Source organism: Falsiroseomonas algicola (assembly GCF_011040385.1).
GTDB classification, from domain to species: Bacteria; Pseudomonadota; Alphaproteobacteria; order Acetobacterales; family Acetobacteraceae; genus Falsiroseomonas; species Falsiroseomonas algicola.
In genome coordinates this window covers 1-55833 of the sequence record NZ_JAAIKB010000021.1, presented here as the reverse complement: position 1 = coordinate 55833, position 55833 = coordinate 1, and the positions used below count along the sequence as shown (strand labels likewise).

The following is a 55833-nucleotide window of genomic DNA, read 5'->3' as shown; positions in this document are numbered from 1 at the left end:
GGCCGAATTCGAGGAAGCCGGCCGCGCCTATGTGGACTGGGTCGTCGCCACCAACCCCGCGACGGAGGGCCAGCCCGTGCTGGCCCCCGGCGACAAGGAAGCCACGACCAAGGCCGACCGCCTGGCCAATGGCGTGCCGCTCCAGCGCGACACCTGGGACAGCATCCTCGACACCGCGCGGCGCCTCGGCATCAACGACCCGGCCTGATCAGGCGAAGACGATATCCGCGGCGGTGATCGACGCCGCCGCGACACCCTCCAGCACGATGCTCTGCCCGTCGCCCCAGGCCAGCACCGCATCGCCATCCCCGTTCTCGGCAATGCTGACCGCGCCGAAGCCGCCGGCGCCGATCAGCACCAGCCTGTCCACGCCATCCTGGAAATCCAGGATGGTGTCGGCACCCGATCCCGCGCGGAAATAGAAGCGGTCCGCATCCGCGCCGCCCGACATCGTATCCGCGCCCGCATCGCCATAGATCCGGTCCCGCCCGGCGCCGCCCGCGATCGCGTCCGGCCCGTTACCGCCGAACAGCGCATCGTCGCCATCCCCGCCATTCAGGATGTCGCTGCCATCCTCCCCGAACATCCGGTCATTGCCATCGCCCCCAGCCATGGCATCGCCTTCCGTCCCGCCATACATCCGGTCATCGCCGCCATCGCCATAGAGCGCGTCATTCCCCGCCTGGCCGCGCAGCACATCGTTCCCGGACCCGCCCGTCAGCGCATCCGTGCCCTCGCCCCCGCGCAACAGGTCGTCGCCGTCACCGCCGGCCAGCGCATCCGCCCCCGCGCCGCCATCCAGCGTGTCCCGCCCGCCCGCGCCATACAGCGCATCGGCATCGGCCCGGCCATACAGCGCATCGTCGCCGCCCCGCCCATCCAGGATGTCATACCCGCCGAGTCCGTAGATCCGGTCCGCCTCCCCGGTCCCGACCAGCCGGTTCACGCCATTCGTGCCCACGATGCGCGCCATGGATCATCCCTCCGTTTCCACAACCCAAGAGAGAAATCCACGACCGAGGGTTGCGATGCGTCGGCCCGCGCAACGGTCCCGTCACGCCTGCGCGATCGCTGTCCCCGCGCCTCACGCCGAGGCATAAACGCCCCATGGACCCGCTCACCCGCCTGCTCATCCGCCTCGCCCAGTGGTTCCGCCACCCTCCATCCCCGACCCGCATCAAGATCATCCTCGCCACCATCGCGATCTGCCTGGCCCTCGTCGCCATCGAGAAGTTCGTCGGCTGGCCCGACTGGATGACCGCCGAACGCGTCCCCATCCGCCGCTGAGCCTTGCGCGCCCGTCCGTGGCGCGCGACCCTCCCCGCAACGAATGGGAGGACCCGCACCATGCTCCGCCGCACCCTGCTCGGCCTGACGGTCGCCGCCGCGCTCGCCACCCCCGCGCTCGCCTATCCCGACCGCACCATCACCCTCGCGGTCGGCTTCGCCCCCGGCGGCTCCACCGACGTCACCTCCCGCCTCCTGGCCGACCGCCTCGGCCCCGCCCTCGGCCCGAATGGCCGCGTCGTGGTGGAGAACCGCCCCGGCGCCGCCGGCCTCATCGCCAGTGACTGGCTCCGCCGCCAGACGCCGGACGGGCACCTGCTGATGCTGGTGGAGGCCTCCTCCCATGCCCTCGCCCCCAATGCCGTGCAGGGCGGCACGCGCTACGACCCGATCGGCGACTTCACCCATATCGCCGTCGTCGGCACCGGCCCGATGATCGTCGTCGCCCCGCCATCCTTCCCCGCCCGCACCCCCCAGGACGCCATCGCGCGCCTCCGCGAAGGCGGCGAGAACCTGCCCTTCGCCTCCTCCGGCGTCGCCTCCATGCCCCATCTCTCGGCCGAGATGGTCGCCGCCGTCCTCAACATGCCCGGCCGCTTCCCCCATGTGCCCTACCGCTCCGGCGGCCTGATGGTGGAGAGCATCGCCCGGGGCGAGACGCAGTGGGGCGTCGCCGTCCTCGCCTCCGCCGCCGGCCAGGTGCGGGACGGCCGCGTGCGCGGCATCGCCGTCACGGGCCTCGAGCGCTTCCCCTCCTTCCCCGACATCCCGACGCTCGCCGAATCCGCGCTGCCGGGCTTCGACCTGGAGAACTGGTTCGCCGTCATCGGCCCCAAGGGCATGCCGCCCGCCGTGGTCGAGACCCTCAACCGCGCCATCCGCACCGCCATCGCGGAACCGCAACTGCGCGAACGCCTCCTCGTCGCCGGGGTGAATCCCTGGACCCGCCCCAACGCGCCGACCGATGCCGAGGCCTTCTTCCGCGCCGAACTCGCGAAATTCGGCCAGGTGGTGGCCCGCACCGGCGTGAAGCTGGAACCGTGAGCAACACTACAGCCGACGTCATCGTCATCGGCGGCGGCTCCGCCGGCTGCGTCGTCGCCGCCCGCCTCTCGGAAGATTCCTCATGTCGCGTCCTCCTCCTTGAGGCCGGGCCGCCGGACAAGGACCCCTGGATCCGCCTGCCGCTGGGCTACGGCAAGCTCTACGGCACCGGCCGCTACGACCCGCGTTTCATGACGGAGCCCGAGCCCCAGCTCGGCAACCGCCAGATCCACTGGCCCCGCGGCCGCGTCCTCGGCGGCTCCGGCTCCGTCAACGGCCTGGTCTTCCTGCGCGGCAGCCCGCATGACTACGACCGCTGGGCCCAGGCCGGCGCGCGCGGCTGGTCCTACGAGGAGGTCGCGCCCTTCTTCCGCCGCATGGAAACCTGGCTCGGCCCGCCCAGCGAGGCCCGCGGCACCACCGGCCCCATCCAGGTGGGCGAGCCCCGCCGCCTGGCCGAGGCCCCCCGCGCCTTCATCGAGAGCTGCATCGAGGCCGGGCTTCCGCGCCTCGGCGACGTCAACGCCGGCGGCAGCATCGAAGGCGCGGCGCCCATCCAGCTCAACGTCGATGGCCGCTGGCGATCCTCCTCCGCCCGCACCTACCTCCGCCCCGCCATGGCGCGCCCCAACCTGGAAGTCCGCACCGGCATCCAGGCCCACCGCCTGGTCTTCGAACAGGGCAGGGCCGTCGCCGTGGAGACCGCGCAAGGCCGCTTCAACGCCACCCGATCCATCGTGGTTTCGGCGGGCGCGATCGAGACGCCGAAACTGCTGATGCTGTCGGGCATCGGCGACGGCGCCGCCCTGCAGGCCATGGGCATCCCCGTGGTCGCCCACAGCCCCGATGTCGGCCGCAACCTGCAGGACCATTTGATCGCGAAGTTCATCTTCCGCACGAAGCCCTGCGGCACGCTGAACGAGATCCTGCAAAGCAACATCAGGAAGGCCGCGATGGGCCTGGACTGGCTGCTGCGCCAGGCCGGCCCCCTGACCATCGGCGCCGGGGAGGCCACGGCCTTCGCCCGCATCACCCCCGGCGCGGAGGAAGCGGAGGCGCAACTCCTCTTCGTCAACTTCTCCACCTTCGACTATTCGAAGGGCCTGCACAGCCACCCCGGCGTGATGCTGAACTACGGCCCCTGCCGCCCCGACAGCCGCGGCACCCTGCGGCTCCGCAGCCCCGACCCCGCCGACCACCCGATCATCCACGCCAACTACCTGGACCACCCCAATGACTGGCGGATCATGCTCGGCGCCGCCGCCCTGTGCCGTCGGATCGCGTCAGTTGGCCCCCTGCGCGGCTTGATCGAGGAGGAACTGCGCCCCGGCGCCGGGGCGGCCTCCGACGAGGCGTACGCCCAGAGCATCCGCGACACCGCCAGCACCGTCTTCCACCCCTGCGGCACCGCCCGCATCGGCAGCGACGACCGCGCCGTGCTGGACCCGGAACTGCGCGTGCGGGGTGTGGACGGGCTGCGCGTGGCCGATGCGAGCGCCTTCCCGCTGATTCCCTCGCCGAACATCCAGCCGGCGGCGCTGATGGTGGGGGAGCGGTGTGCGGGGTTTATGCGGGGATAACGAGTTATTGGAGATCAAAGCCTTTCCAATGGTTTGCTTCAAATTCGGCTTGGAGCGCGATAAGTGCGATTCCGCGCAATCCCAATGAGTATTTTAGGGTGGGCGACCCTTTTCGCGCCGCCCACCACTCAACGATGTGCGTTTGCATTGGGTTTTGGCATTGATATGACTATTCCGCTTTTCCTTTCTGGTCGCTCTCTGCCGTCGGCGTTGGCACTGAATTTTTTGATAGTTTTCGGAGTTTGACTAACAGCTTTGGTGGGCCATTTTTTTTGAGTGCCCCAGTTGTGGTGTTGTCCGCGGCTGAAGCCTGCTCGAGCTTGTCGGTCTGCGGTTGACTGTCAACTTCATTGTAGAGTCTCTCGGACTGTCGGCTGAGACCCTTTTCGAGGGCTTTAAAAAGGCTGATCCAGCGGTCCATCCAATCTTGATTCGGCTCTCGATCCGCCCTGGCAAACATCGCCGATGCAAAAGATTTTTTGCTATTCTTGTGGATAGAAAAGGGCTGTAAGGCGCCGGCGCTATCCACCGAGAAATCCTCAAACCATTGCCGGTGCGTTGCATGCGTCGTTAAAATCCACTCGTCGGGGAACAGTCCCTCTATCGCGAATCGATCTCGGACGACAATAAAATGATCGTTTGCTTCAAATGGAATCTTCTTCTCGCCAAAGAATCCTTGCAGATCTCTACGGCATTTGTCGCCAGCGGCATCCCCATCAAGCATAGCGACGCAAGCGCGCTCTGCGCGAATCATTTGGTACGTAGCCCTGAGAAACCCTTCAATCCCTCGCACACCGCCAAAATCTAGTATTGCTAACCGCTTAGAGCAAAGCAGCGGGAAATTTGAAGCGGCGTCGGTATTTTGGGAAATGCGCTTTAACATATAGTCGAGATAATCTCGGTCCGTTTCCCCTTCTACAAAAATGTTGAAGCGGTCGAGGTTGTAAAAATCACTGAATCTTACTCCAAGAGATTGTCTGATCGCACTCGTTGCTTCAATGTACGTCTTAAAATATTTCGGTACCGTCCAGCCGCTTGCAAGCTCGGTGCCAATTATTCGTTTTGGATCGTCCGGAACAAAGCTAAGCGAATGCGTTGTGGTTACAATTTGGGAATTTGTTGAAATATTTTGAATCAAATTTCGGCATTGTGTTGCGAGTTGAGGGTGCAGATATGCTTCTGGCTCTTCGAGTAGCCACAGCACATTTTTTCCACTCTTTTTTTCTTCTTCGGTGATCCAGCTGAAGGCTGCAAGGAGGGCAGTAGATTGGATACCCATGCCCTTCGAAGCGATGCCTGTCAAATTGGGATCCTTGATGGAAAAATCCACCTCACGGAAAAATCGATCCGGGTGTTCCGGTACTGAAAAATCGCAAGAAAGCCCACTTAGTCCGGAGTCCTGCAGCGCCTTGTCTAAGGCGGCCGCTGCGTTTCTCATAGCATTCTTCATTTCGTGGAGGTGCGGCTGGATCGATATGAAAAGCTGCCTTTTCAAGAACGGCGTAACAAGTTCCTGGTATAACTGGGTCGTGCTTTTTTCTGACGGAATATAATGAACGGAAAACGAATCAAGAATACTTTCAACAAGTTTTTTTTCGAGGCGAGAATATTGGACCTTCGTATTGGGAGCGTTTGGTCGTCTAAGATTTGGGTATACACGATAGCTTGGCTTGGAATTCAAGGAGAACGTCAAGTATACTGTTAGCTCTGAATTGTCAGATTTATCGCTGGGGACAACTCCCAGGAGCCGTCTAACGTTGCTCAAATTGGCAATAATTTCTTGATCGGCAACGTCATCGCTGAGTGAGAATGTCATCGATATATTTGTTTGCGCGGGTGCTTGGTCAAAGCTGAGATCATGATGGCGTGAGTAGCCCAATTCATTCTCATGGCCGGTAAAAAATAATCTAATACCTCTAAGCAAATTCGTCTTCCCGGTATTATTTGCGCCGACTATTGTTACGCCGTTCGCGATGGGGATCTCGATTTCATCCTTGATTGTGCGAAATGTTTTTATTTTGGCGGCTTTAATTTGCATGAATTCGCTGCTTTTTGCTGCTTGTGGGTTGTACGCTGAGGATACCTCGCTCGGTTATTTGATGCAACGACATTCATTTCGCTATGAACAGTTTGCGTATGATGGTTGTACTGTAGCGTCGCCTTAGCCTTCTGCGCGTTGCGCACTGTCAACCTTCGGCGTTGGCCATGTCTGACACCATATCGCTCGCTTCTGCCATGGGTCCGCTGCCCGAACGGCCGAGCCTGTGCGGGTTTCCTAGGCGCCCAACCGCCTCTATGCCAGCCTGTGTGATTCCTTCCTGGTTCCACCGCCCACGATGACCGATGTGGGCCAAGATTGCTCTCTTGATTGGTATTCCGGACTGCATTCGCGCCGCGCTGCCTTGCGCTTTACCTATCTTTTGTTTCTATTCCCGAAATCAAAACGCAGCCATGATAACCCATGGTAACTGCCCTATTCCACTAGACTCGGCGTTCCGTCTCGCGTTATAGGAACATATGCCTCGCGCCACCCAGCCCGAGGCCGCTCCTTGAACCCGCGAATCAGGCTGCCCTTTTGTCCAAAAGCACCCCGCTGATTCGGTGCTAAACGCCCTAAATCGGCTAAACGCCCCTTACGTTTCGGCTCCTAACCCCCTGGCACCAAACGATTCCCACCCGATTCTAAAATTTCTAAACCCGTAGTATCCCATCTTCTCAACCCCTTAGAGACGGTCCAGGGCCGGTTCGGCCCTGGCGGGAGGGGTATGGGGAGGGCAGCGCCCTCCCCATGCACTACGCCCCCACAAACTCCCCCTTCCGCATCAGCGGTTCCACGCCTCCCGTCTTCGTCACCCCGTCGATGTCGATCTCGCCGCTCCCGATCATCCAGTCGATATGGATCAGCGACGCGTTGGCCCCCCGCTCGGCCAGCACCTCCATCGGCACCCCTGCGCTGTCCCGCAGGCAGGTCGTATAGGCCTGGCCGAGGGCGATATGGCTCGCGGCGTTCTCGTCGAACAGCGTGTTGCGGAACAGCAGGCCGGATGCGCTGATGGGCGAGGAATGCGGCACCAGCGCCACTTCGCCGAGGCGCGGGGCGCCTTCATCCGTCTCCAGCACCTTGTGCAGCACGTTCTCGCCTTTCGCCGCGTGGGCTTCGACGATGCGGCCGCCTTCGAAGCGCACCTGGATCTCGTCGATCAGCGTGCCCTGGTAGGCGAGTGGCTTGGTCGATCGCACGGTGCCTTCCACGCGCAGCTTGTGCGGCGTGGTGAAGACTTCCTCGGTCGGGATGTTGGGGTTGCAGACGATCCCGTTCTTGGCGGGCTCCGCGCCCCCGGCCCAGAGGTGCCCGTCCGCCAGCCCGATCACCAGGTCCGTGCCAGGCCCGCGGTAGCGCAGCTCGGCGTAGTCTTTCCCGTTCAGGAAGGCCGTGCGGGCGTGCAGCGTCGCGTTGTGCGCCGCCCAGCCCGCCACCGGGTCGTCCTGGTCCACCCGGCAGGCCATGAAGATGGCGTCCCAGAGCTTCGCCACCGCCTCATGTTCCGGCAGGCCCGGGAAGACCTCCCGCGCCCAGCCGGGGGTGGAGGCCGGGACCAGGTTCCAGTTGATGGCGAAGCTGGTGATGAGTTCCAGCGCCGGGCGATAGGCGATGCTCCGTGCCCGGTTGGCGCGGGCCACCTTGGCCGGGTCCTGCCCCGCCAGCAGGGTCGGGTCCTCGCCCACCACCGCCAGCCGCGCCGCGCCGCCGCGGAAGGCCGCCGCCATGCCCTCGAACAGCCAGCCGGGCGCCGTGTCGAAGGCGTCGTCGGCTGCGTGGCGGTAGCGGGCCAGCGCCACCTCGTCATCGCCGATCAGCGGCGTCACCAGCGTGGCGCCGGCCTGGTAGGCATGGGCCGCGATGCGGCGGACCAGGGGCAGCGCCTCCACCGGCGCCGTCATCACCACTTCCTGGCCCGGCCGCAGATTGAGGCCGACCCGCACGGCCAGCGCCGCCAGCTTGTCGAGCCGCGTCTCAAACAGGGTCGGGTGGGCTGCGTCGTCAGGCATGGTCGTTCCGTTCTCTAGCTGCGGATGGTGGCCGGCGCGGCGGCCGGCGTGCGGGTCAGGCGGCGGATCACGGCGACCACCTCGGGCTGGTCCCAGGCGGCCTCGCCCGTCAGGCGCCCCACCTCCAGCCCCCGCCGGTCGAGGATCAGGGTGGTGGGCAGCACCCGCACCTCCAGCGCGCGCCCCGTGGCGCCGCGGGGGTCGAGCCAGATGCCGAGGTGCCGGAGCCCCGTGCGCTGGTAGAAGGGCTCCACCTGCGCCCGCCCGCCGCGATCGTTGGACAGGGCCAGCACCTCGATCCCGTCCCGGGCGACCATGGCGTGGAGGCGGTCCAGCGCCGGCATCTCCGCCACGCAGGGCGGGCACCAGGTGGCCCAGAAATTCACCACGAGGCCCTTGCCCCGGAAGGCGTCGAAGCCCGTCACGCGGCCCTCGGCATCGGTGAAGGTCAGGCCTTCGGGCAGGGGGCGGCCTTCCGGCGTCTCCCGCAGCCGGGACAGGCCATGGTCCCCGCCCGCGACCGGTGTTAGGGAAGGCGCCGCGCCCGCTTGGCGCGCCAGCCCTGCCGCGAGTAGGGTCGGCACCCCGGCCAGGATGGCCCGGCGATCCCTCGAAAACCTTCGCACCGAAAGAGACTCCTCCGTGACCGAACCGCGTGCCAGCAATGATCTCTGGGGTGGCCGCTACGCCGAGGGCCCCTCTGCCATCATGCGGGAGATCAATGCCAGCATCGGCTTCGATCGCAAGATGTGGCGGCAGGACATTTCGGGCAGCCTCGCCCACGCGAAGATGCTGGCCCATGTGGGGATCATCAGCGCGGAGGACGAGGCCGCCATCCGCGAAGGCCTGGCCGCCATCGGGAAGGACATCGAGGAAGGGCGCTTCCCCTTCAGCGAATCCCTCGAAGACATACACATGAACATCGAGGCAAGGCTGACGGAGCGGATCGGGGAGGCCGGCAAGCGCCTCCACACCGGCCGCAGCCGGAACGACCAGGTGGCGCTCGATGTCCGCCTCTGGGTGCGCGACGCGATCGATGGGCTGGACGCCCAGATCGCCGCCGTGATGCGGGAGATGGTGGCGCGGGCCGCGGAGCATGCCGGCACGGTGATGCCCGGCTTCACCCACCTCCAGCCCGCCCAGCCCACCACCTTCGGCCACCACCTGCTGGCCTATGTGGAGATGCTGTCGCGGGACCGCGGCCGCCTCGCCGATTGCCGCAAGCGGCTGAATGAAAGCCCCCTCGGCGCCGCGGCCCTCTGCGGCACCGGCTTCCCGATCGACCGGCACATGACGGCGAAGGCGCTCGGCTTCGATGGCCCCACGCGCAACAGCCTGGACAGCGTGGCGTCGCGCGACTTCGCCGCCGAGTTCCTCTTCGCCTGCGCCATGTGCGCCACGCATCTCTCCCGCCTGGCGGAGGAGATCGTGATCTGGACCAACCCCTATTTCGGCTTCATCAAGCTGTCGGACGCCTTCACCACCGGCAGCTCCATCATGCCGCAGAAGCGCAACCCGGATGCGGCGGAGCTGGTGCGCGGCAAGACCGGGCGCATCACTGGCTCGCTGGTCGGGCTGCTGACCGTGATGAAGGGCCTGGCGCTGACCTATTTCAAGGACATGCAGGAGGACAAGGAAGGCATCTTCGACGCCGCGGAGAGCCTGACCCTCGGCCTCGCCGCCATCGGCGGCATGGTGCGCGACATGCAGCCCCAGGTGGAACGCCTGGCGGAGGCCGCGGGCGCCGGCTTCTCCACCGCGACGGATCTGGCGGACTGGCTGGTGCGGGAGCTCCGCTTCCCCTTCCGCGACGCCCACCACGTCACGGGCCGCCTGGTCGCGCTGGCGGAACAGAAGGGCGTTGACCTCGCGGGCCTCACGCTCGAGGACATGCAATTCGTCGAGCCCCGCATCCACCAGGGGGTGTTCGACGTTCTGACGGTCCAGGCCTCGGTCGCGTCGCGGACCAGCTACGGCGGCACGGCGCCGGCGAATGTCGCGCGCATGGCGCGGGAATGGCAGGAGAAGCTCGGATGAGGCGGTTGGCGGGGTGCCTGGCAGTCCTGATGCTCGCCGTCACGCTGTCCGCCTGCGGCCGCGCCGGCTCCATCCGCCCGCCCGGGCCGCCGGACCAGGTGACGCATCCCCGCGCCTATCCGAGCCGGTGATTTTCGTCTACCTAAGCTATTGTCCATGTCAACGAACAACACATCGCCCGGTGCCGAGACGGACCTCGCCGCGAGGCGGGGTTACCATCACGGCAACCTGAAGGAGTCCCTGCTGGAGGCCGCGCGGCGCCTGGTGGCGGAGCGCGGCCCGAACGGCTTCACCCTGGCGGAGGCCGCGCGCCTCGCCGGCGTCTCCCCCTCCGCCCCCTATCGCCACTTCAAGGACAAGGAAGCGCTGCTGCAGGAACTGGCGCAGCGCGGCTATGCGGAGTTCGGCGCCCGGATGCGCGCCGCGGGGGCGGAAGGCGGGCTCGCCGCCATGGGCCCCACCTATCTCCGCTTCGCGCGGGAAGAACCCGGCTATTACAGCGTGATGTTCGCCTGGCGCCTGCCCAAGGAAGGGGAGGTGGATACCAGCAACAGCTTCACCGCCCTCGTCGCCGCCATCGCCCGGGCCGTGCCGGAAGGGGCGGGCAGGGACCATGCGCGCCTGCTCGGCCTGCAGGTCTGGGCCATGTCCCATGGCGTGGCCGGGCTGGAGCGCGCGGGCTGGCCGCACCCGTCCTCCGGCGTGCCAACGCCGGAGAAGGTGCTGGGCATGGCGGTCGAGGCCCTGATCCGACCCCGCTGACCATCGATTCTGCTTGACCCAGGCTCCGCCACCTCGCTATGTAAATGTCATCAACATTCACATCGAGGAGCCGATGACCCCCGCCACCGCCTTTCCGGGCTTCCCGCCCGCCACCGCCGATCGCCCCTGGCGCCAGCGCTTCTTCCTGCGTGGCTGGCGGCTGCCCGTGATGATCGCGGGCTTCATCGCCTGGTGGCCGATCGGCCTTTTCCTCCTCGCCCTCTTCGGAGTCCTGCACGCCATGCCCTGTTCTGCCCGTTTCGCCCTCCGCTCCCGCCTGCGGGACCGCATGCCGGCCGCCCTGGCCGGCACCTCCGGCAACTCCGCCTTCGACGAACACCGCGCCAGCGTCCTGCGGCGGCTGGAGGAGGAGCGCCGGGCGCTCGATGCCCAGCAGGCCGAATTCGCGGCCTTCATGGACCAGCTCCGGCGCGCCCGGGACCGCGAGGAGTTCGAGCGTTTCATGCAGGCGCGTGACGCCCGCGTGTAACGGACGCAGGGTGGCGGCTTGGCGGAACGGCCCCGCCACCCCAATACTGAGGGGATGGCCGCTCTCCCCGCACTCGCCCCCGCTTCCCATGGCGCCGGCGAAGATCCGACCTTTGCCGAGCTGCTGGCGCTGCGCCCGCACCTCACCATGGACCCCTCGGCGGGGCTGATGATGGAGGGCGTGCCGCTGGCCGCCATCGCCCGCGCGCATGGCACGCCGAGCTGGGTCTATTCCGCCGGCACGCTGCGCCGCCGCCTCGGCCTGTTGCAGGGCGCGCTGGATGAGGCCCGGGCGGATGCCCAGGTGCATTTCGCGGTGAAGGCCAACCCCAACCTCGCTGTGCTGCGCACCCTGGCCGAAGCCGGGGCCGGCGCCGATGTGGTGAGCGAGGGCGAACTCCGCTTGGCCCGCGCTGCCGGCATCGCCGCCGACCACATCGTCTTCTCCGGCGTCGGCAAGACGCTGGCGGAAATCCGCTACGCCCTGGCCGAGGGCATCCAGCAGATCAACGCCGAATCGGCGGAGGAGGTGGAGATGATCTCCGCCATCGCCACCGCCATGGGAGTCGAGGCGCCGGTCGCGCTGCGCGTGAACCCCGACGTGGACGCCAAGACCCACGCCAAGATCACGACCGGCAAGTCGGAGAACAAGTTCGGCATCGCCATCGGCGACGCCCCCGCCCTCTATGCCCGCATGGCGTCATTGCCCGGCATCCGTCCCGTCGGCGTCGCGGTGCATATCGGCAGCCAGATCACCGCCGGCGTCTCCGCCTATCGCATCGCCTATGGCCACCTGGCCGACCTGGTCCGGTCCTTGCGCGCCCAGGGCCTGACGGTGGAGCGCGTGGATTGCGGCGGCGGCCTCGGCATCCCCTATCGCGACGAACCGCCGCCTTCCCCGGCCGCGCTGGCCGGCGCCATCGCCTCCACCCTCGGCAATCTCGGCGTCGAGCTGATGGTGGAGCCGGGTCGCTGGATCTCCGGCCCCGCCGGCGTGCTGCTCGCCTCCGTCATCCTCCAGAAGATGGGGGCGGAGCGCCGCTTCGTGGTGGTGGACGCCGCGATGAACGACTTGATCCGCCCCGCCATGTATGACGCCTGGCATGGCATCGTCCCCGTCTCCCCCACCGACTACGTGGCGCCGATCGCCCCCTGCGACGTCGTGGGCCCGATCTGCGAGACGGGGGACACCTTCACCAGAAATCGTGGCCTTCCGGGTTTCGATCCGGGTAGCCTCGTCGCGTTCCTGGATGCGGGGGCCTATGGCGCGTCGATGAGCAGCACCTACAACAGCCGGCCCCTCGCGGCCGAGATCCTGGTGGATGGCGACCGCTTCGCGGTGGTGCGGGAGCGGCAGACGCAGGAGGCCCTGCTGGCCGGCCAGTCGCTGCCTTCCTGGATGACGGGCCCCTCGCCGACGAGCCCGGCGTGACGGGGCGGGACCCGCTCGCCGCTCTCCCCCGACGCCGCGCCCTGGCGCGGCTGGCCCTGGCCTGGGAAAGGCTCTGGCCCGCGCTCTGGCCGCCGCTCGGCGTGCTGGGGCTGTTCCTGACCATCTCGCTGCTCGGCCTGCCGCTGCTGCTGCCGAACTGGGCGAGGCCTGTCCTGGCCGTCCTCTTCGGCCTGGCCTTCGCCTTCGCCGCCTGGCGCGGCTTCCGCGCCTGGTCCCTCCCGGTGGAGGAGGAGGCGGATCGCCGCCTCGAACGCGCCTCCGGCCTGCCGCACCGGCCGCTGGCCGCGCTCGCCGACAAGCCCGCGGGCGGGGATGCGCTGGCGCTGGCGGTGTGGGAAGCGCATCGCCGCCGCGCGGCGGCCTCCATCAGCCGGCTGCGGGTCGGCATCCCGCGCCCGGGCCTCGCCGCCCGCGATCCCATCGCGCTGCGCTGCGCACTCGGCGTCGCGCTGCTCGCCTCCCTCTTCGTGGCGGGGCCGGAGGCGCCGGAGCGGCTGCGCCGCGCCGTGGTGCCGGGCTTCGCGGTGGCCGCGGCAACGCCGGCGCTGCGCGTCGAGGCCTGGGTGACGCCGCCCGCCTATACCGGCGCCGCGCCCCTGTTCCTCGACCCCGCCGGCGGTGCCGTGACCGTGCCGCAGGGCAGCCGCCTGCAGGTCGCGCTCTCCGGCGGCAGCGGTGGCGCGCCGGAACTGCAGCTCGGCACCGAAGCCACGCCCTTCCGCGCCCTCGATGGGCGGTCCTGGGGCGTGGAGGCGCAGCTGGACCAGGGCGCCCGCCTGGTGATCCGGCGCGATGGCTTCGAGGTCGCGGGCTGGACCCTGACGGTGCAGGCGGACCAGCCGCCGACCGCCAGCTTCGCGGAACCGCCCGCCCGCGCCGCGCGCGGCCTGGCGCTGCGCCTGTCCTGGCGCACCGATGACGATTGGGGCGTCGCCAGCCTGCATGCCGAGATGCGGCTCAAGCCCCGTCCCCAGGCGCCGGCCCATGTGATCGAGATCGGTCTGCCCGGCGGCCAGCCCCGCAGCGCCCGCGGCATCGCGGGGCCCGACCTCTCCGCCCATCCCTGGGCGGGGCTGGAGGTGGAGATGGTGCTGGTGGCGCGCGACGGCGCCGGCCAGGAAGGGCGGTCGGAGGTCGCGACGCTGACGCTGCCGGAGCGCAGCTTCACCCACCCCGTCGCCCAGGCGCTGATCGCGCTGCGCAAATCGCTCTCGCTCGATCCCACCAGGCGCGTGGAGGCGCGGCAGGAGCTGGATCGCATCGCCGCCGCGCCCGATGCCTTCGAGCACGACACCACCACCTACCTCGCGCTGCGCAGCGCCCGCCACCGCCTGGTGCGGGACCGCCGCCCCGATGCGGTGGGGGAGGCGCAGGAGATTCTGTGGGAGACGGCCCTCGCGCTGGAGGAAGGCCGCGCCGAGCGCACCGCCCGCGCGCTGGAACAGGCCCGCGCCGCCCTGCGTGAGGCGCTGGACCAGGCGGCGCGGGAGCAGCAGGAGAACCGCGAGCAGAACGCCGAGCAGCGCGCCGAGACCGAACGCCGCATCCAGGAACTCCGCGACGCCATCCGCCGCCACCTGGAAGCCCTCGCGGAACGCCTGCAGCGGGAGAATGCGGAGGCCATGCCCTTCGACCCGCAGAACCGCATGATGGACCGGCGCGAACTCGACCGCCGCATGGAGCGGATGCGGGAGGCGAACCGGGAGAACCGCCCGCAGGATGCGCAGCGCGAGTTGGCGGAGCTCGAGGAACAGCTCCGCGCGCTGGAGGAAGGCCGCACGCCCCGCAACGAGGCCGAGCAGCGCCAGCGCCAGCAGCGCGAACGCGGCCAGCAGCAGATGGGCGTGGTGCAGGACATGGTCCGGCGCCAGACGGAGATGATGGATAGCGGCCACCGCCGGGCGGAGGCGGAGACGCAGCGGCGGGAGGCCGAGCGCCGCGCCCAGCAGCTGCAGAACCGCGCCCCCTGGTCCCGCCCCAACCCGCAGCAGGAGGAACAGGCCCAGGCCCAGCGGAACGAGGCCGAGCAGGCCGCCCGCACCGAGGCCGGGCGGGAGGCCCGCACCCAGCGCGCGCTGCGCCGGGCGCTGGGCGAGGTGATGCAGCAATTCGGCGACCTGACCGGGGAGGTGCCGCCGCAGCTCGGCCGCGCCGACCAGGCGATGCGGGAGGCGCAGGAGGCGCTGACCGAGGGCCGCGACGCCCGCACCCCCCAGCAGACCGCCATCCGCGAACTCCAGGAAGGCAGCCGCCAGATGGCGCAGCAGATGCAGCGCCAGTTCGGCCAGGGCCAGGAGGGCGAGGAGGAAGGCGAGGGCGAAGGCGAGATGATGGGGGAGGGCCAGGGCGGGGGTCAGGGCCAGGACCAGGCGCAGGACCAGGGGCCGGGCCGCGATCCGCTTGGCCGCCGCACGCGCGAAGCCCCCGGCGCCCAGGACAATGGCAGCGATACCCGCGTGCCGGATGAGGCCGAGCTGCTCCGCACCCGCCGCATCCAGGAGGAACTGCGGAAGCGCGGCGCCGAACGCGGCCGGCCGCAGGAGGAGCTGGACTATATCGACCGCCTGCTGAAGCGCTTCTGATGGCGGCCAAAGTCATCGCTGTCGCGAAGGACTCCACGCATCGCTTCTCCAAGCATCCCGTCCCCGCCATCACCCTGCTGGCGGGGCTCGGCGTGGAGGGTGATGCGCATGCGGGGGTGACGGTGAAGCACCGGTCCCGCGTGGCGAAGGACCCGACCGTCCCCAACCTCCGCCAGGTCCATCTGATGCAGGCGGAGCTGTTCGACGAACTCGCCGACGCAGGCTTCGCCGTCGCGCCCGCCGCGATGGGGGAGAACGTCACCACGCGCGGCATCGACCTGCTGGCGCTCTCCACCGGCACGCGGCTGCGCCTGGGCGGGGCGGCAATCGTGGAGGTGACGGGGCTGCGCAACCCCTGCCGCCAGATCGATGCCTTCCAGCCCGGGCTGATGCAGGCGGTGCTGGGACGGGACGCGCAGGGCGGCCTGGTCCGCAAGGCCGGCGTGATGGCGGTGGTGCTGCAGGGCGGCCCGGTGGCGGCCGGCGATGTCGTCTCGGTGGAATGGCAACCATCCCGGTTCCACCCTCTCGCACCCGTGTAGGCCGCCAGGCCGTTCCGGCCCTATCCCATCGCAGCCGTGATCGCCTGCCCCCTCCCATTGGGTGAAGGCGCCGCGCAGGATATCGCCTTGGCGGAAAGAGTCCCCGGCCGGATACCCGGGGCTCCACGCGGCATCGTCGCCGCGCTCCGCGGGAGACGTGCATGGGTGGCTGGCGTGACGACCCCGCGATGGAGGACGACGATCCGCCCCGCATCTCGACCGGCAGCAGCGGGCTCGACGACATCCTCGGCGGCGGCTTCGATCCCGATCGCGTCTACCTGGTCGAAGGCCGCCCCGGCGCGGGCAAGACGACGCTCGCGTTGCAGTTCCTGCTGGAAGGCGCGCGGAACGGGGAGACCACGCTCTACATCTCCCTCTCGGAGACGGAGCGCGAGCTGCGGCTGGTCGCCAAGCGCCATGGCTGGTCGCTCCGCGGCGTGGAGATCTTCGAACTCGTGCCGCCCGAAGCCAGCCTCGACCCCGATCGGGAGCTGACGGTCTTCCACCCCGCGGAGGTGGAACTCAGCGAGACGACGCGCCTGATCTTCGACAAGGTGGAGGCCATCAACCCGAAGCGCGTCGTCTTCGACAGCCTGTCGGAACTGCGGATGCTGGCGCAGAACTCGCTGCGCTACCGCCGGCAGATCCTGGCGGTGAAGCATTTCTTCGCCACGCGTGCCTGCACCGTGCTGATGCTGGACGACCTGTCGAGCGGCAAGGACGACCTGCAGCTGCATTCCATCGCGCATGGCGTCATCATGCTGGAGCAGGTGGCAATCGATTACGGCGGGGACCGGCGCCGGCTGCGCGTGATGAAGATGCGTGGCATCCCCTTCCGCGGCGGCTACCACGACTTCACCATCCGTCGCGGCGGGCTTGCCATCCATCCGCGCCTGGTGGCGGCGGAACACCACGCCACCTTCAGCAGCGCGCCGACGCCATCCGGCATCCCGGCGCTGGATGCGATGCTGGGCGGCGGGCTTGAACGCGGCACCAACGCGCTGCTGCTGGGCGCAGCGGGCGTCGGCAAGTCGTCCCTCGCCCTCGCCTACGTCGCGGCGGCGGCGAAGCGCGGCGAACACGCCGTGTTCTACGCCTTCGATGAGGGCCTGGGCACCATCCTGGAACGCGCCGCGTCGCTCGGCACGCCGCTCCAGCCCTACATCGCCTCCGGTCTCGTCCACCTCCAGCAGGTGGACCCGGCGGAACTGGCGCCGGGCGAATTCGCCGCCCTGGTGCGCCACGCGGTGGAGGTGGACCATGCCCGTGTCATCGTCATCGACAGCCTGAACGGCTATCTCAGCGCCATGCCGGATGAGCGCTTCCTCGTCCTGCAGATGCATGAATTGCTGAGCTACCTCGCGCAGCTCGGCGTGCTGACGATCCTCGTGCTGGCGCAGCACGGCCTGATCGGGCCGTCCCACAGCGCGGTCGACCTCAGCTACCTCTCCGATTCCGTGCTGATGCTGCGCTACTTCGAATTCCAGGGGCAGGTGCGGCGCGCGCTGTCGGTGGTGAAGAAGCGCAGCAGCGCGCATGAGACGTCGATCCGGGAGTTCCGGCTTGGCGCGCAGGGGCTGCGCATCGGGCCGCCGCTGCGCGAATTCAGCGGCATCTTCACCGGCGTCCCCACCTATGCCGGCCCCCCCGACCCGTTGCTGCATGATGATGACCCCAGGCTCTGACGGGCACGCCTGGACCGTCCTTGTTCTGGCGCCTACCGGCCGCGATGGCGCAGCCACGGCCGAACTGTTCCGCCGTGCCGGGCTGCAGACTCGGCAATGCGGCGATCTGCCGGCCCTGGTCGCCGGGTTGGAGGAAGGCGCGGACGCCGCCTTCGTGGCGGAGGAGGCGCTGTTCAACGCGAAGACGGACGCGCTGGTCGCCTGGGTGCGCCGCCAGCCGCCCTGGTCCGACCTGCCCTTCGTCGTGCTGACCAGCCATCGCGAACAGCCCGCCGTCGTCGCCGGCCGGGCGCGCATGGTCGCGGCGTTGCGGAACGTGTCCCTGCTCGAACGCCCGGTGCAGGCGATCACGCTGACCAGCACCATCCAGGCCGCGCTGCGCGCCCGCCGCCGCCAGTACGAGCTGCGTGCCCACCTGGCGGAGCAGGCCCGCACGGCGCGGGAGCTGGAAGGGCTGGTCGCGGACCGGACGCGGGCGCTGGAGGAGGCGAATGCCGCGCTCCGCCACCAGATCGCTGAGCGGGAGCGCATCGCGGAATCGCTGCGCCACGCCCAGAAGATCGAGGCGATGGGCCAGCTGACCGGCGGCGTCGCGCATGACTTCAACAACCTGCTGATGGTGATCTCCGGCGGGCTCGACATGCTGGAACGCCAGGGGGACCCCAAGCGCCGCCGCCTGCTGATGGACGGCATGCGCCAGGCCGCCGCCCGCGGCGCGGGGCTGACGCGCCAACTCCTCGCCTTCTCCCGCCGCCAGGCGCTGCAACCCGAACCCGTCGATCTCCGCCGCCACATCGGCGGCATGCGCGAACTGCTCGACCGCAGCCTGCGCGGCGACGTGCATGTCGCGCTGGACTTCCCGCCCAGCCTCTGGCCCGTGGAGCTCGACCCCGGGGAGCTGGAACTCTCCATCCTGAACCTGTCGGTGAATGCGCGGGACGCCATGCCGGGCGGCGGCACCATCACCATCCGGGCGGAGAATGTCGCGGGGCTGGAGGAGCCGGAGTTGCGCGGCGACGCGGTGCGGCTGTCCGTCATCGACAGCGGCACCGGCATGTCGCCCGATGTCGTGGCCCGGGTCTTCGAGCCCTTCTTCACCACCAAGGACATCGGCAAGGGATCGGGGCTCGGCCTGGCGCAGGTCTATGGCTTCGCGCGGCAATCCGGCGGCGCGGTGCGGATCGACACGGCGCTCGGGCAGGGCACCACCATCTCCCTCCTGCTGCCGCGATCCCATCGCCGCCCCGCGGATGACCATGGGGGCGGCATGGCGGAGGCGCCGGCCGAACAACTGGCCGGCCATGTCCTGCTGGTGGAGGATGACGACGAGGTCGCGGCGCTGGTGCAGGAGATGCTGGCGCAGATCGGCTTCACCGTGACGCGGGCGGCCAGCGCGGCCGCGGCGCTCGGCGCGCTGGCGGACCACCGGAAGATCGACCTGGTGTTCAGCGACGTGATGATGCCGGGCGGCATGAACGGCGTGGAACTGGCGCGGGAAGTGCGCCGCCGCCGCCCCCGCCTGCCCGTGCTGCTGACCACCGCCTATGCCGCCGCCGCCAAGCGGGATGCGGAGGCGGAGGGCATCGGCCTGCTCCCCAAGCCCTACCGTATCGAGGCGCTCGCCGCCGCAACGCGCGCCGTGCTGGGGGATGAGGCGGCGCGCCGCGCGGGATAGGGGTCAGCCCTTCCCCGGCCAGACCCCCGGCCGCACCGCCGCCGCCGCCAGCAGGCCATAGGCGGTGACGCCGAGCGCCACGGCGATGAACTGCCCCTCCAGCCCCAGCGAGCGTTCCAGCAGCCAGCCGCCGCCCACCGCGATGGCGATGCGGGCCAGCCCCGCTGCCGCCGGCCAGCGCATGCGCCCCGCGCCCATGGCGGCGAAGTAGAAGGCCATGCCCATGCCGAAGCCCGGCAGCGCCGGCCCGATGATCGCCAGCGCCTGCGTCGCCAGCGCCACCACGGCCGGGTCGCTGGCGAAGGCGCCGGCGACCGCGCCCGGGAAGATCGCCACCAGCAGCCCCGCCGGCCCCGTGACGGCCAGCGCCAGCAGCGCGCCCGTCCAGGCGATGCGCCGCGCCTCCGCCCAGTCGCCGGCGCCGACCGCGCGCCCGACCAGCGCCGTCAGCGCCGACCCCACGCCGAAGGCCAGCGGGATCATCAGGAATTCCAGCCGGGCGGAGACGCCATAGGCCGCCACGGCCTCCGGCCCATAGTCGCGGATGCGCGCCGTCACCAGGATGGTCGTCAGATTGGCGACGGAGGCCAGCAGGCTCGCCACCAGCCCGACCGAGAGGATGCGCCAGAACAGCGCGCCCTGGATCGGCACGCGGAAGGTCGGCTGGAACCCCGCGCCGCCCCGCAGCACCACCACGCCCTGGCCGATCGTCGCGGCCAGCATGGCCAGCGCATAGGCAAGGCCCGCCCCCGCCAGCCCCATCCCCAGCGGCTCCGCCAGCAGCCAGGCGAGCGGCGGATAGGCGAGGGAGGTCACCAGCATCACCCGCGCCGCCACCGCATGCCGCCCGCCGCCCCGCAGGACGGAGGCCAAGGTATTCGCCAGCCAGGCCGGCACCGCGCCAAGCCCGAAGAGCCAGATGCTATAGCCGGCAGCGGCCTCCGCCGCCGTGGCGCCGCCGACCAGCCCGAGCACCGCGCGGGGGAAGCCGGCCAGCGCGATGGCGAAGAGGAGCCCCGCCGCCACCGCGATCAGCACGGCATGCAGCACCAGCGCCGCCGCTTCCTCGGGCCGCCTGGCGCCCAGCGCGCGGGCGACGGCGGAGGCGACGCCGCCGCCCATGGCGCCCGCCGACATCATCTGCATCAGCAGCGCGAAGGGCAGCACCACGGCCCAGCCCGCCAGCGCCGCCGTGCCCTGCCGCGCGGCCAGCCAGGTCTCGAACAACTGCCCGCCCGCCTGCACCGCGGCCAGCAGCGTGGTCGGCGCGGCCAGGGCCAGGATGCGGCGCATGCGCCCGGCGGTCACGGCTGGGCCAGACCGGAAGCGGTTGGTGCGGCAGGCATCGCGATACCTCGGTCAGGGTTCAGGCGTCGGCGGGCAGGGAGGCGGCGAGGCGATTCCGCGCCGCTTCCAGGATGCGCTCGGACAGCGCCGGGTCATCGACGGCGCGCGCCAGCGTCATCGCCCCGATCATCGTCGCGACCACGGCCAGCGCCTCCTCCTCCGCTGTCGCGGAGGCCGGCGCCAGCATCGCGGCGACGTTGCCCGCCATCAGCCGCAGCCCCTCCGTGAAGCGGGCACGCACGCTGGCCGGCTGGCGCGGCACCTCGCTGCCCATGGCGGCGAAGGGGCACCCCGTGCCGGGGGCGTCGCGATGCCGCGGCGAGAGGTAGCTCTCGACGAAGGCCCGCAGCGCGCCGGTGCCGGGACTCGCCTGGCCGAGCTTCGCACCGCCGCTGCCGGCCATGGCCAGGGCAACCGCCTCCGCCGCCAGCGCCTCCTTCGACCCGAACTGGCTGTAGAGGCTGCCATGGGTCATGCCCGCGGCCTCCCCCAGCGCATCGACGCCGACGCCATGGAGGCCGCGTTCGCGGAACAGCCGCGCCGCGGCCTCCAGGATCCGCGCCCGGTTCTCCGCCGCCTGCTCCCGGGACACCCGCATCGCCAGCCCTCCATCGCCCGCTTGACAGCAATAATAGCGATCGCAATCTTAACGTCAATGATGGCAACCGCTATCAAAAACGGCGCGATGGCGCCCCGGAGATCCCGATGAACCAGAAAGCCCAGGGCATGACCGCCCTCGTCACCGGCGCCTCCACCGGCATCGGTGCCCTCTATGCCGACCGCCTGGCGCGGCGCGGCCATGACCTCATCCTCGTCGCCCGCGACCAGGCGCGGCTCGATGCCGTGGCCGCGCGGCTGCGGGCGGAGACGGGCAGGGCGGTGGAGGTGCTGCCGGCCGACCTCGCCGATGACGGCGCCCTGCGCGGGCTGGAGGCGCGGCTGCGCGAGGATGCACGCATCGGCGTGCTCGTGAACAATGCCGGCATGGCCGTCGCCGCGCCGCTGCTGGCCGCCGATCCGGGCCGGCTGGAGGCGATGGTCCGGCTCAACGTCGTGGCCGCGATGCGGCTCGCCGTCGCGGCCGCCCAGGCCTTCGCGCCGCGGGGCGAAGGCACGATCATCAACATCGCCAGCGTGCTCGCCCTGGTGCCGGAGATGTTCAACGGCGCCTATTCCGGCACCAAGGCCTTCGTCCTGAACCTGACCCAGGCCCTGCAGGCGGAACTCGCGGGCAGGGGCGTGCGCGTGCAGGCCGTGCTGCCCGGTGCCACCCGCACCGAGATCTGGGACCGCGCCGGCACCGCCCTCTCGGCCCTGCCCGCCCAAATGCTGATGGAGGCGGCGGAGATGGTGGATGCGGCCCTGGCCGGGCTCGACCTGGGCGAGGCCGTGACGCTGCCCGCCCTGCCGGACCTCGCGCAGTGGGAGGCCTTCCAGGCCGCCCGCGCGGCGATGGGCCCGAACCTGTCGCTGAACCACCCCGCGGCGCGGTATCGCGGCGCGGCGTAGTTCTCAGCGTCCGGCCTGGCGCGCCACCGCGGCGCCCAGCATCTCGCCGAGGCAGGCCTCGCCGAGCGCGGCGCCGGGCGCGGTGCCCTGGCGCGACCAGGCCTCCATGATGGCGTAGCGGCGGAAGACCGGCACGGGCATGCCGCGCACGGCGCCGCCGAGTGCCTCCACATAGCGCCGATAGGTCGGCTCCTGCGCCGATCCCGCGTGATAGGCCAGGTCCACCAGCACCAGGTCGGACTGCTGCGCCGCCAGCCATTCGGCGACGCGGCGGATGGTCAGGCCGAACTTGGCGGGATCGGTCATGGACAGCGCATCGGCCATGCCGGTGCGCCAGACCACCAGCGCGGGCTCCGTCTCCGTCGCCGCCCGGCGCACGCGCTCCGCCGAATCCTTCGCCAGCATGCCGGTGGTCGGGATGATCTGGATGCGCACCTCCCGCCCCGGCAAGCGGTCCTGCAGGGCCTGCGCCAGGCTCTGCGCGAAGGGGCTTTCCTGCCCGCCGGCCCGCGCCCCGCCCATGCCGACCAGCAGGATGTCCACGGCCTGCCCGGCGCCCAATGCGGCGGCCAGTCGCGGCAGCCCGGCGCCGAGATCGGCCTCCGGCACCGGTCCCGGGCAGGCGCCCGCCCGTGCGGTGCCTGGCGTCCAGGCCAGCGCCCCTGCCAGGAACCCTGCCAGCAGCAGGGTCGGGATCATCCGTCGCATCACGCCCCCTCCGTCGCGGCGCCTTCCGCCAGCTTCGGCCGTGCCGGCGCCTTGCGGCCGCGATCCATCCAGGCCAGCGTCGCCGCCAGCGCCACCTGGATCGCGATGCCACCCAGCACCAGCGCCATCTCCAGCGCCACCCCCGCCTCCCACACGAAGCGGGCGACCTGCGCGCCGATCGCCAGCACCGACCCCGCGCAGAAGACCGGCAGCGCGTTCCTCCCCAGCATCACCAGCACGCCCCGCCGGTCCAGCGCCGCCAGCGCTTCCGCCACCGGCAGCCGTGCCAGCACCAGGGCGAGGGCCAGCGCATGCAGCAGCCGCGGCAGGGTCAGCCAGGTCTTGTCCAGCCCGTAGAGGAACCAGGGCAGCGGCAGCACCGGCCAGACCAACTCCTCGTCCAGGCTGATGACCAGGGTCACCAGCAGGTAGCCCACCGCCAGCGCCAGCAGCGTGTTGGACCGCGGGACCACCGGCAGGCCGCGCGCCATCCGCGTGCCGATGACGAGCCCGATGACGAAGAGGAACTGCCAGGCCAGCGGGTTGAAGAACCAGCCATCCTCGTTCGGATAATGCGGCAGGTTGAGGTTCCAGTGGTTCGCCACCGCCCAGACCAGGCCCGAGGCCAGCAGCAGCGCCCGCGGCCGCGCCGCCGCCAGCGGCAGCAGCGCCGGCAGCAGCAGCAGGAACACGATATAGAGGGGCAGGATGTTCAGGTAGCCGGGCTGGTGCCCCAGCAGCACCACGCCGACCAGCGCCGCCGCCGTGTCGTCGAAGACCGGGCCGAGATTGACCCAGCCCAGCAGCCGCGGGTCGCCCTGCGCGCTGGCGGCATGCGCGACGATGGCGCAGGCCAGCAGCACGGTCAGCAGATGCGCGGCATAGAGGTCGAAGGCCCGCCGCCAGGCCTGCGCCGTCACCGCGACGCCGCCCCCCGCATCGAGGCGCTTCAGGAACACCAGCCCCGCGGCGATGCCCGCCATCAGCACGAAGCCCTCCGCGGCATCGGAGAAGCCATAGGCGGCCGTGGTGAAGGCGGTCAGCGGATTGTCGGGGATGTGGTTGACGAAGATCATCACCAGGGCGAGGCCCCGGAACAGATCGATCCGCCATTCGCGCTGCATGGTGCCACCTGCCCTGGGCCCTGAGGCCAGCCGCGTCCCGCGCGGGCAGATGGACGTTCTGTAATCTGTATTCAAGACGCACGGGAACGGGAAAGGGGGGCCTTTCGGCCCCCCTCGGTTCAGCCCGTCTGCTGGATGGCGGAAAGGCGCCAGGCCTCGCCGGGGAAGCGGACGAAGGTCCAGAGCTCCGTCGCCGTCTCGCGGTTGGTGGGGTGACCCTCCACCACCTTGCCGGTCGCGTCGCGCGTGACATCGACCAGGGAGAAGCGCATCGCGACCGTCGCGTAGTGCTGGCCGTTCTCCTCCCAGGCCTCGCTGAGGTCGCCGGCTTCCAGGCGCACGTCGCTGCTGGTGTTGGTCCAGCCACGGGCGCGGAGGTCCGACAGGTCCTGCGCGAAGTAGTTGGTCATCTCCGGCGTGGAGAGCCGGCGCAGCGCCTCCAGATCCTGGCGGGACCAGGCGGCGTTCACGTCCAGCAGCGCCTGGCCGAAGGTCTCGAAATCGGCCGGCGTGACCTGGATGGGGCGGGTGGCGACGGCGGCGGCGCCGCCGGCCATCGCACCCATGCCCATGCCGGTGTTCATCGGACGGCGGCCGTCACCGGCGCCGTTCATGTCCCGCGCATAGCCCTGCGGCCCCGCGGCCACGGCCGGGCGCCGCGCGCCCCGCACCAGGCGCATCACCAGGAACACGAGGCCCGCGATCAGCGCGACCTGCAGCAGCAGGCCGATGAAGCTCGCGAAGCCGGCCATGCCGCCGAACAGGCCGGAGCCCGAGAGCAGGCCGAAGAGGCCGGCGCCCAGCAGGCCGCCCATCAGCCCCGCCATCATCGGGTTGCGGCTGAAGAAGCTGCCCTGCGCGGCGGCCGGCACGCCGGGGCGCGCGGCCGCAGCGGCCGGGTTCGCGGCCTGGCTCGGCGGCTGCTGGGTACGCTGCATCTGCTGCGCGCTGCCGGGCGCGGTCTGGGTGCTCGGCGGCGCGGAATAGGTCTGGCTGCCCCGGCTGCCCGAGGAGGAGCGCCCGCCCGGTCGCGCCTCGGCCAGAGCCGGGCCGAGGGCAAGTGTCACCACGGCAAGGGCGGTCATAAGGCGTGCGGTGCGTCGCATGGGGGGGTCGAATCCTCCGGCTTTGGGTTTCCGATCGGTAATATAGGAAGGGTCCTGCAGAATTGCGAATGCCCCTTTTCTCGGAAGTTGTCGCGCGCCACCCTGTCGCCCTCGTAAGGACAGGGGATCAGCGAATGGCGCGACGGACATGGATGCTGGGGGTGGCCGCGGCCGCCCTGCTGGGCGGTCAGGCCCTGGCGCAGGGAACGCCGTCCTCGCCCGGCCGCGTCTTCCGCATGGCCACCAGCGTGGACGCCGCGACACTCGACCCCCACGCCACCAACGCGCTGTTCACCTTCCTCGTCGTCCACCAGGTCTATGAGGGCCTGACCCATCGCGGCGACGACCTCAAGGTCCAGCCCGGCCTGGCCTCCCGCTGGGAACAGGTCGAACCCACCCGCTGGCGCTTCCACCTGCGGGATGGCGTGAAGTTCGCGGGCGGCGAGGCCTTCGACTCCGACGACGTCGTCTTCAGCATCCAGCGCGCTTTGGCGCCCACCTCCAACTACGGCATCTTCGTCGATACGGTGGCGGAGGCCGTGGCCGTCGATCGCCTGACGGTCGACATCGTCACCCGCGTGCCGGACCCCGTCATCCCCGACAAGCTGACGCGGGTGATGATGATGGATCGCGGCTGGGCGGAGACCCACCGCGCCACCGTGCCGCAGAACTTCGCGCAGCGGGAGGAGACCTTCACCGTCCGCAACGCCAACGGCACCGGTCCCTTCGTGATCCGGTCGCGGGAGGCCGAGCAGCGCACCGTCATGGTCCGCAACCCCGCCTGGTGGGGCACCGCCGCCGGCGTGGCGCCGCGGGGCAACGTGACGGAATACCACCACATCACGCTCACCTCCGACGCCACCCGCATGGCCGCGCTGCTGTCGGGGGAGGTGGACATGGTCCATGTCGTCCCCGTGCAGGACGTGGCGCGCATCCAGCGCGACCCGCGGCTCCGCATCCTGGAGGGACAGGAGAACCGGACCGTCTGGCTCGGCCTGCGGCAGGATGTGGAGGAGCTGGCCGGCAGCGACGTGCGCGGCCGCAACCCCTTCAAGGACCTCCGCGTCCGCCAGGCCATCGCCCATGCGCTGGACCTCGATGCGCTGCGGCGGACGACGCTGCGCGGCCAGGGCGTGCCGACGGGCAGCATGTGGACGCAGTTCGTGAATGGCTGGTCGCAGGACGCCGATCGGCGCCTGCCCTTCGACCTGGCGCGCTCCCGCGCCCTGCTGGCCGAAGCCGGCTACCCCAACGGCTTCACCGTCCCCTTCGAATGCCCCGTCGGCACCTATGACGAGGCCTGCCAGGCGGTGGCGGGCATGCTGGCCCGCGTCGGCATCCGCGCGCAGCTGACGATCCAGCCCAACGCGGTCTTCAGCCAGCGCATCCGGCGGCAGGAGCCGATGATGTATGCCCTGTCCTGGGGCGTGCCGACCTTCGATGCCAGCTACACGCTGCGCGCCATCATGGCCTCCCGCAGCGTGGGTGGCGCGGCCACCTGGAATGGCGGCGGCTACAGCAACCAGGCCTTCGACGCGCTGATCCCGCGCATCGACCAGGAAGGCGACCCGGAGGCCCGCCGCGCCCTGATCCGGGAGGCGCATGCCATCCACAACGCCGATCTCGGCCACATCCCGATGTACCACATGATGATCCCCTGGGCGCATCGTGCGGGCGTCGCGGTGACGCACCGCGCGGACAACCAGGTGCAGGTGCGGGAGATCCGCGTGGATTGATACCAGCGGACCGGTCTCTTGACCGGTCCGAGCGCCCGAATGGGCGCCGCGGCCTATGCGTCACGCCGTAGGCGTGCCTCCGGCACGACGCGTCTGAGGGGGGCCTGAGCGGTCACGCGAAAGGGCCGTTGCTATGAGCGGCTCAGCCCTCGCGCCCGGCTTCCGGGCGCGGGGAAGCCTGGGGTGGAGCCAGCAGGGCCACGGCCTCCCCCCGCCGCGTGATCACCACCGTCTCGCCTTGCGCCACCAGGTCGAGCAGCAGGGCCAGTCGCATCTCGGCCTCATAGGCGGTCACGCGGGTTTCTCGGCTCATGCAGGCCAACCTACTCGGAACAGGCGTTGGAACCGTTTCGGTCCGTTTCGTCTAGCCAGCCCCTCCGTATAGCAGCGTCACGCGATCCGTCAGCCCCATCCCGTCCCATCGCGCGGCGCTGTCGCCGGGCAGCCGGCGCGCCACGCGGGCCTGCTGCGCGGGTGTGAGTTCCGACCAGAAGCGCGACAGCCAGGGCTGCTGGCGCAGCAGCGCCTGGGTGCGGGTGGCCGGGTCCGGGGCGGGGACGGGATCGGGTTCCGGGAACCACGGCGCCGGATCGGCCTCCGGCGCCTGCATCGCCACCGGCTCGGGTTCGGGCACGGGTGGCGGCGGGGCAGGGGCGGGGAGGGGCGCCGGCGGCGGGCGGAAGCGCTCGGGCTCGAAGACCCGGTCCAGCAGGTCGATCCGTCTCAGCCGGTCATCGACGCCCTGCGCCGCCTCGCAGGCCGGCAGCAGGGCCAGCAACACCAGGGTCCATCGCATGGCGCCGAAACGGTGGCGCCATGCGCGGGATGCCGGCGTCGCGCGACGGTGATCAGGCCCCCGCCAGCGTCAGCCCCTCGATCCGCAAGGTCGGTGCATCCGTGCCGCGGCGGAACACCAGGTCGTTCGCCGCCGTCAGGTTCAGGAAGATGTCCTTGAGGTTGCCCGCGATGGTGATCTCGCTCACCGGCTCCGCCAGCGCGCCGTCGCGGATCATGAAGCCCGCCGCGCCGCGGCTGTAGTCGCCCGTCACGCCATTCACGCCCATGCCGATGAGGTCGGTGACGTAGAGGCCTTCACGGATGTCCGCCATCAGCGCCGCCGGCGTCAGCGCGCCCGGCTCCAGCCAGAGGTTGGAGGGCGCCGGCCCCGGCAGCCCGCCCGTCCCCCGGCTGGCATGGCCGGTGGACTCAAGGCCCAACTGCCGCGCGCTGCGCCAATCCATGATCCAGGTGTTCAGCACCCCATCCTCGACGATGGCGCGCGGCGTGCCCGCCATGCCTTCGCCGTCGAAGGGGCGGGACCGCAGGCCGCGCCGCCGCAGCGGGTCGTCCTTCACCGTCAGCCCCTTGGCCAGCACCTGGGTGCCGACGCGCCCCGCCAGGAAGCTCGTCCCCCGCGCCACCGCCGCCCCGTTGATGGCGCCCAGCAGATGGCCAAGGATGGAGGACGACACGCGCGGGTCGAACACCACGGGGATGCGCGCCGTCTTTGCCCGCACCGGGTTCAGCCGTGCGATCGCCCGCTCCGCCGCCCTGCGTCCGATCGCCGCGGGATCGTCGAGGTCCTCCAGGTGGACGACCGACGAGAAATCGTAGTCGCGCTCCATCCCCGTCCCGCTGCCCGCCAGCGCGGTGCAGGAGATGCTGTGGGAGGACCGGGAATAGGCCCCGGCGAAGCCCGCGCTGGTGGCGAGGGCGATGCGCACGCGCCCCCAGCTGGCATCCGCGCCCTCGCTGTTGGTCACGCCCTGCACCGCCAGCGCCGTCTCCTCCGCCGCCGCCGCGCGTTCGATCAGCTGCTCGGCCGTCGGCTCGCTGGGATCGTCGAGGTCGAGCGGCCCGGCATCCCGCGGCGCGTCGAAGCGGTCGGCGAGGCCCCCGAACGGGTCCTCCGGCACGACCTTCGCCATCGCCACCGCGCGCTCCGCCAGCGCCGCGAAGCCGCGCGGATCGGCGACGGTCGAGGAGACGATCGCCTGCCGCCTGCCCAGGAACACGCGCAGCCCGAGGTCGAAGCCCTCCGACCGCTCCAGCTGCTCGATCTTGCCGAGGCGGCGCGCGACGGAGAGCGAGGCATTGCTGACCAGCAGCGCATCCGCGCTGTCGGCGCCCGCCCGCTTCGCCGCCGCGACGAGGTCCGCGAGCACGTCCAGATTGTTCATGCCGCCAGCCGCTCCCGGATCGCCGCCAGCCCCGGCACCTTCGTCGCCGGGCCGAGCGCCGTCAGCGTCGGCGCGCCGCGGAACATGCGTGCCGCGGCTTCCTGCACCTGCTCCACCGTCACGGCGGCGATGCGGGCCTTGGTCTCCTCCACCGGGATGATGCGGCCATGCACCTGCAGCTGCCGCGCCAGCTGTTCGCAGCGGCTGCCGGTGCTTTCCAGCGACATCAGGAGAGAGGCGCGAAGCTGCGCCTTGGCGCGGTTCAGCTCATCCTCCGTCACGTCGCGCTGCACCTTGAGCAACTCCGCCAAGGTCACTGGCACCAGCTCCTCCGCCTGGTCCTCGCCGGTGCCGGCATAGACCGCGAAGACGCCATGGTCCTGGAAGGGGGAGGCGAAGGAGTAGATGGAATAGACGAGGCCGCGCTTCTCCCGGATCTCCTGGAACAGCCGGGACGACATGCCGCCGCCCAGCAGCGTGGAGAGCAGTTGCGTCGCCGTGTGCAGCTTGTCGGTCGCCGAGACGGAGGGGAAGCCCAGCACCAGATGCACCTGGTCGAGGTCCCGTTCCTCCCGGAACTCGCCGCCGGTGTAGATCGAGGGCTCCGCCGACGCCTCCGCCGCCTCCGGCAGGTCGGCGAAGTGCTTGCCGACGAGGTCCAGCAGCGCCTCGTGCTCCAGCGCGCCGGCGGCGGCCACCACCATGCGGCTCGGCCCGTAATGGCGGCGCATATAGCCCGTCAGCGCGTCGCGCGTCATGGCGGAGACGGTCTCCTCCGTCCCCAGCACCGGCCGCCCCATCGCCTGCGCGGCATAGGCGGTGGACTGGAAATGGTCGAAGACGATGTCGTCCGGCGTGTCGTTGGCCTGGCCGATCTCCTGCAGGATCACGCCGCGCTCGCGCTCCAGCTCCTCCGGCACGAAGGAGGAATGGCTGAGGATGTCGCCCAGGATGTCGGCCGCCAGCCCCACATCCTCCTTCAGCACCTTGGCGTAGTAGGCGGTGTTCTCGCGGGAGGTGTAGGCGTTCAGGTGGCCGCCGACATTCTCGATCTCCCGCGCGATGGCCGCCGCATCCCGGCGCTCCGTGCCCTTGAAGGCCATGTGCTCGAGGAAGTGGGAGACGCCGTTCTCCGGCGCCGCCTCATGCCGCGTGCCGGCATTGACATAGGCGCCGATGGAGACGGTCTCCACCCGCGGCATGCGCTCCGAGACGACGGTCAGGCCGTTCGGCAGGCGGGTCAGGCGGATGGCGTCGTTGGTCGCGTCAGACATGGGTGTCGTTGTCCTTGCGCCCGGTGCCGGGCGATGCGTCGTGGAACGGCTCAGGCGGTGTTCCGGCGCGCATGGGCGCGCACGAAGGCCTCCACCTGGGCGAGGTCATTGGGCAGGCGCGTGAAACGCTCCGGCCGGTCATACAGATCGGAGAGGCGCGGCGGCAGCGGCGCCTCCACCCCCGTCGCCTGGCGCACCGCATCCGGAAACTTCGCGGGATGCGCGGTGGCGGCGACGATCACCGGGATGGCGGGATCGCTCGGCGGCACATGCATCGCGGCCGCGATGCCGATCGCGGTATGCGGGTCCGCGAGATACCCCTGGCCATGCAGCCTGGTGATTTCCTCGAGAGTCCCCGGATCATCCAGCGCGAAGCCACGGAAGACCTGGCAGGCGCTCCGCCACGCGCCATCGGGCACGGGCATCCGCCCCTCCGCCCGGAAGCGCCGCATCGTCTCCGCCGTCGCCTTCGCATCCCGCCCCAGCAGCTCGAACAGCAGCCGCTCGAAATTGGAGCTGACCTGGATGTCCATGGACGGGCTGTGGGAGGGCTCGACCGCCCGCGCCGACATGTCGTTGCCTGTGATCCAGCGCACCAGGATGTCGTTGCGGTTCGACCCCACGATGAGCTGCGCAATCGGCAGCCCCATCCGCCGCGCCGCCCAGGCCGCCAGCACATTGCCGAAATTGCCCGTCGGCACGGCGAAGGCCACTTCCCGGTCCGGCGCGCCCAGCGCGAGCGCGGAGGCGACGTAGTAGGGGATCTGCAGGGCGATCCGCGCCCAGTTGATGGAATTGACGGCGGACAGCCGCATCTCGCCGCGGAACCCGGCATCGGCGAACATCGCCTTCACCAGATCCTGGCAATCGTCGAAGGACCCGTCCACCGCGACATTGGCGACGTTGTCCGCCATCACCGTGGTCATCTGCCGGCGCTGCACCGCGCTGGTCCTTCCCTCGGGATGCAGGATGACGATGTCGATGGCGCTGCGATCCCGGCAGGCCTCGATCGCCGCCGAACCCGTGTCGCCGCTCGTCGCGCCGACGATCGTCACCCGCTCCCCACGCCTGGTCAGCACATGGTCGAAGAGCGGCCCCAGCGCCTGCATCGCCATGTCCTTGAAGGCGAGCGTCGGGCCGTGGAACAGCTCCAGCGCGAAGGTCCGATGGTCGATCTGCACCAGCGGCGCCACCGCGGGGGTGGAGAAGGAGGCATAGGCCTTCTCCAGCATCGGGCGCAGCGTCGCCTCATCCGGCTGCCCGCCGGTGAACAGCGACAGGATGCGCGCCGCCAGCTGCGGATAGGGCAGGCCCCGCAGCGCACGCCACTGCGCGCTGGTCAGCACCGGCCAGGTCTCGGGAACGAACAGGCCCCCATCCTCGGCCAGCCCGGCCAGGAGAACGCCTTCGAAGTCGCGGGGCGGAGCCTCGCCACGGGTGGAGATGTAGCGCATGGCGCGCAACCTAGTGCGGCGGGGGGCTCCGGGCGAGGGGAGGGGCGGGGAAAACGGGGAGGGCGCTGCCCTCCCCGGACCCCACCCGCCAGGCCCGAGACGGGCCTGGACCGTCATCAGGTTGGAATTACTCGACAAACCGGGCGGCACGCACATTGCAGAACCCAAGGCGAAACCGCGGGAAACCACCTGATGCGCGCGCTGCTTGCCCTGTTGCTGGTCATTCCGGGCCTGGCCCATGCCCAATCCGGGCCCGCCATCCGCATGATCGTCCCCTTCGCCCCCGGCGGCGCGTCCGACGTCACGGCAAGGATCGTGGCACCACCCCTCTCCGCCGCCCTCGGCCGGACCATCGTGGTGGAGAACCGCCCCGGCGCCGGCGGCATGCTGGGGGCGGAGGCGATGGCCAGGGCCGCGCCCGACGGCAACACCATCGGGATCTCCAACACCTCCCCCCACGGGATCGTGCCGCTGGCCGCCGCCAACCCGCCCTACGACAGCGACCGCGACTTCACCCACATGGCCATGGTGGCGGAGACGCCGACCGTGCTGCTGGTGCCGGCCGCCAGCCCCTACCGGAGCCTCGCGGATTTCCTGGCCGCCGCGAAATCCCGCGCCCAGGGCCTGAGCTTCGCCTCCACCGGCGTCGGATCGCTCCAGCACCTGCAAGGGGAGATGCTGGGCAGCCTGACCGGCGCCCGCCTGGTCCATGTCCCCTATCGCGGCACCGGCCCCGCTTTGCAGGACCTGATCGGCGGCACGGTGGACAGCCTGCTGACGCCACTCGCCGGAACCACCGGCGCCATCACCGGCGGCCAGGCAAGGGCGCTGGCCGTCTCCTCCACGGACGCCTTCGCCCCCCTGCCGGGCGTGCCGACCTACGCCTCCCTCGGCTTCCCGGCCCTCTCCGCCACCAGTTGGACCGGCGTCTCCGGCCCCCGCGGCATGGACCCGGCCTTCGTCGCGCGGGTCAACGCCGCCGTGGCGCGCATCGTGACGGAGGCCGACACCGTGCAGCGCCTGGAAGCCGCCGGCCTCTACCCGCCGGCCCGCGCCCTGACGGCGGCGGAATTCCAGGCGGTGGTGGCGGATTTCGCGCGGGTCTGGGCGCCGGTGGTGAAGGCGGCGGGGGTGCAGCAGAATTGAGCGGAGGAGCCCCGCCGCGATGCCGACCCCGCCCACACGCCTCGTCGAGCGTTTCTACCATGAGGTCTGGAACCAGGCCGACGAGGCCGTGGCGCGGGAGATCCTCAGCCCCGGTTTCCGCTTCCGCGCCTCGCTGGGGCCGGAGAAGACGGGGCCTGAGGGCTTCATCGACTACATGCGCCTGATCCACGCCGCGCTCGGCGGCTATACCTGCACGATCGAGGAGATCGTCGCGGAGGATCGCCGCGCCGCCGCGCGCATGCGCTTCGCCGGCACCCATCGCGGTCCCTTCTTCGGCGTGGCCCCCACCTTCCGCCCCATCGCCTGGTCCGGCGCCGCCTTCTTCGCCACGGATGGAGAGAGGATCACCAGCCTGTGGGTGCTAGGCGATGTCGATTCGGTGCGCCAGCAGCTGGGCGCCACGGTCGCATCCCTGCCCTGAATCTGCTGGATTCCGCGTCTTGTTCCGTCTATGTTCTTGGCATCACGCGCCGGAATCACGCTCGGAGCCTCGCGGTGCAGAGGCCCGCTGGACCCTGGCTGGGGGGGAGCAGCGTCCCCCCCCTTCCATCCCGAACGCACGCCCGAAAATCGGTGCTAAACGCCCATAATCGGCATAATCGGCATAAGTCGCTTAGTGACTAAAAAGCCACACTTCACGCCGTCCAGGCCACCATCGTCGCCCGCGCGCACTCATGCATCACGGTCAGCGCCCGCTGCGTCGTGCCCACGCCGTTGACGAAGAGGTTCTCGCCCCCGCCGCGCATCCGCTCCAGCTTGGTGATCGCCTGGTCGAAATGGCTGTGGTTGGACAGGAACACGTCGATGTTGCGCTGCCCGGCGACGTCCCGCGCCCGGGCGGCGCCGTCGATGTAGCTTTGCAGGCGCGGGATGCGGTCGGGCTGGCGGCCGAAATTGAAGGAGGTCCCGCCCCAGAGCATCGCCCGGTGGGTGGAGGCGCCCTGCTTCAAGTCGAAGATCAGGCTGATCGTGCCTCGGGTGTGCCCTGGCGTGGACAGGATATCGACCACCGTGTCGCCGAGCCTGACCTGGCTGCCGTCGCTGACAGAGATGTCGCGCCGGGGCGGGCGGCCGAGTTCGGGCCGGTCGAACTCCAGCCGCCCGGATTCCATCATCTGCCAGTCCACCTCGCTGGCCACCACGCGGCTGCCGTAGCGGCGGGTGAAGTGGCCGCAGCCGCCGTAATGGTCGGCATGGCCATGCGTCACGATCACCAGCTTCACCTGGGCCGGATCCAGGCCGAGCCGCCGCAGCCCGCCATCGATGTCCCGCTCCGCCATGGCGTCGTGGTCCATGCCGTCGATCAGGATGATGCCGTCGCTGGTCAGCAGCGCCCAGGCGCTGACCCAGTGGTTGCCAAGGAAGACGAGGTTGTCGAAGGCCCTGGCCGGCGGCGGCGTCGGCATGGCGCGCAGGTCGTTCGGCGTGGGCAGGCGCAGCCCGGGCGTCGGGGACGCCTCCTCGCCGAGGCGGAGCAGGTGCTGCAGGTCGCTCCCCGCGGCCTGGCGCGCCGCTTCCAGGTGCCGCTGCACGCCGGCGGACTGGGCCACGGCCTCGCTGATCGGCAGGCCGGAGGCGACGCAGCAGGCGCAGCCCATGGCCAGCAATTGCCGTCGCGATGGCGCCACCGCCTCCGCCCGCAGCCTTGTGGGCGCGCGCCTGCCGAAGATGCTCATGGGGCTTCCTCCGATGTTGGGGGGATGCTGCGCCTGCCGGCCGCGCCCTGCCAACGGGAAAAGCGCCCGGCCTCGTGACGGGGGCGCACCTTCCCAAGCCGCGGCCTTCGCCCTACCCATCAGGCGGAAGCGACGATCCGGGAACGACGATGGAAGAGGTCGAGTGCGTGGTGGTGGGCGCGGGCGTGGTCGGCATCGCCGTCGCGCGCGCCCTGGCCCTGGCGGGGCGGGAAGTCCTGGTGCTGGACGCGGCGGAGGGCATCGGCACCGAGACCTCGTCGCGCAACAGCGAGGTCATCCACGCCGGCATCTACTACAAGGCCGGCAGCCTGATGGCGAAGACCTGTGTCGCCGGCAAGAAGAAGCTCTACGCCTATTGCGCCGAACGCGGCGTGCCGCACCGGAATTGCGGCAAGCTCATCGTCGCCACCAGCGCGGCCGAGGCTGAGCAGCTGGAGGGCATCCGCCAGCGGGCCGCCGTGAATGGCGTGGACGACCTCCGCTTCATCACGGGGGCGGAGGCGCGGGCCATCGAGCCCATGCTGACCTGCACCGCGGCCCTCGTCTCGCCCTCCACGGGGATCGTGGACAGCCACGCCTTCATGCTCTCCATGCAGGGCGACGTCGAGCATGCCGGCGGCATGTTCGTCTTCCATGCGCCGGTGGAGGGCGTGACCGTCACCAATTCAGGCTTCGCCCTGCAGGTGGGTGGCGCGGAGCCGATGCAGCTGCACACGCGGATGCTGGTGAACGCCGCGGGGCTGCATGCGCCGGCGCTGGGGCGGAAGATCGCGGGGCTGCCGGCGGAGCATGTGCCGACGGCCTATTACGCCAAGGGCAACTACTTCACCCTCGCGATGAAGTCGCCCTTCTCGCGCCTGATCTATCCCGTGCCGGTGCCGGGGGGCCTGGGCACGCATCTGACGATCGATCTCGGCGGCCAGGCGCGGTTCGGGCCGGATGTCGAGTGGATCGAGGAGATCGAGTACAGCGTCGATCCGCGGCGCGGCGACAGCTTCTACGAATCCATCCGCCGCTGGTGGCCGGAGCTGCCGGATGGCGTGCTGGCGCCGGGCTATTGCGGCATCCGTCCCAAGACGGTGCCGAAGGGCGCGCCCGGCCAGGATTTCGTGGTGCAGGGCCCTGCCGTCCACGGCGTCCCTGGCCTGGTCAACATGTTCGGCATCGAGAGCCCCGGCCTCACCGCCTCGATGGCGCTGGCTGACGAGGTGCTCGCCGCCTTCGGCTGACTCGATAAGCCCTCTCCCCACCGGGGAGAGGGCGCCCTGCGTCAAAGGGTGAAGGGAACGCCAATCTCCGGCACCAGCACCTTCGCCGACGCGCCGTCCATGGCGCTGACGAAGGCATCCGGCGTCGCCGCCAGCATCCCGAAGGTGCCGAAGTGGCACGGGATCGCCGTCTTCACGCTCGGCAGGAAGCGCTTCACCGCCAGCGCGCCGCGCTTGCCATCCATGGTGAAGCGGTCGCCGACCGGCACGAAGGCGACGCTCGGCTTATGCAGCTCGTCGATCAGCGCCATGTCGGAGAACACGTCGGTGTCGCCCATGTGGTAGATCGTGGGCTCCCCCGCGATCTTCGGCGTCACGACGAGCCCGCCCGGCAGGCCGAGGTCCTGCGTGATGCCGTTCTCGTCCATCACCGCGGAGGAATGGAAGGCGATGGTCATGGTCGTCGTGAACTCGCCCTGGTCGGTCGTGCCGCCGGTGTTCATCGGGTCCATGGCCTTGAGGCCCTTGCGGGCCAGGAACATGCAGATCTCGAAATTGGCGACGACGGCCGCGCCGGTGCGCTCATGGATCGCCAGCGCGTCGCCGACATGGTCGCTGTGGCCATGGGTGATCAGCACGTGCGTGGCGCCGGCCGAGGCCGCGACGGGATCGCCCTTGAAGACCGGGTTGCCGGTCAGGAAGGGGTCGATCATCACGACGGAGTTGCCGAACTCCAGCCGATAGGCCGAGTGGCCGAACCAGGTGATCTTCATCAGATGCTCTCCCGCTAAGCTGGCGCCGTTCTAGCAAGGGATGGCGCGCGGCGCAGCCCGGGGTCACGACCGGGGCGACAGCACCTTCCATATCCCGTTGGCAGAGAGCACGGGCTTGCCGTTCTGCGTCAGCGTGCCGCGGATGAAGACGATGCTGCGCGTCTGCCGCGTGATGTCGCCCTTCACCGTCACGAATTGCGTCACGTCGCCGGGAGCGAGGTAGTGGAGGTCGAGCTGGATGGTCGCGATCGGCACGCGCCCCACCGCTTCCCGCACCGTGCGGCCGAGCGAATGGTCCATGTAGGTCGCAAGGATCCCGCCATGGATCACGCCGCGGCCGTTGTTCAGTGCGGGGCTTGGCTGGAAGCCGCAGGAGAAGCCCGTCTCGTCGGGGCGCATCCACATGGGGCGGAGGAATTCGGGCAGCCCCCAGGCATCGGTCTGTTCCCAGCCCTCGGTCGCGGGGTCGAAGCTCATGCGGAGGAGGTCTCGTCCAGTGTCGGCGGCACCATGTCCCGCCCCCGGCGGGATGGCCAGCCTCAGCGCCGCGCGCCGCGGGTCGCTGCCGTCCGGGGCGCGCGGCTGGCGGGCGCGCGGCTGACCTTCGCGGCCGTGCGCCGGGCAGGCTGCGCCTGCGCCATGGCGAGCACCAGAGCGGCCATCTCGTCGGCCAGTTCCTCGACCGAAAGCCGCCCCGCCGGCCGGTACCAGACATAGGCCCAGCCCACCATCCCGCCGATGGCAAGCGCCGCCAGGCGCGGATCGGCGATGCGGAACTCGCCCTGCGCCACGCCTTCCTCCAGCAGGCCCGAAAGCTTGTGGTCGAAGTCGCGGCGCATGCGGCTGACACGCTGGAAGTCGCCGGGCAGGAGGTTCTTTTCCTCCCGCGTGAAGATGGCAATCAGCTTCTGGCTCTGCAGCACCGCCGTCACGAAGCGGCGGCCCAGCGCCGCCAGCTTCTCGGCGGGCGAGGCACCTTCCATCGCCAGCGCGGCCTCCATCGCCCGGACGGCGGAGGCGACGCCCCGCGTGCAGATCTCCGCCAGCAACTCGGTCTTCGCGCTGAAATGCGCGTAGATGAAGGGCTTGGTGACGCCGAGCCGTTCCGCCACCGCGTCCAGCGTCGTGTTCTCGTAGCCGCGCTCATAGAAGAGTTCGACGGCGGCGGTGATGATCCGCTCGCGCTTCAGCGCGGCGACCTCATCCCGGATGCCCATGACGGGCGCGGGGCTTGATGTCGTCATGACCGGGGAGGGGCAGCCTTCGTGCAGTCGAGTCTCGCCGACATCTGTATAGCCCATACAGGTTGAAGGCCAGCGGGAAGGCCGGTCCGCGGCCGTCCGCAGGTCGCCAGCGGCGCTGCGTTCCGCGCTGCATGACGCGGTCCTTGGCTGACTCGGGAATGCGCCGTTGCCTGGCCTGAGGCAGCCGCCTCGCGGAGGCCGGCGTCCGGCCGGTGCGGCCAGCCTCAGGCGCGGGCTGACAGCGCCGAAAGGAGCCGACGATTCCAGGGCATCTGGCGAAGCACCTGCATCGCGCTGACCTGGCCCGTCAGGCCGCCGAAGACCAGGAAGACGCCGATGGCCACGGCGACCAGGTGGAACCAGTCGGAGACGAACAGACCCAGCGCCTCCCCCGCCAGCAGCAGCCCGCCGACGGCGATCTGTCCCTGGCGGGCGAGGTCGAGGGGCTGGCCGGCTTGCTCCACGATGGGCAGGCCGGCGGCGCGCCATTCATCCATCCCACCCTCCACGATGAGGGCCTGGCACCCCGGCACCCGCGCCAGAAGTCGCGCCGCATGGGCGGCGGTGCGGGCGCCGGTGCCGCAGTGGAAGATGACCGTCGCGCCCGGCGTCACCGCCAGCGCCACCTGTTCCAACCGCGACAGGGGCAGGTTCCGCGCCCCCGGGATGCGCATCGTCGCGTGCTCATCGGGCTCCCGCACATCGACGAGCACGGCTCCGTCCTGATGCATCAGGCGCGCGGCTTCGACGGGAAGGATACTGCGCGGCATGGGCGGCGACGTCCCTGTCATCGCAAGGTGATCTTGGACAGGACTTCTATCTGTCCCAACAGTGGTGGCAGGTCCAGCGGAAAGACGAGGCGTCGCGAAGCTTTAAGGACAGGACAAGGGAAGTGCGTTCGTTAATAATTTCCTTGTCCATATCTGTGACGTCTTTTTCAGAAATTGATGCCAGAGACCCTGCCTGTCATCACCCGCAGCGCACCGACATGCCGCCATCCACCACGAGCTCCGTCCCGGTGATGAAGCGGGCTTCCTCCGATGCCAGGAACAGCACGGCATTCGCGGTATCCCGCCCATCGCCGGCGAAGCCCATCGGGATGCGCGCGATGCGCGACCTGATCAGCGCCTCCACGTCGCCGCCGGCACGCTGGCCCGCGAGCCGCGTCTCCACCATCGGCGTATGCATCTGCCCCGGCACCACCGTGTTCACGCGGATGCCCTTGGTGGCGTACTGGATGGCCACGACCTTCGACAGCTGGATGACGCCGGCCTTGGAGGCGGCGTAGGCCACCTGCGCCGCGCCGGTCCAGCGGATGCCGCTGGTGGAGGCGAGGTTCACGATGGCGCCGCCGCCCTGTGCCTCCATCACCGGCAGCACATGCTTGCAGCCCAGGAAGACGCTTTTCAGGTTGTGGTCGATCTGCGCGTCCCACACCTCCTCCGCCATCTCCACCGGGCCGCCGGCCGCCGATCCGCCGACATTGTTGACCAGCACGTCGATCCGGCCGTGCTTCGCCACGATGTCGCGAACGATGGCGGCGACGCCTTCGCTCTCCGTCACATTGCCGGTCACGGGGATGAAGCGGCCCTCCACCTCGGCCGCCTTCGTCGCGGTCTCCTCCATCGCGGCCGCGTTGCGGTCCACGCCGATGACGGTGGCACCCTCCCGCGCGAAGGCGACGGCGATGGCGCGGCCATTGCCCCAGCCGGGCCCGACCGATCCCGCGCCGGTCACCAGCACGACCTTGCCCTCGAAACGCTTCGTCATCGTCAAATCCTCAATCCAGTACGATGTTCGCGGCCTGCGCCACGCGCCGCCAGCGGGCGATCTCCGCGCGCTGGAAGGCGCCGTATTCCGCCGGGCTGTTGCCGACGACCGTGTAGCCGCCGGCCGCGAGCGTCGCGGCGTTGGTCGCTTCCTTCAGCACGGCGGCGATCTCCGCGCTGATCGTCTCCAGCAGCGGCGGGGCCATGCCCGCCGGCCCCATCACCGCCTGCCAGGAGGAGACGTTGAAGTCCGGCAGCCCCGCCTCCGCCGCCGTCGGCACCTCCGGCAGGAGGGGACTGCGTTCGGCGGCGGTGACCAGCAGCGCGCGCAGCCGGCCTTCGCGCACCGGGCCGATGATGCTGCCGAGGCCCTGGAAGCTGACCTGCACCGTGCCCGACAGCTGGTCCATGACCGCCGTGGCGCCGCCGCGGGAGGGGACATGAGTCGCCTCCGTCCCCGTCATCTGCGTGAACAACTCCATCGTCAGGTGGGGGGAGGAGCCGATGCCGCTGGTGGCGTGGAAGACCTGGCCCGGCCGCGCGCGCATCCAGGCGACGAGTTCCGGCAGGTTGCGCACCGGCGCGACGGCGGGGTTCACCACCAGCACGTTCGGCGTCGTCACCGCCAGCGTGACCGGCGCAAAATCCACCAGCGGATCATAGCCGGGGTTGCGGTACAGCACGGCATTCAGCGCGAAGGCGCCGATCGAGCCCACCATCAGCGTGTGCCCATCCGGTGCCGCGCGCATCAGCAGCCGTGCCGCAAGCTGGCCATTGGCGCCAGGCCGGTTCTCCACCACCACGGGCTGGCCGCGTTTCTCCGACAGCCGCGCATTGATCGCGCGCGCCGCGATGTCGGAAGCGCCGCCCGGCGCGAAGGGCACGAGCAGCGTCACGGGCCGGGACGGCCAGGCGCCCTGCGCCAGCGCGGGCGTGGCCAGCAGCGCGGCCATGGCGCCAAGACCCTGCCGGCGGGTGATCCCTGCCATGCGCTTCCTCCTGCCTTCTTCTGCCGACAGCGTTAGGACGCTTCGCCACGCCCGGCAACCGCTTGCCAGCCGCGCCTCGCCCTCTAGGCTGGCGCGCAACAAGCCCCGAGGAAGCGCCATGGCCCGATCCACCCAGCACTACATTCCCGTGCGCGAGGACTGGCTGGCCCTGGGCCGGGAGGAGGCGCTGGATCCCGGCCAGAGGATCGTCGATCCGCATCACCACCTATGGGACCGTCCGGGCTGGCGCTACCTGCTCGATGACATCCTGGCCGATATCCGGACAGGGCATGACGTGCGCGCGACCGTGATGGTGCAGGCGCGCGCCATGCACCGCGCGGAAGGGCCGGAGGCGATGAGGCCCGTGGGCGAGACGGAATTCGCCAACGGCGTCGCCGCCATGTGCGCCAGCGGCATCTATGGCGAGGTGCGCGTCTGCGCGGGCATCGTGGGCCATGCCGACCTCACGCTGGGCGATGGCGTGCGCCCGGTGCTGGAGGCGCATCTCGCCGCCGGTGGCGGCCGCTTCCGCGGCATCCGCCACATCGCCACCTGGGACCCCGACCCCGCGCTGCTCAACCCCGCCTATACGCCAGCCGAGGAGATGATGGCCTCCGACGCCTTCCGCGCGGGCTTCGCGCAGCTGGCGGCACTCGGCCTCAGCTTCGATGCCTGGATCTACTTCCACCAGATCCCGCGCCTTGCGGCCCTGGCGCGAGCGTTTCCGCAGGTGCCGATCGTGCTCGACCATTGCGGCGGCATCCTCGGCATCGGGCGGTATGAGGGACGGCGCGACGCGGTGCATGCGGAATGGCTGGGCCACATGCGCGACCTCGCCACCTGTCCCAATGTGATGGTGAAGCTGGGCGGCCTCGGCATGCGGCTGCCCGGCTTCGGCTTCGAGGATGGCCCGAGGCCGCCGGACAGCGCGACGCTGGCGGCAGCCTGGAAGCCCTGGATGGAGCCGGTGGTCGAGCTGTTCGGCACCGGCCGCTGCATGTTCGAGAGCAACTTCCCGGTGGACAAGGGCAGCTACGGCTATGGCGAGGGCTGGAACGCCTTCAAGCGCCTGGCCGCGCAGGCCAGCGCGGAGGAGAAGGCCGACCTGTTCTGGCGCAGCGCCACGAGTTTCTACCGCTTGCCTACCACGCCGGGGTGAGGCCGAGGCCAGGGCCGGCTGGCACGTCGATGAACCCGTCGCGCACGGCCAGCGCCTCCCCATAGGGCGGCGCCTCGAGATCGGCAAAGTAGATCTCGATCGGCTCGGCCTCGGGCGCGGCAGCCAGCATATGCAGCGTCGCCAGCAGCCCCGGGCCGAAATAGGGGGAATGCGGCACCACGGCGATGCCGGCATCCCGCGCCATGGCGAAGACGTCGCGCAGGGCGGAGACGCCGCCATGCTTCGTCACGCTGGGCTGCGCCACATCGACGGCGTTCCCTTCGATCAGGCGCGAGAAATCATGCGGGTTCGACAGGTTCTCGCCCGCGGAGATGGCATGGCCTTCGCGGCGCAGGGCCGCCATCGCGCAAAAATCCTCCGGCGGCCAGGTCGGCTCCTCCACCCAGCGGACATTCATGCCCGCCACGGCGCGGCAGAAGGCGCGCGCCTCATCGAGCGTGCGCCAGGCGCAGTTGATGTCGAGCATCAGCGGGATGTCGTCGGGCGCCGCCGCGCGCGCGGCGCGGATGCCGTCCAGCGCCACCTCATGCAGCTTGATCGCGCGATAGCCGCGGCGCACCGCTTCCCGCACGTTCCGCGCCACGGCATCCGGATCGTCGTAGCGCAGCAGGCTGGCATAGGCGGCGACGCGCGGGCGGGCGGCCTTGCCCAGCAAGGCATGCAGCGGCTTTCCCGCGCGCTGCGCCGCGATGTCCCACAGCGCGATGTCGATGGCAGAGATGGCGAAGCTGACCGGCCCGTTGCGGCCGAAATTGTGGAAGCGCCGTTCCAGAAGCTGCGTGAGCGCGGCGATGTCCGCTTCCTCCTGGCCGAGGCAGGCGGGCGCCACCAGCCGCTCCAACGCATCGCGCGTCGTCTCCACCAGCGTAAAGCCGAAACCCTCGCCGAAGCCCACCAGGCCGTCGCTCGTCTCGACGCGCACCAGCAGCGTATCCATGCTGCGCAGCCGCAGGTTCCCGCCCTGGCTGGCCGCGCCCGCGCCATAGGTGAAGGCACTGCGATGCACACGGCTTTCCAGGCGGGTGATGGTCATGGCGTTTCCCCTTCGTCAGGGGCGCATCCTGGCATCCATCCCGGCGCGCGTCTCCCGGTCCGTCTCCGCCAGCAGCGCCTTCACGCGCTCGGCCAGCACCGCGGCCGCAACGGGCAGGGCGCGTTCCCGCCGCGCCAGCAGCGCCAGCCGCCCGGCCTTCACCTGCGGATCGACCAGCGGCACGAAGACCAGCTCCCCCGTCGCGAGTTCCGCGCGGATGCCGATGGGGGATCGCATGGCAAGCGCCAGCCCGGCGCGAACCAGCGCCGCGACGGCGCCGGGCGAGTTGGTCTCCGCCACCTCGGTCCGCTGCGCCCAGCGGCGCACCAGCCCATGTGCGTCCGGCTGCGCGCCGATGCCATGTTTCAGCATCACCACCGGCTCCGTCGCAAGGTCACTCAACCGCAGGGCGGCGCGCTTCGACAGCGGATGGTCCGGCCGCATCACCGCGCCGATCGGCACCGCCGCCTCCGCCAGCACCACGACATCGGCGTGCCGCTGCGGATGCATCGCCAGGCCGAGATCGGCCTGGCCCTCCGCCACCGCCTGCAATACGGCCGGGCCGGTCATCACATCGATCCCGAAGCTGACGCGGGGGAATTCCTGGTGGAAGGCGGCCAGCACCGGCGGCAACACGTCCCGGATGATGCCGTCCTCGCTCGCCAGCCCGACGCGGCCGCGGCGCAGGCCGCGCAGGTCATCCAGTTCCGACAGCGCGCGGTCCAGCAGCTGGTCGATCTCCCGCGCGTGGCGGTAAAGGACCTCGCCGGCACCGGTCAGCCGCACGCCATCGGCCATGCGCTCGAACAGCTTGCATTGAAGCTGATCCTCCAGCTTCAGGATCTGGCGGTTGATGGCGGAAGGCGCGACGCGCAGCGCCTCCGCCGCCTGGCGCATCGAGCCACAGCGCACCGTCTCCCGGAAGTAGCGCAGCGCGATGAGATGGACATGCATGAAGCTCGACACGCGCGCCCCTCGACCCTGATCGGGTCAGCCTATGGCAGGCGCACGGTGATGGCGATGTGCGTCATGCCGTGGCGGGCTCGGCGACCGCGCGCTTCAGCAGCGGCTTCACCGCCTGCTGGATCAGCGCCATCGACCGCCGCACCGCATCGGTCCTGAGCCCCGGCACCTGCACCATGAGGTCGAGGCGATCCACGCCCGTCTCCGCCACATAGGCGTTGAGCAGCGCCGCCACCTCCTCCGGCGAGCCGATGATGAAGTTCACGCCGAGCGCCCGCTCCTCCAGCGTGCGCGGATCGGCGGCGAGCAGCCCCTTGGTCATGGCCTCCGCGTGGTAGCCCTTCCCGCCCATCTGGCCGAGATAGAGCGACAGTGCCTCGTCCGCGTCGCGCATCGCCTCCGCATGGCTCTCCGCGACGAAGACCAGTCGCACCCCGCGCACCAGGCCCGTGCCGCCGGCGGCGCGATAGGACTTCACGATCGCGGCCTGGATCGGCGGCAGCTCCGCCTGGCCGACCACCAGGTTGATTCCGGCATCGGCGATGTGTCGCAACGTCGGCTCATCGCGTGCCGCCGCCCAGATGCGGGCGGCCAGGTCCGGTGCCGGCGCGGGCGAGATCGGCGCGCCTTCCGCCGTGCCGCTGAGATGCGCGACGATCTCGCTCAGCAGCGCGCGGAACCGCGCCGCCTTCTCCGCCCGCGCGGGATCGCCGGGCTTCACATCCGGCGTCGATCCCAGCCCCACGCCGAACTCGGCGCGCCCGCCGCTCAGCAGGTCGAGCAGGCTCATCTCCTCCGCCGTCCGCTGTGGCGGCGTGGTCGACAGGATGCGCACGCCGGTGCCGAGCGCGATGCGCGTCGTCTTCGCGGCCAGATGTGCCAGGAACATCTCGGAGGCCGGGATGCGGCCATAGAAGCGCGCGCCGGGGCGGACATTGTGATGCTCCCCGATCCAGACGCTGTCGAAGCCGAGTGCCTCGGCCAGCAGGGTCTCCTCGATCGCGGTGGCGACGGCTTCCGCATCGGTGGTGGCGTGCGCCGCCCACATCTGGTTCATGATGCCGATCGCATTGCTCTTCAGCATGGCGTGTCGTTCCTGTGATCTGGCGTTGTCAGGCAGGGCCCGGCCGTTCACGGCGCCACGGCATCGCCAGCCGTTCGGCCAGGCAGACCAGGCCGTAGACGCAGAGGCTGGCGGCGGTGCAGAGCAGCACGGCGCACCAGACTTCCGTCATGCGGTACTGGGAACTGGCGAAGACGATGACGTAGCCAAGGCCGGTGGTGGATGCGACCCATTCCGCGACGACGGAGGCGACGAAGCAGCCGCAGGCGGAGAGCCGGAGCGCGTTGAAGACGAAGGGCAGGGCGGCGGGCAGCCGCACGATCAGCAGCCGCTGCTTCCAGTCGGCGGACAGCGTGTGCAGCAGCTCCGCCACCTGGTCATCGGCGCTGGCGAGGCCCCGCATGGCATTCACCAGCATCGGGAAGAAGACGAGGAAGGAGGCGATGAAGAGCTTCGGCTCCACGCCGTTGCCGAGCCAGAGCAGCAGCGCCGGCGCCACGGCCACGATCGGCACGGCCTGCGCCATCATCGCCAGCGGCAGCGCAGTGAGGCGCGCGAGCCGGAGATGCACGAAGACCACGGCGAGCGCGAAACCCAGCGTGTTGCCAAGCACGAAGCCGCCAAGCGCCGCCATCGATGTCCAGCCGAGATGCAGGAACAGGCGCGGCGCCGAACTGACGAAGGTGGCGGCCACGTCGCTCGGCGCCGGCAGGATCAGGGGCGAGACGAGGCCCGCCCGCGTCACGCCCTCCCACACCAGGAGGATGGACAGGAACAGCAGCGCCGCCGGTCCCACCTGCCGCAGCGCAAGCGCCAGTGCATCGAGGCCGGGCAGGCGCAGCGAAGGCAGCGCGGGCGCCGGAACGGAGAGGTCCGATGGCATCAGGCCATGCCCTCCCCACGCGCCGTCCAGCGGCCCAGCAGCTTCTCCACCAGCATCACGCAGCCCAGCGTCACCAGGGTGAGGCCGGAGGCGACGATGATCGCGGACCACATCATCGCGAGCTTGAAGTATTCGCCCGAGATGACGATGAGGTAGCCGAGCCCCGCACTGGCGCCGACCCATTCACCCGTGATGGCGACGATGAAGGCGATGGAGGCGCCGATCTTCAACGCGGTGAACAGGAAGGGCAGCGCCGCCGGCAACTCGACGATCAGCAGGCGCTGGAGCCGGCTGGCGGACAGCGAGTGCAGCAGCTCATGGTACTCGACATCCGCTGATTCCAGCCCGCGCACCATGGTGATGAGCGTCGGGAAATAGACCGCGATGGAGACGACGGTGACGATGGGCACCAGCCCGCGATCCAGCATGAGGACCAGGATCGGCGTGATCGCCACCATCGGCATCCCGCGCGTGACCAGCGCGAGCGGCAGCACGCAGCGCTTGAAGGCGGGGAACCATCCCATCAGCACGGCCACGACGACGCCGACGATGTTGCCGATGGCGAAGCCGAGCAGCGCCTCCATCGCCGTGAGCTGGCCGTGGCGCCAGAGCGGCTCGTTGTTGGTCAGGATCTCCGCCAGTACGGCCGAGGGCTTCGGCAGCAGATAGGGCGCGATGATGCCGGCTTCCGTCAGCACGGCCCAGGCTGCCAGCAGCGCGGCGAGACCGAGCGCGGGCGGAACCACGCGGGCCGCACCGCGCCAGGCCATGGCGCCGCCAGCGGAGAGGGTGAGGGACATCAGATCCTCGGCATGCCGGCGCGTTCCAGGATCTCGGTGGAGAGCATGGAATCGGTGTCGATCACGGTGCTGGTCACGCCGGAAAGCTGGAGGTTCGTCGCCGTCTCCCGGTAGATCGCGGGATCGACCCACATGAGGCCACGCTCCGCCGTCAGGGCGCTGCGCATGTGATCCGCCTGGCCGCGCGCGAGGAAGACCTGCTGGTCAAGGTCGAGGCCATCGATGAACTTCTGGTCGATGATCCATTTCGCCGCGGCGGCGGGGTCCTTGAAGTACTCCTCCCAGGCCTTGGCCTCGGCGCGGAGGTAGCGCACCAGCACGTCCCGCTTCGCGGGATCGGCGAAGGCGCGTTCCTGCGTGAAGTAGGAATTGGTCTGCGCGTTCATCCCGTACTGCGCCAGCGGCATCAGGTTCACGGGCACGCCCGCCATCTCGATGCTGCGCGGTTCGTTGAAGGCGAAGGTCGTGATCATGGCGTGGACGCGGCCGGAGATGATGGTCGCCACATCCGTCCTTCCGATCGGCGTCACGGTCACCTGGCTCGGCTGCAGCCCGTTCTTGCGCATGAAGAGCTCGAAGAAGGTCTGAGCGGGAATCTTCACCGCGATCGGGCGTCCCGGCAGCTGGGACGGGTTGGTGAGGCCGCTGTCCTTCCGCGCCGTCATGCAGACCGGGCTGCGCTGGTATTGCGCGGCGAAGATCTTGAACTTCTCGCCCCGCCCCGCGCCGGCGATGATCTGTTCAGGCCCGACGATGCCGATATCCGCGCGTCCGGCGGCCACCATCTGCACCTGATCCACGCCCGTGCTGGCAGGCACCGCGTTCACCGTCAGCCCCTCGGCCGCGAAGAAGCCGGCGCGCACGGCGTAGAGCGGGCCGAACATCTCCACATTCGGCGCATAGCCCAGCGCCACCGTCAGCCGAACGGGGCCTTGTGCGGAGGCCATCCGAAAGGAAGGCAGCGCCAGCGTGGCGGACCCCGCCAGCAGCAGGCGGCGATTGAGGCGGATCATCGCGTGCATCTCCTCAGGCAAAAGCGGGTTCGCGAATGGCGGGGCGCGTAACGCCGGGGTCGCCATGCAGCGCATGGCGAAGCTCCGCCTCATGCGCGGCGAAGGCGGGGTCGTCGCGCATCGCATCGGTGCGGTGATGGCCGAAGCCGATCTCCAGCTTGTGCACGATCCGCCCCGGCCGCGGTGACATCACCGCCACGACATCGGACAGGATGATCGCCTCCGCGATCGAATGCGTCACCAGCAGCAGGGTGGCGGACGTCTCCTCCAGGATACGCAGCAGCTCGAAGTTGAGGCTCGCGCGCGTCAGTTCATCGAGCGCGCCGAAGGGTTCGTCCATCAGCAGGAAGCGCGGTCGCAGCGTCAGCGCGCGGGCGATGGCGGCGCGCTGACGCATGCCGCCGGAGAGCTCATGCGGGTAGGCGCGTTCGAAGCCGCGCAGCCCCACCAGTTCGATCGCCTCCTCGGCCCGCCGGCGGCGCTCTGCCCGGTCGGCACGAGCCACTTCCAGGCCGAGTTCCACATTCTCCAGCATCCGCCGCCAGGGCAGCAGCACCGATTGCTGCGAGACGAGCGCGAAGCTTCGCGTCGCACGCGCCTCGGCCGGCGTCATGCCGCCCAGCGTCGCGCTGCCGCCGCTGGGCTGCACGATATCGGCCAGGATGCGGAGCAGCGTGGACTTCCCACAGCCCGAGGCACCGATCAGCGACGCCCAGCCGCCTTCCGGGATGGTCAGCGAACAGGCCGACAGCGCCTGGGTCACCTCCCGCCCGCGGCGATAGGTCATGGAGAGGTCGCGGATGTCGATCCCGCCGCGCTGCGACGTATCCTGCAGTCTCGCCAAGCATCGCCTCCCCAGGCCCGCGCGTGTCGGGCCATCCAGTCGTTGCGATCGGCATGGCTGGCGTGATGGGTTGCGGTTGACGCGTTGCAGCGTCCGCTTTCCCTTTCCTCGGTGGGAAGGCTTTCATGCGCCACGCGGCGCGGTCAAGCGCCGGATGGGCGACGGGGCGTTGCTCATCCGGCAACGCCTGCCCCTCGCCACCGGCCTTGCGTGATGTCTAGACTGGACGGGAAAGACGGGGGGAAGTGCGCCATGCGGATCGCGCGACTGCGCAGCTTCATGAGCCGCGACGGCGACCGGCCACGCGTGATCGTGGCACTCGACACCGAATGCGGCATCACCGGATGGGGCGAGTGCTACAACCACGGGCCGGACCGGGCCCTGCCGCCGCTGCTCGACTACCTCACGGACATGATCGTGGGGGAGGATCCGCGGCGCGTCGAATACGTGACGCTGAAGCTGGTGCAGCAGGCGCGCTTCCCGCCGGGTGCGCTCGGCCTGGCGGCCATCGCGGCGATCGACCAGTGCCTCTGGGATATCGCGGCCAAGGCGCTGGGCGTGCCGGTGTATCAGATCCTCGGCGGCGCGATGCGCGACCGCGTGCGGGTTTACCAGGGCATCTACACCGCGCCCGATCCCGCCATCGCGCGCGATCGCGTGCAGGAACTGAACGACCGCTTCGGCCTCACGGCCTTCAAGCTCAGCCCCTACCGCGTCGACCTGCACGCCCATCGATGGGGGGAGGTGGTGCGCCAGGCCGGAGAGTATTTCGGCAGGCTGAGGGAGATCGCGCCGGCCCAATTCGACTTCGCCTTCGACGCCCACGCGAAGATCTTCGAGCCCTGGCAGGCCGTGCAACTCGGCAACGCGCTCGCCCCCAATGATCCCCTGTTCTTCGAGGAGCCGATCAGGCCGGAGCATTTCCCGGCCTGGGGCGAGTTGAAGTCGCGCCTGGCCTGCCCGCTGGCGACGGGCGAATCCCTCTACAGCCGCTACGAGTTCCTCGCGCTGCTGAATGCGCGCGGCGCGGACATCATCCAGCCCGATGTCTGCGTCGTCGGTGGCGTCGGCGAGATGCGACGCATCTGGACGCTGGCGGAAGCGCATTACGTCACGCTCGCGCCGCACAACCCGATGGGCCCGCTGGCGACGGCGGCGAACCTGCACCTCTGCCTGGCGGCGCCCAACTTCAAGATCCTGGAATACCGCCTGCCGCCCGGCGTCGATACCGTGCGCAAGGATGGCGACACCGGCAGCTATGTCGTCGATCCCTACCTGCCGGAGGATGGCCACCTGCTGCCCCGCCCGGATCGCCCGGGATGGGGCGTGACGATGGACGAGGATTACCTGGCGACCGACCGCTATGTGCGGTGGGAGCGGAAGATGCCACGCAAGCCGGACGGGTCCTGGGGCTACCCCTGAGGGTTGCGAAGACGCAACCTCGCCGTCACCGATCGTGCTTGATGCCCTTGATGGCGCGTGCCAGCCTTCCCGCATCCGGGGCAACACCGGGCGAGGGAGGCTGCGGCCATGAAGGAAGAAGGGGTGGGGCGTCGCGCCCTGTTGCAGGGGGCAGCGGGCGTGGCGCTGGCGATGCCGGCGGGCATGGCCCTGGCCCAGGCGGCGGCGAAGGAAGCGCCGGATGTCGCGGCGGCCGTGCAGCAGGGGCGCCTGCCGCCGCTGGAACAGCGCGTCGGCAGCGCGCCCATGGTGGTCACGCCGAACGAGCCCAATGGCCGCTACGGCGGCACGCTGCGGCGCGGCCTTCGCGGCGGGTCCGACCACAACGGCATCCTGCGCCTGATCGGCAACCAGGGCCTGACGCGCTGGAACATGGAATTCACCGACGTCCTGCCCTGCGTCGCGCAGCGCTGGGAGGTCTCCGCGGATTCAAAGGAGTTCACCTTCCACCTCCGCCCCGGCATGCGCTGGTCCGATGGCGCGCCCTTCACGGCGGATGACATCCTCTTCGCCATCAACGACTGCATCCTGAACACGGAACTCTACCGGTCCCCGCCCTCGATGTGGGTGATCGATGGCCAGCCCGTGAAGTGCGAGAAGCTCAGCGACACGGCGGTGAAGTTCACCTTCGCCGGCCCCTACGGCCTGTTCCTGCAGCAGATGGCGACGCCGCTTGGCCAGCACCCGACGCTCTTCGCCAAGCACTATTGCGGGCGCTTCCACCCCAAGTACAACGCGGAGCTCGCGGCGACGCTGCGCCAGGCCAATGTCTCCGACTGGGCGCAACTCTTCCGCCAGCGCTGCGGCGACATCGAGATTCCCTCGCGCTGGGGCAATGCGGAAAAGCCGACGCTCGATCCCTGGGTGGTTGAGGAACCCTACCAGGGCGGCGCGACGCGCGTGACGATGCGGCGCAACCCCTTCTTCTGGCAGGTGGACAATACCGGCCGCCAGCTTCCCTACATCGATCGCTTGAACTTCCAGGTCTACCAGGACGTGGAAAGCCTGATGCTGGACGTGATCGGCGGGCGGCTCGACCTGCAGGAACGCCATGTCGATGTGCTGGCGAACAAGCCGGTGGTCGCGCAGAACATGCAGCGCGGCAACTACCGCATGTTCGACACGATCAATGCCGGCTCCACCAGCATGACGATCTACCCCAACCTCACCCACAAGGATCCGAAGATCCGGGAGATGCTGGGCAACAAGGAATTCCGCCAGGCCCTCTCGCTCGGCATCAATCGCGCGGAGATCGTGGACATCGTCTATCTCGGCCAGTCGGAGCCCTGGCAGATCGGCCCGCGGCCGACGCATCCCTGGTATCATGAGAAGCTGTCGCGCCAGTTCACCGAACACAACACGCGCGAAGCGAACCGCATCCTGGATCGCATCGGCTACAACCGCCGAGACAGCCAGCGCTTCCGCCTGCGCCCGGATGGCCAGCGCGTCTTCTTCGCCATCGACGTCATCACCGCGCTCTACCCCGACAACAACGATGCGCTGGAACTGATCAAGCGCCACTGGGCGGAGATCGGGATCGACGTGAAGATCAACACGATCGACCGCTCCCTCTACTATACCCGCGGCGACAACAACGACCACGACATCGCGGTCTGGCCGGGGCCGGGCGGGCTGGAGCCGATGCTGGACCCCCGCGACTTCTTCGCCATGCACACGCAGGGCACGCGCTACGCCGTGCCCTGGGCCATGTGGTACGCCAGCGGCGGGCGGGACGGGCAGGAACCGCCGGAGCACCAGAAGGAGCGCATGCGTCTCTACGACCAGGCGCGATCCACCGCGGATACGCGGCGGCAGGGCGAGTTGATGAAGCGCGTCTTCGACATCTGCGCCGAGCAGTTCGAATGCATCGGCGTGAACCTGGCGCCGAACCTGTTCGGCGTGGCGCAGAACCGGCTGCGCGGCGTGCCGGCGAGCATGCCCTATAGCTGGTCCTGGCCGCATCCGGGGCCGTCCCTGCCGCAGCAGTTCTTCTTCACCTCCTGAGGGAAGGGGGCGGGGCCGGCCGCGTGCCGGTCCCGCATCATCCGCATGCTGGCCTATATCCTCCGCCGCCTGGTCTGGATGGTGCCGTCCCTCGTGGCGGTGAGCTTCCTGGCCTTCTTCCTGATCCAGTTGCCGCCCGGTGACTACGTCACGACCTATGTCGCGACGCTGGCGGCCTCCAACGAGATCGTGGACCAGCGCACGGCGCAGGAGTTGCGCGAGCGCTTCGGGCTGGAGCAGCCCTTCATCGTCCAGTACTGGAAGTGGATCACCGGCATCCTGCTGCGCGGCGATTTCGGCCTGTCCTTCGAATGGCAGCAGCCTGTCTCCGGCCTGATCTGGGAACGGATGGGCCTGACGCTGCTGCTGACGTCATCGACCCTGGCCATGACCTGGGCGATCGCGCTGCCGATCGGCGTGCTCTCCGCCGTGCGGCAGTACAGCCTGCTCGACTACCTCTTCACCTTCATCGCCTTCCTTGGCTTGGCGATCCCCGGCTTCCTGCTGGCGCTGGTGCTGATGTATGTCGCCGTCGTGCATTTCGGGCAGGAGGTCGGCGGCCTGTTCAGCGAGGCCTACCAGACCGCGCCCTGGTCCTTCGACAAGTTCCTCGACCTGCTCGCGCATCTCTGGGTGCCGGTGGTGATCCTGGCGGTGAACGGCACGGCCGGCCTGGTGCGGGTGATGCGCGCCAACATGCTGGACGAGCTGCATCGCCCCTATGTGACGACGGCGCGCGCCAAGGGGCTGTCCGAGATCAGGCTGCTCATCAAGTATCCCGTGCGGCTCGCGATCAACCCGCTGATCTCCACCATCGGCTGGATGCTGCCGCAGCTGATCTCCGGCGCCACCATCGTGGCGGTGGTGATGTCGCTGCCGATCGCGGGGCCGCTGCTGCTGCAGGCGTTGCTGAGCCAGGACATGTACCTGGCCGGCGCCTTCCTGCTGCTGATGTGCACGCTGACGCTGGTGGGCATGCTGCTGTCCGACATCCTGCTGGCGCTGGTCGATCCGCGCATCCGGTACGACTGAGATGAACGCCATCCAGCCAGCCGCCGCGACGCCGCCGGGGGACCGCGCCATCGACCGCACGGCGGCGGCGTCCCAGTGGAAGCTGATGTGGTGGAACTTCCGACGCCACAGGCTGGCCATGGCCGGTGGCATCATCGTGCTGCTGCTCTATGTGGTCGCGCTGGTGCCGGATTTCCTCGCCACGACCGATCCCGGCAAGCAGAACGCCCGCGCCGTCTTCCACCCGCCGCAGATGATCCACTTCATCGACACCACCGATGAGGGATGGCGCATCCGGCCGCATGTACAGGCGATGCGCCTGACGCGGGATCGCGTGACGCTGGCGCCGACCTTCACGCCCGACCCCAACCGCAAGATCTACCTGTCCTTCTTCGTCGAGGGCTATGAGTACGACTTCCTCGGCCTCTTCACGACGAGCATCCACCTCTTCGGGCCGGAGAATCCGCGCGACAGCGTCTTCCTCTTCGGCGCGGATCGCCTGGGGCGCGATGTCTACAGCCGCATGATGAAGGCGGCGCAGACCTCGCTCTTCATCGGCCTGATCGGCGTCTTCCTCTCCCTCGTCATCGGGCTGATCCTCGGCGGCATCTCCGGCTACTATGGCGGGCGCGTCGACTTCGTGATCCAGCGCGTCATCGAATTCGTGCTGTCCCTCCCGACCATCCCGATCTGGCTGGCGCTGGGGGCGGCGCTGCCGCAGGGCTGGCCGCCGGAGCGCATCTACCTCTGCATCACCATCATCCTGTCGCTGGTGGGCTGGGCGCAGCTGGCGCGCGTGGTGCGCGGGCGGTTCCTCTCGCTGCGCACGGAGGATTTCGTCACCGCCGCGCGTCTCGATGGTGCGTCGGAGAAGCGGATCATCTTCCGCCACATGCTGCCCTCCTTCGCCTCCCACATCATCGCCTCCATCACGCTCGCGATTCCCGCGATGATCCTGGCGGAGACGGCGCTCTCTTTCCTCGGCCTCGGCCTGCAGCCGCCCGTCATCTCCTGGGGCGTGCTGCTGCGGGAAGCGCAGAACATCCGCTCCATCGCCACGGCGCCGTGGTTGTTCGCGCCGGGCGGCGCGGTGGTGATCGCGGTGCTGGCGCTGAACTTCCTCGGCGACGGGCTGCGGGACGCGGCGGACCCCTACCAGAAATGACCGATAGCGCCCCCGTGCTGGAGGTCCGCGACCTCCACGTCTCCTTCCCCACCCGCACTGGCCTGGTGCGTGCGGTGGATGGTGTGTCCTTCTCCCTCGCGCGCGGCCTCACCACCTGCGTCGTCGGCGAAAGCGGATCGGGCAAATCGGTCACCGCGCGGTCGATCCTGCAGATCGTCGATCCGCCCGGCCGGATCACCGGCGGGCAGATCCTGTTCCACCGCAAGGATGCCTCCACCGTCGATCTCGCCGCGCTGGACCCGCGCGGCCGCGCCATCCGCGACCTCCGCGGCGACGAGATCGCGATGATCTTCCAGGAACCGATGTCCTCCCTCTCCCCCGTCCACAAGGTCGGCGACCAGGTGGGGGAGGCGGTGCGGCTGCATCTTGGCCTGTCCCGCAAGCAGGCGCGGACGCGTGCCATCGAACTGCTGGCCTCCGTCGAGATCCCCGACCCGCATCGCGCGGTGGATCGCTACACCTTCGAATTCTCCGGCGGCATGCGCCAGCGCGTGATGATCGCCATGGCGCTGGCCTGCGACCCCGCCGTGCTGATCGCGGACGAGCCGACCACGGCACTCGACGTCACGACGCAGGCGGAGATCCTGGACCTCATCGGCCGCCTCCAGCAGCAGCGCGGCATGACGGTGATGTTCATCACCCACGACATGGGCGTGGTGGCGGAGATCGCGCACGACGTCGTGGTCATGGAACGCGGCAAGGTGCGGGAAAGCGGGCCGGTCCGCAGCCTGTTTGCCGCGCCGCGCGATGCCTATACGCGCATGCTGCTCGGCAACGTCACCAAGCTGGAACGCCCCTCCGACATCCGCCTGAAGCGTCCCGCACCCGCCACGCCGCCGCCGCCCATCCTGCGGATCGAGAATCTGTCGATGGTCTTCCCGATCGTGAAGGGGATCATGCGCAGGCAGGTCGGGGAGGTCCGCGCCGTCGATGGCGTGACGCTGGAGGTGCGACCGGGAGAGACGCTCGGCGTGGTCGGCGAAAGCGGCTCCGGCAAGACCTCTCTCGGCCGCTGCATCCTGCGTGTCACGGACCCGACGGGCGGCGCCATCCATTATCGGCGGGAGGACGGCTCGGAGATCGACCTGGCGAAGGCCGAGGGCGAGACGCTGCGCGCCGCACGGCGCGAGATCCGCATGGTCTTCCAGGACCCCTTCGCCAGCCTGAACCCGCGCATGACGGTGGCCCAGATCGTCGGTGAGCCGCTGCTGGTCAACGGCCTGGCACGCGGCGCCGAGTTGCGCGACCGCGTCGCCGCGCTGCTGGAACGCGTCGGCATCGAGCCCGGCTGGGCGGAACGCTACCCGCACGCCTTCTCCGGCGGCCAGCGCCAGCGCATCTGCATCGCCCGCGCGCTGGCCCTCAAGCCGCGCGTCATCGTGGCGGATGAGGCGACGGCGGCGCTCGACGTCTCGCTGCGGGCTCGGATGCTCGACCTGCTGCTGGACCTTCAGGATGAGCTGAACCTCGCCTATGTCTTCATCAGCCACGACATCAGCGTCATCCGCTACATGTGCGACCGTGTCGCGGTGATGCATCGGGGGAAGGTGGTGGAGACGGGAGAGGCCGCGCAGGTCTGCGACAACCCGACCCATGCCTATACCAAGGCGCTGCTCTCCGCCGTGCCGCGGCCGGACCCGGAGGCGCGGCGCATCCACCTCCGCCACCGATACGTCGCGGCGGCGGAGTAGGCATCAGAGACCGTTTGAGAACACCGGACGGGTCGGGTCCGCGGGTCTTTTCCGCCGCTGCGGCGTCAGCAGACTTGCCGATGCAACCAGCATCGGCGGCGTCTGCTTCCTGGCAGCAACGAAAAATCCCCTGCGGACCCTCAGCCGCCGGCATTCTCAAACTGATGCGGTGGACGGCCCCTGAGCGGCATCGATGTGCCAGGCTCGCGGCTGTTGAGGTCAGCGAGCAA

The 55833-nt window shown here is 69.8% G+C and carries 52 protein-coding genes (1 of these 52 only partly in view); 24 read left to right on the top strand and 28 right to left on the bottom strand.

Features of this window, described 5'->3' with window-relative positions; all coding sequences use genetic code 11:
- Positions 1-208 carry the end of a malate/lactate/ureidoglycolate dehydrogenase gene (locus G3576_RS28305; RefSeq protein ID WP_207623085.1) on the top strand. The gene continues 875 nt to the left of window position 1, outside the view, so only the last 208 of its 1083 coding nucleotides appear in the window; its start codon lies off the left edge, out of view; it ends in the stop codon at positions 206-208.
- Here the strand turns inward: G3576_RS28305 and G3576_RS28300 are convergent, their stop codons facing one another.
- A complete protein-coding gene (locus G3576_RS28300) occupies positions 209-973 on the bottom strand; it encodes a calcium-binding protein (RefSeq protein WP_164697849.1) in 765 nt (254 codons plus the stop codon).
- 134 nt (positions 974-1107) lie between these two features.
- On the opposite strand from G3576_RS28300, the gene G3576_RS28295 reads away from it, so the two are divergent.
- From G3576_RS28295 to G3576_RS28285, 3 genes are read left to right on the top strand one after another with little or no spacing between them, the layout of a single operon-like run.
- Positions 1108-1287: a hypothetical protein gene (locus G3576_RS28295; protein WP_164697848.1), complete on the top strand. Its 180-nt coding sequence runs from the start codon at positions 1108-1110 to the stop codon at positions 1285-1287.
- A 60-nt stretch (positions 1288-1347) separates the two neighbouring features.
- The gene (locus G3576_RS28290; RefSeq protein WP_164697847.1) at positions 1348-2331 is read left to right on the top strand and encodes a Bug family tripartite tricarboxylate transporter substrate binding protein; all 984 of its coding nucleotides are present in this window, start codon (positions 1348-1350) and stop codon (positions 2329-2331) included.
- Positions 2328-3911: a GMC family oxidoreductase gene (locus tag G3576_RS28285; RefSeq protein ID WP_164697846.1), complete on the top strand. Its 1584-nt coding sequence runs from the start codon at positions 2328-2330 to the stop codon at positions 3909-3911. Before G3576_RS28290 ends, G3576_RS28285 begins: the two co-directional genes overlap by 4 nt.
- Before the next feature lie 169 nt (positions 3912-4080).
- Here G3576_RS28285 and G3576_RS28280 read toward each other — a convergent pair whose 3' ends face one another.
- The 3 genes from G3576_RS28280 to G3576_RS28270 form a co-directional block, all read right to left on the bottom strand.
- Positions 4081-5949: an ATP-dependent nuclease gene (locus tag G3576_RS28280; protein ID WP_164697845.1), complete on the bottom strand. Its 1869-nt coding sequence runs from the start codon at positions 5947-5949 to the stop codon at positions 4081-4083.
- 755 nt (positions 5950-6704) lie between these two features.
- Complete coding sequence (locus tag G3576_RS28275) at positions 6705-7961, bottom strand: aminopeptidase (RefSeq protein WP_164697844.1); 1257 nt, start codon at positions 7959-7961, stop codon at positions 6705-6707.
- A 14-nt stretch (positions 7962-7975) separates the two neighbouring features.
- Entirely contained in the window at positions 7976-8587 is a 612-nt protein-coding gene (locus G3576_RS28270) for a TlpA disulfide reductase family protein (protein ID WP_328730017.1), read from the bottom strand.
- On the opposite strand from G3576_RS28270, the gene argH reads away from it, so the two are divergent.
- The 9 genes from argH to G3576_RS32665 all read left to right on the top strand — a co-directional run bounded on the left by argH (position 8556) and on the right by G3576_RS32665 (position 19186).
- Positions 8556-9998: an argininosuccinate lyase gene (argH, locus tag G3576_RS28265; RefSeq protein ID WP_164697843.1), complete on the top strand. Its 1443-nt coding sequence runs from the start codon at positions 8556-8558 to the stop codon at positions 9996-9998. The genes G3576_RS28270 and argH overlap by 32 nt on opposite strands.
- Complete coding sequence (locus tag G3576_RS32435; protein WP_268888597.1) at positions 9995-10129, top strand: lipoprotein; 135 nt, start codon at positions 9995-9997, stop codon at positions 10127-10129. Before argH ends, G3576_RS32435 begins: the two co-directional genes overlap by 4 nt.
- A gap of 25 nt (positions 10130-10154) precedes the next feature.
- Positions 10155-10760: a TetR/AcrR family transcriptional regulator gene (locus tag G3576_RS28260; RefSeq protein ID WP_164697842.1), complete on the top strand. Its 606-nt coding sequence runs from the start codon at positions 10155-10157 to the stop codon at positions 10758-10760.
- Positions 10761-10833: 73 nt separating this feature from the next.
- A complete protein-coding gene (locus G3576_RS28255) occupies positions 10834-11250 on the top strand; it encodes a DUF2852 domain-containing protein (RefSeq protein WP_164697841.1) in 417 nt (138 codons plus the stop codon).
- 54 nt (positions 11251-11304) lie between these two features.
- Positions 11305-12681, top strand: a complete 1377-nt coding sequence (gene lysA, locus G3576_RS28250) for a diaminopimelate decarboxylase (protein ID WP_164697840.1) — start codon at positions 11305-11307, stop codon at positions 12679-12681.
- Entirely contained in the window at positions 12678-15284 is a 2607-nt protein-coding gene (locus G3576_RS28245; protein WP_164697839.1) for a TIGR02302 family protein, read from the top strand. The genes lysA and G3576_RS28245 overlap by 4 nt, the downstream gene beginning before the upstream one ends.
- Positions 15284-15826, top strand: a complete 543-nt coding sequence (locus tag G3576_RS28240) for an MOSC domain-containing protein (RefSeq protein WP_164697838.1) — start codon at positions 15284-15286, stop codon at positions 15824-15826. The genes G3576_RS28245 and G3576_RS28240 overlap by 1 nt, the downstream gene beginning before the upstream one ends.
- 161 nt (positions 15827-15987) lie before the next feature.
- Positions 15988-17511: an ATPase domain-containing protein gene (locus G3576_RS28235; RefSeq protein WP_164697837.1), complete on the top strand. Its 1524-nt coding sequence runs from the start codon at positions 15988-15990 to the stop codon at positions 17509-17511.
- Complete coding sequence (locus tag G3576_RS32665; RefSeq protein WP_207623084.1) at positions 17489-19186, top strand: response regulator; 1698 nt, start codon at positions 17489-17491, stop codon at positions 19184-19186. Before G3576_RS28235 ends, G3576_RS32665 begins: the two co-directional genes overlap by 23 nt.
- A gap of 3 nt (positions 19187-19189) precedes the next feature.
- Here G3576_RS32665 and G3576_RS28225 read toward each other — a convergent pair whose 3' ends face one another.
- Positions 19190-20479, bottom strand: coding sequence for an MATE family efflux transporter (locus tag G3576_RS28225; protein ID WP_164697836.1), 1290 nt, complete (start codon positions 20477-20479; stop codon positions 19190-19192).
- Between the two features lie 73 nt (positions 20480-20552).
- Positions 20553-21131, bottom strand: a complete 579-nt coding sequence (locus G3576_RS28220; protein WP_164697835.1) for a TetR/AcrR family transcriptional regulator — start codon at positions 21129-21131, stop codon at positions 20553-20555.
- A gap of 107 nt (positions 21132-21238) precedes the next feature.
- Here G3576_RS28220 and G3576_RS28215 point away from each other — a divergent pair, with 107 nt between their 5' ends.
- Positions 21239-22042, top strand: coding sequence for an SDR family NAD(P)-dependent oxidoreductase (locus G3576_RS28215; RefSeq protein WP_164697834.1), 804 nt, complete (start codon positions 21239-21241; stop codon positions 22040-22042).
- Between the two features lie 3 nt (positions 22043-22045).
- On the opposite strand, the gene G3576_RS28210 is transcribed toward G3576_RS28215, so the two are convergent.
- From G3576_RS28210 to G3576_RS28200, 3 genes are all read right to left on the bottom strand, one after another.
- Entirely contained in the window at positions 22046-22750 is a 705-nt protein-coding gene (locus G3576_RS28210) for a hypothetical protein (RefSeq protein WP_164697833.1), read from the bottom strand.
- Positions 22750-23874, bottom strand: coding sequence for an OpgC family protein (locus G3576_RS28205; RefSeq protein WP_164697832.1), 1125 nt, complete (start codon positions 23872-23874; stop codon positions 22750-22752). Before G3576_RS28205 ends, G3576_RS28210 begins: the two co-directional genes overlap by 1 nt.
- A 119-nt stretch (positions 23875-23993) precedes the next feature.
- Positions 23994-24980, bottom strand: coding sequence for a Tim44 domain-containing protein (locus tag G3576_RS28200; RefSeq protein ID WP_164697831.1), 987 nt, complete (start codon positions 24978-24980; stop codon positions 23994-23996).
- A gap of 134 nt (positions 24981-25114) precedes the next feature.
- Between G3576_RS28200 and G3576_RS28195 the strand changes: the two genes are divergently transcribed.
- Positions 25115-26716 (top strand): ABC transporter substrate-binding protein, encoded by a 1602-nt coding sequence (locus tag G3576_RS28195; RefSeq protein WP_235952503.1) that lies wholly within the window; start codon positions 25115-25117, stop codon positions 26714-26716.
- A 142-nt stretch (positions 26717-26858) separates the two neighbouring features.
- Here G3576_RS28195 and G3576_RS28190 read toward each other — a convergent pair whose 3' ends face one another.
- Genes G3576_RS28190 through thrC form a run of 5 tightly spaced genes read right to left on the bottom strand, consistent with a single transcriptional unit; the run spans position 26859 to position 31624 of the window.
- Positions 26859-27029 carry a type II toxin-antitoxin system Phd/YefM family antitoxin gene (locus G3576_RS28190; RefSeq protein WP_164697830.1) on the bottom strand — a complete coding sequence of 57 codons (171 nt, stop codon included), beginning with the start codon at positions 27027-27029 and terminating at the stop codon, positions 26859-26861.
- 51 nt (positions 27030-27080) lie between these two features.
- A complete protein-coding gene (locus G3576_RS32430) occupies positions 27081-27512 on the bottom strand; it encodes a hypothetical protein (RefSeq protein WP_164697829.1) in 432 nt (143 codons plus the stop codon).
- Between the two features lie 52 nt (positions 27513-27564).
- Complete coding sequence (locus tag G3576_RS28180) at positions 27565-28896, bottom strand: TldD/PmbA family protein (RefSeq protein WP_164697828.1); 1332 nt, start codon at positions 28894-28896, stop codon at positions 27565-27567.
- On the bottom strand, positions 28893-30170 hold the full coding sequence (locus tag G3576_RS28175; RefSeq protein WP_164697827.1) for a M16 family metallopeptidase: 1278 nt from the start codon (positions 30168-30170) through the stop codon (positions 28893-28895). Before G3576_RS28175 ends, G3576_RS28180 begins: the two co-directional genes overlap by 4 nt.
- 50 nt (positions 30171-30220) lie before the next feature.
- Positions 30221-31624 carry a threonine synthase gene (gene thrC, locus G3576_RS28170; protein ID WP_164697826.1) on the bottom strand — a complete coding sequence of 468 codons (1404 nt, stop codon included), beginning with the start codon at positions 31622-31624 and terminating at the stop codon, positions 30221-30223.
- A 192-nt stretch (positions 31625-31816) separates the two neighbouring features.
- Between thrC and G3576_RS28165 the strand changes: the two genes are divergently transcribed.
- Positions 31817-32770 (top strand): Bug family tripartite tricarboxylate transporter substrate binding protein, encoded by a 954-nt coding sequence (locus tag G3576_RS28165; RefSeq protein ID WP_164697825.1) that lies wholly within the window; start codon positions 31817-31819, stop codon positions 32768-32770.
- Between the two features lie 19 nt (positions 32771-32789).
- Positions 32790-33212, top strand: a complete 423-nt coding sequence (locus tag G3576_RS28160; protein WP_164697824.1) for an ester cyclase — start codon at positions 32790-32792, stop codon at positions 33210-33212.
- Between the two features lie 214 nt (positions 33213-33426).
- On the opposite strand, the gene G3576_RS28155 is transcribed toward G3576_RS28160, so the two are convergent.
- Positions 33427-34467, bottom strand: coding sequence for an MBL fold metallo-hydrolase (locus tag G3576_RS28155; RefSeq protein WP_164697823.1), 1041 nt, complete (start codon positions 34465-34467; stop codon positions 33427-33429).
- Between the two features lie 149 nt (positions 34468-34616).
- Here G3576_RS28155 and G3576_RS28150 point away from each other — a divergent pair, with 149 nt between their 5' ends.
- Entirely contained in the window at positions 34617-35717 is a 1101-nt protein-coding gene (locus tag G3576_RS28150) for an NAD(P)/FAD-dependent oxidoreductase (RefSeq protein WP_164697822.1), read from the top strand.
- 41 nt (positions 35718-35758) lie between these two features.
- Here the strand turns inward: G3576_RS28150 and G3576_RS28145 are convergent, their stop codons facing one another.
- The 6 genes from G3576_RS28145 to G3576_RS28120 form a co-directional block, all read right to left on the bottom strand.
- Complete coding sequence (locus G3576_RS28145; RefSeq protein ID WP_164697821.1) at positions 35759-36469, bottom strand: metal-dependent hydrolase; 711 nt, start codon at positions 36467-36469, stop codon at positions 35759-35761.
- A gap of 63 nt (positions 36470-36532) precedes the next feature.
- Entirely contained in the window at positions 36533-36946 is a 414-nt protein-coding gene (locus tag G3576_RS28140) for a PaaI family thioesterase (RefSeq protein ID WP_164697820.1), read from the bottom strand.
- Positions 36947-37008: 62 nt separating this feature from the next.
- Positions 37009-37713, bottom strand: a complete 705-nt coding sequence (locus tag G3576_RS28135; protein WP_164697819.1) for a TetR/AcrR family transcriptional regulator — start codon at positions 37711-37713, stop codon at positions 37009-37011.
- A gap of 224 nt (positions 37714-37937) precedes the next feature.
- Positions 37938-38483 (bottom strand): rhodanese-like domain-containing protein, encoded by a 546-nt coding sequence (locus G3576_RS28130; protein ID WP_164697818.1) that lies wholly within the window; start codon positions 38481-38483, stop codon positions 37938-37940.
- 199 nt (positions 38484-38682) lie between these two features.
- Positions 38683-39483, bottom strand: a complete 801-nt coding sequence (locus G3576_RS28125; RefSeq protein ID WP_164697817.1) for an SDR family NAD(P)-dependent oxidoreductase — start codon at positions 39481-39483, stop codon at positions 38683-38685.
- A 10-nt stretch (positions 39484-39493) separates the two neighbouring features.
- Complete coding sequence (locus G3576_RS28120; RefSeq protein ID WP_164697816.1) at positions 39494-40471, bottom strand: Bug family tripartite tricarboxylate transporter substrate binding protein; 978 nt, start codon at positions 40469-40471, stop codon at positions 39494-39496.
- Between the two features lie 118 nt (positions 40472-40589).
- Here G3576_RS28120 and G3576_RS28115 point away from each other — a divergent pair, with 118 nt between their 5' ends.
- A complete protein-coding gene (locus G3576_RS28115) occupies positions 40590-41630 on the top strand; it encodes an amidohydrolase family protein (RefSeq protein WP_164697815.1) in 1041 nt (346 codons plus the stop codon).
- Here the strand turns inward: G3576_RS28115 and G3576_RS28110 are convergent.
- The 7 genes from G3576_RS28110 to G3576_RS28080 all read right to left on the bottom strand — a co-directional run bounded on the left by G3576_RS28110 (position 41614) and on the right by G3576_RS28080 (position 48250).
- Positions 41614-42684 (bottom strand): mandelate racemase/muconate lactonizing enzyme family protein, encoded by a 1071-nt coding sequence (locus G3576_RS28110; RefSeq protein ID WP_164697814.1) that lies wholly within the window; start codon positions 42682-42684, stop codon positions 41614-41616. The two genes, G3576_RS28115 and G3576_RS28110, sit on opposite strands and share 17 nt — an antisense overlap.
- A gap of 15 nt (positions 42685-42699) precedes the next feature.
- Positions 42700-43650: a LysR family transcriptional regulator gene (locus tag G3576_RS28105; protein WP_164697813.1), complete on the bottom strand. Its 951-nt coding sequence runs from the start codon at positions 43648-43650 to the stop codon at positions 42700-42702.
- A gap of 61 nt (positions 43651-43711) precedes the next feature.
- Positions 43712-44731, bottom strand: coding sequence for an LLM class flavin-dependent oxidoreductase (locus G3576_RS28100; protein ID WP_164697812.1), 1020 nt, complete (start codon positions 44729-44731; stop codon positions 43712-43714).
- A 28-nt stretch (positions 44732-44759) separates the two neighbouring features.
- Positions 44760-45593, bottom strand: a complete 834-nt coding sequence (locus G3576_RS28095; RefSeq protein WP_164697811.1) for an ABC transporter permease — start codon at positions 45591-45593, stop codon at positions 44760-44762.
- Complete coding sequence (locus G3576_RS28090; RefSeq protein ID WP_164697810.1) at positions 45593-46393, bottom strand: ABC transporter permease; 801 nt, start codon at positions 46391-46393, stop codon at positions 45593-45595. The genes G3576_RS28095 and G3576_RS28090 overlap by 1 nt, the downstream gene beginning before the upstream one ends.
- A complete protein-coding gene (locus G3576_RS28085; RefSeq protein WP_164697809.1) occupies positions 46393-47406 on the bottom strand; it encodes an ABC transporter substrate-binding protein in 1014 nt (337 codons plus the stop codon). Before G3576_RS28085 ends, G3576_RS28090 begins: the two co-directional genes overlap by 1 nt.
- Before the next feature lie 13 nt (positions 47407-47419).
- The gene (locus G3576_RS28080) at positions 47420-48250 is read right to left on the bottom strand and encodes an ABC transporter ATP-binding protein (RefSeq protein WP_207623083.1); all 831 of its coding nucleotides are present in this window, start codon (positions 48248-48250) and stop codon (positions 47420-47422) included.
- Positions 48251-48502: 252 nt separating this feature from the next.
- Between G3576_RS28080 and G3576_RS28075 the strand changes: the two genes are divergently transcribed.
- The 5 genes from G3576_RS28075 to G3576_RS28055 all read left to right on the top strand — a co-directional run bounded on the left by G3576_RS28075 (position 48503) and on the right by G3576_RS28055 (position 55603).
- A complete protein-coding gene (locus tag G3576_RS28075; protein ID WP_164697808.1) occupies positions 48503-49672 on the top strand; it encodes a mandelate racemase/muconate lactonizing enzyme family protein in 1170 nt (389 codons plus the stop codon).
- Between the two features lie 108 nt (positions 49673-49780).
- A complete protein-coding gene (locus G3576_RS28070) occupies positions 49781-51715 on the top strand; it encodes an ABC transporter substrate-binding protein (protein ID WP_164697807.1) in 1935 nt (644 codons plus the stop codon).
- A gap of 45 nt (positions 51716-51760) precedes the next feature.
- Positions 51761-52747, top strand: coding sequence for an ABC transporter permease (locus G3576_RS28065; protein WP_164697806.1), 987 nt, complete (start codon positions 51761-51763; stop codon positions 52745-52747).
- 1 nt (position 52748) lies between these two features.
- Entirely contained in the window at positions 52749-53891 is a 1143-nt protein-coding gene (locus tag G3576_RS28060; RefSeq protein ID WP_164697805.1) for an ABC transporter permease, read from the top strand.
- Entirely contained in the window at positions 53888-55603 is a 1716-nt protein-coding gene (locus tag G3576_RS28055; protein ID WP_164697804.1) for an ABC transporter ATP-binding protein, read from the top strand. The genes G3576_RS28060 and G3576_RS28055 overlap by 4 nt, the downstream gene beginning before the upstream one ends.
- Positions 55604-55833: the final 230 nt, after the last annotated feature.

What these genes read in the sequence shown, in the direction of transcription:
- G3576_RS28300 (WP_164697849.1), bottom strand. Translation starts at nt 973, where the DNA reads ATGGCGCGCATCGTGGGCACGAATGGCGTGAACCGGCTGGTCGGGACC.
- G3576_RS28295 (WP_164697848.1), top strand. Translation starts at nt 1,108, where the DNA reads ATGGACCCGCTCACCCGCCTGCTCATCCGCCTCGCCCAGTGGTTCCGC.
- G3576_RS28290 (WP_164697847.1), top strand. Translation starts at nt 1,348, where the DNA reads ATGCTCCGCCGCACCCTGCTCGGCCTGACGGTCGCCGCCGCGCTCGCC.
- G3576_RS28280 (WP_164697845.1), bottom strand. Translation starts at nt 5,949, where the DNA reads ATGCAAATTAAAGCCGCCAAAATAAAAACATTTCGCACAATCAAGGAT.
- G3576_RS28275 (WP_164697844.1), bottom strand. Translation starts at nt 7,961, where the DNA reads ATGCCTGACGACGCAGCCCACCCGACCCTGTTTGAGACGCGGCTCGAC.
- argH (WP_164697843.1), top strand. Translation starts at nt 8,556, where the DNA reads ATGGCCCGGCGATCCCTCGAAAACCTTCGCACCGAAAGAGACTCCTCC.
- G3576_RS32435 (WP_268888597.1), top strand. Translation starts at nt 9,995, where the DNA reads ATGAGGCGGTTGGCGGGGTGCCTGGCAGTCCTGATGCTCGCCGTCACG.
- G3576_RS28260 (WP_164697842.1), top strand. Translation starts at nt 10,155, where the DNA reads ATGTCAACGAACAACACATCGCCCGGTGCCGAGACGGACCTCGCCGCG.
- G3576_RS28255 (WP_164697841.1), top strand. Translation starts at nt 10,834, where the DNA reads ATGACCCCCGCCACCGCCTTTCCGGGCTTCCCGCCCGCCACCGCCGAT.
- lysA (WP_164697840.1), top strand. Translation starts at nt 11,305, where the DNA reads ATGGCCGCTCTCCCCGCACTCGCCCCCGCTTCCCATGGCGCCGGCGAA.
- G3576_RS28240 (WP_164697838.1), top strand. Translation starts at nt 15,284, where the DNA reads ATGGCGGCCAAAGTCATCGCTGTCGCGAAGGACTCCACGCATCGCTTC.
- G3576_RS28235 (WP_164697837.1), top strand. Translation starts at nt 15,988, where the DNA reads ATGGGTGGCTGGCGTGACGACCCCGCGATGGAGGACGACGATCCGCCC.
- G3576_RS32665 (WP_207623084.1), top strand. Translation starts at nt 17,489, where the DNA reads ATGATGATGACCCCAGGCTCTGACGGGCACGCCTGGACCGTCCTTGTT.
- G3576_RS28225 (WP_164697836.1), bottom strand. Translation starts at nt 20,479, where the DNA reads ATGCGCCGCATCCTGGCCCTGGCCGCGCCGACCACGCTGCTGGCCGCG.
- G3576_RS28220 (WP_164697835.1), bottom strand. Translation starts at nt 21,131, where the DNA reads ATGCGGGTGTCCCGGGAGCAGGCGGCGGAGAACCGGGCGCGGATCCTG.
- G3576_RS28215 (WP_164697834.1), top strand. Translation starts at nt 21,239, where the DNA reads ATGAACCAGAAAGCCCAGGGCATGACCGCCCTCGTCACCGGCGCCTCC.
- G3576_RS28210 (WP_164697833.1), bottom strand. Translation starts at nt 22,750, where the DNA reads ATGCGACGGATGATCCCGACCCTGCTGCTGGCAGGGTTCCTGGCAGGG.
- G3576_RS28205 (WP_164697832.1), bottom strand. Translation starts at nt 23,874, where the DNA reads ATGCAGCGCGAATGGCGGATCGATCTGTTCCGGGGCCTCGCCCTGGTG.
- G3576_RS28200 (WP_164697831.1), bottom strand. Translation starts at nt 24,980, where the DNA reads ATGCGACGCACCGCACGCCTTATGACCGCCCTTGCCGTGGTGACACTT.
- G3576_RS28195 (WP_235952503.1), top strand. Translation starts at nt 25,115, where the DNA reads ATGGCGCGACGGACATGGATGCTGGGGGTGGCCGCGGCCGCCCTGCTG.
- G3576_RS28190 (WP_164697830.1), bottom strand. Translation starts at nt 27,029, where the DNA reads ATGAGCCGAGAAACCCGCGTGACCGCCTATGAGGCCGAGATGCGACTG.
- G3576_RS32430 (WP_164697829.1), bottom strand. Translation starts at nt 27,512, where the DNA reads ATGCGATGGACCCTGGTGTTGCTGGCCCTGCTGCCGGCCTGCGAGGCG.
- G3576_RS28180 (WP_164697828.1), bottom strand. Translation starts at nt 28,896, where the DNA reads ATGAACAATCTGGACGTGCTCGCGGACCTCGTCGCGGCGGCGAAGCGG.
- G3576_RS28175 (WP_164697827.1), bottom strand. Translation starts at nt 30,170, where the DNA reads ATGTCTGACGCGACCAACGACGCCATCCGCCTGACCCGCCTGCCGAAC.
- thrC (WP_164697826.1), bottom strand. Translation starts at nt 31,624, where the DNA reads ATGCGCTACATCTCCACCCGTGGCGAGGCTCCGCCCCGCGACTTCGAA.
- G3576_RS28165 (WP_164697825.1), top strand. Translation starts at nt 31,817, where the DNA reads ATGCGCGCGCTGCTTGCCCTGTTGCTGGTCATTCCGGGCCTGGCCCAT.
- G3576_RS28160 (WP_164697824.1), top strand. Translation starts at nt 32,790, where the DNA reads ATGCCGACCCCGCCCACACGCCTCGTCGAGCGTTTCTACCATGAGGTC.
- G3576_RS28155 (WP_164697823.1), bottom strand. Translation starts at nt 34,467, where the DNA reads ATGAGCATCTTCGGCAGGCGCGCGCCCACAAGGCTGCGGGCGGAGGCG.
- G3576_RS28150 (WP_164697822.1), top strand. Translation starts at nt 34,617, where the DNA reads ATGGAAGAGGTCGAGTGCGTGGTGGTGGGCGCGGGCGTGGTCGGCATC.
- G3576_RS28145 (WP_164697821.1), bottom strand. Translation starts at nt 36,469, where the DNA reads ATGAAGATCACCTGGTTCGGCCACTCGGCCTATCGGCTGGAGTTCGGC.
- G3576_RS28140 (WP_164697820.1), bottom strand. Translation starts at nt 36,946, where the DNA reads ATGAGCTTCGACCCCGCGACCGAGGGCTGGGAACAGACCGATGCCTGG.
- G3576_RS28135 (WP_164697819.1), bottom strand. Translation starts at nt 37,713, where the DNA reads ATGACGACATCAAGCCCCGCGCCCGTCATGGGCATCCGGGATGAGGTC.
- G3576_RS28130 (WP_164697818.1), bottom strand. Translation starts at nt 38,483, where the DNA reads ATGCCGCGCAGTATCCTTCCCGTCGAAGCCGCGCGCCTGATGCATCAG.
- G3576_RS28125 (WP_164697817.1), bottom strand. Translation starts at nt 39,483, where the DNA reads ATGACGAAGCGTTTCGAGGGCAAGGTCGTGCTGGTGACCGGCGCGGGA.
- G3576_RS28120 (WP_164697816.1), bottom strand. Translation starts at nt 40,471, where the DNA reads ATGGCAGGGATCACCCGCCGGCAGGGTCTTGGCGCCATGGCCGCGCTG.
- G3576_RS28115 (WP_164697815.1), top strand. Translation starts at nt 40,590, where the DNA reads ATGGCCCGATCCACCCAGCACTACATTCCCGTGCGCGAGGACTGGCTG.
- G3576_RS28110 (WP_164697814.1), bottom strand. Translation starts at nt 42,684, where the DNA reads ATGACCATCACCCGCCTGGAAAGCCGTGTGCATCGCAGTGCCTTCACC.
- G3576_RS28100 (WP_164697812.1), bottom strand. Translation starts at nt 44,731, where the DNA reads ATGCTGAAGAGCAATGCGATCGGCATCATGAACCAGATGTGGGCGGCG.
- G3576_RS28095 (WP_164697811.1), bottom strand. Translation starts at nt 45,593, where the DNA reads ATGCCATCGGACCTCTCCGTTCCGGCGCCCGCGCTGCCTTCGCTGCGC.
- G3576_RS28090 (WP_164697810.1), bottom strand. Translation starts at nt 46,393, where the DNA reads ATGTCCCTCACCCTCTCCGCTGGCGGCGCCATGGCCTGGCGCGGTGCG.
- G3576_RS28085 (WP_164697809.1), bottom strand. Translation starts at nt 47,406, where the DNA reads ATGATCCGCCTCAATCGCCGCCTGCTGCTGGCGGGGTCCGCCACGCTG.
- G3576_RS28075 (WP_164697808.1), top strand. Translation starts at nt 48,503, where the DNA reads ATGCGGATCGCGCGACTGCGCAGCTTCATGAGCCGCGACGGCGACCGG.
- G3576_RS28070 (WP_164697807.1), top strand. Translation starts at nt 49,781, where the DNA reads ATGAAGGAAGAAGGGGTGGGGCGTCGCGCCCTGTTGCAGGGGGCAGCG.
- G3576_RS28065 (WP_164697806.1), top strand. Translation starts at nt 51,761, where the DNA reads ATGCTGGCCTATATCCTCCGCCGCCTGGTCTGGATGGTGCCGTCCCTC.
- G3576_RS28060 (WP_164697805.1), top strand. Translation starts at nt 52,749, where the DNA reads ATGAACGCCATCCAGCCAGCCGCCGCGACGCCGCCGGGGGACCGCGCC.
- G3576_RS28055 (WP_164697804.1), top strand. Translation starts at nt 53,888, where the DNA reads ATGACCGATAGCGCCCCCGTGCTGGAGGTCCGCGACCTCCACGTCTCC.